General features: G+C 70.6%; 53 protein-coding genes, 2 pseudogenes and 1 riboswitch (1 of these 56 running past the window's edge). Of the genes and pseudogenes, 18 read left to right on the plus strand and 37 right to left on the minus strand.

Features of this window, described 5'->3' with window-relative positions; translation table 11 throughout:
* Positions 1-381: 381 nt before the first annotated feature.
* The gene (locus bpln_RS30335) at positions 382-1623 is read right to left on the minus strand and encodes an NAD(P)/FAD-dependent oxidoreductase (RefSeq protein WP_042628805.1); all 1242 of its coding nucleotides are present in this window, start codon (positions 1621-1623) and stop codon (positions 382-384) included.
* Between the two features lie 299 nt (positions 1624-1922).
* Positions 1923-2723, minus strand: a complete 801-nt coding sequence (locus bpln_RS30340; protein ID WP_082465489.1) for an HAD family hydrolase — start codon at positions 2721-2723, stop codon at positions 1923-1925.
* A 361-nt stretch (positions 2724-3084) separates the two neighbouring features.
* Between bpln_RS30340 and bpln_RS30345 the strand changes: the two genes are divergently transcribed.
* Positions 3085-3936: an alpha/beta fold hydrolase gene (locus bpln_RS30345; RefSeq protein WP_082465490.1), complete on the plus strand. Its 852-nt coding sequence runs from the start codon at positions 3085-3087 to the stop codon at positions 3934-3936.
* Positions 3937-4095: 159 nt separating this feature from the next.
* Here the strand turns inward: bpln_RS30345 and bpln_RS37515 are convergent, their stop codons facing one another.
* The 3 genes and pseudogenes from bpln_RS37515 to bpln_RS30355 form a co-directional block, all read right to left on the minus strand.
* Positions 4096-4305, minus strand: coding sequence for an aspartyl/asparaginyl beta-hydroxylase domain-containing protein (locus bpln_RS37515; protein ID WP_209444942.1), 210 nt, complete (start codon positions 4303-4305; stop codon positions 4096-4098).
* Positions 4306-4387: 82 nt separating this feature from the next.
* Positions 4388-4867, minus strand: a pseudogene (locus bpln_RS38515) (hypothetical protein); the annotation flags it as partial.
* 189 nt (positions 4868-5056) lie between these two features.
* A complete protein-coding gene (locus tag bpln_RS30355) occupies positions 5057-6055 on the minus strand; it encodes a sodium:calcium antiporter (RefSeq protein WP_042629613.1) in 999 nt (332 codons plus the stop codon).
* Positions 6056-6122: 67 nt separating this feature from the next.
* Positions 6123-6303, minus strand: a riboswitch (yybP-ykoY riboswitch).
* A gap of 297 nt (positions 6304-6600) precedes the next feature.
* Here bpln_RS30355 and bpln_RS30360 point away from each other — a divergent pair.
* Positions 6601-7557, plus strand: a complete 957-nt coding sequence (locus tag bpln_RS30360) for a LysR family transcriptional regulator (protein ID WP_042628807.1) — start codon at positions 6601-6603, stop codon at positions 7555-7557.
* A gap of 91 nt (positions 7558-7648) precedes the next feature.
* Here the strand turns inward: bpln_RS30360 and bpln_RS30365 are convergent, their stop codons facing one another.
* Both bpln_RS30365 and bpln_RS30370 read right to left on the minus strand, forming a co-directional pair.
* Complete coding sequence (locus bpln_RS30365; RefSeq protein ID WP_042628808.1) at positions 7649-8419, minus strand: SDR family NAD(P)-dependent oxidoreductase; 771 nt, start codon at positions 8417-8419, stop codon at positions 7649-7651.
* Positions 8420-8581: 162 nt separating this feature from the next.
* Positions 8582-9787: an MFS transporter gene (locus bpln_RS30370; protein WP_055140885.1), complete on the minus strand. Its 1206-nt coding sequence runs from the start codon at positions 9785-9787 to the stop codon at positions 8582-8584.
* A gap of 257 nt (positions 9788-10044) precedes the next feature.
* Between bpln_RS30370 and bpln_RS30375 the strand changes: the two genes are divergently transcribed.
* Together bpln_RS30375 and bpln_RS36385 are read left to right on the plus strand one after the other, a co-directional pair.
* A complete protein-coding gene (locus tag bpln_RS30375; protein WP_055140886.1) occupies positions 10045-10353 on the plus strand; it encodes a DUF4148 domain-containing protein in 309 nt (102 codons plus the stop codon).
* 344 nt (positions 10354-10697) lie between these two features.
* Entirely contained in the window at positions 10698-10970 is a 273-nt protein-coding gene (locus bpln_RS36385) for a hypothetical protein (protein WP_148654232.1), read from the plus strand.
* Positions 10971-11075: 105 nt separating this feature from the next.
* Here bpln_RS36385 and bpln_RS30380 read toward each other — a convergent pair whose 3' ends face one another.
* The 8 genes and pseudogenes from bpln_RS30380 to bpln_RS36910 form a co-directional block, all read right to left on the minus strand.
* Entirely contained in the window at positions 11076-11933 is an 858-nt protein-coding gene (locus bpln_RS30380; RefSeq protein ID WP_055140887.1) for an NmrA family NAD(P)-binding protein, read from the minus strand.
* 264 nt (positions 11934-12197) lie between these two features.
* Complete coding sequence (gene maiA, locus bpln_RS30385; RefSeq protein WP_055141278.1) at positions 12198-12866, minus strand: maleylacetoacetate isomerase; 669 nt, start codon at positions 12864-12866, stop codon at positions 12198-12200.
* On the minus strand, positions 12859-14196 hold the full coding sequence (gene fahA, locus bpln_RS30390; RefSeq protein ID WP_055140888.1) for a fumarylacetoacetase: 1338 nt from the start codon (positions 14194-14196) through the stop codon (positions 12859-12861). Before fahA ends, maiA begins: the two co-directional genes overlap by 8 nt.
* Positions 14193-15545 (minus strand): homogentisate 1,2-dioxygenase, encoded by a 1353-nt coding sequence (gene hmgA / locus bpln_RS30395; RefSeq protein ID WP_055140889.1) that lies wholly within the window; start codon positions 15543-15545, stop codon positions 14193-14195. The genes fahA and hmgA overlap by 4 nt, the downstream gene beginning before the upstream one ends.
* A 454-nt stretch (positions 15546-15999) precedes the next feature.
* Positions 16000-16797: a YkgJ family cysteine cluster protein gene (locus bpln_RS30400; RefSeq protein WP_055141279.1), complete on the minus strand. Its 798-nt coding sequence runs from the start codon at positions 16795-16797 to the stop codon at positions 16000-16002.
* 455 nt (positions 16798-17252) lie between these two features.
* Positions 17253-17591: pseudogene (locus tag bpln_RS30405) on the minus strand (transposase); the annotation flags it as partial.
* A gap of 320 nt (positions 17592-17911) precedes the next feature.
* A complete protein-coding gene (locus tag bpln_RS30410; RefSeq protein ID WP_055140890.1) occupies positions 17912-18892 on the minus strand; it encodes a condensation domain-containing protein in 981 nt (326 codons plus the stop codon).
* A gap of 2 nt (positions 18893-18894) precedes the next feature.
* Positions 18895-19059, minus strand: coding sequence for a hypothetical protein (locus tag bpln_RS36910; protein ID WP_158512091.1), 165 nt, complete (start codon positions 19057-19059; stop codon positions 18895-18897).
* A 331-nt stretch (positions 19060-19390) separates the two neighbouring features.
* Between bpln_RS36910 and bpln_RS30415 the strand changes: the two genes are divergently transcribed.
* Together bpln_RS30415 and bpln_RS30420 are read left to right on the plus strand one after the other, a co-directional pair.
* Positions 19391-21769, plus strand: a complete 2379-nt coding sequence (locus bpln_RS30415; protein WP_055140891.1) for an ATP-binding protein — start codon at positions 19391-19393, stop codon at positions 21767-21769.
* A gap of 101 nt (positions 21770-21870) precedes the next feature.
* Positions 21871-22308, plus strand: coding sequence for a response regulator (locus bpln_RS30420; RefSeq protein ID WP_042628815.1), 438 nt, complete (start codon positions 21871-21873; stop codon positions 22306-22308).
* Positions 22309-22453: 145 nt separating this feature from the next.
* On the opposite strand, the gene bpln_RS30425 is transcribed toward bpln_RS30420, so the two are convergent.
* The 9 genes from bpln_RS30425 to bpln_RS30465 all read right to left on the minus strand — a co-directional run bounded on the left by bpln_RS30425 (position 22454) and on the right by bpln_RS30465 (position 29017).
* Positions 22454-24103, minus strand: a complete 1650-nt coding sequence (locus bpln_RS30425) for a sensor histidine kinase (protein WP_042628816.1) — start codon at positions 24101-24103, stop codon at positions 22454-22456.
* 14 nt (positions 24104-24117) lie between these two features.
* On the minus strand, positions 24118-24870 hold the full coding sequence (locus bpln_RS30430; protein ID WP_082465492.1) for a biliverdin-producing heme oxygenase: 753 nt from the start codon (positions 24868-24870) through the stop codon (positions 24118-24120).
* Positions 24871-25122: 252 nt separating this feature from the next.
* The gene (locus bpln_RS30435) at positions 25123-25485 is read right to left on the minus strand and encodes a response regulator (RefSeq protein WP_042628817.1); all 363 of its coding nucleotides are present in this window, start codon (positions 25483-25485) and stop codon (positions 25123-25125) included.
* Positions 25486-25491: 6 nt separating this feature from the next.
* Positions 25492-26994: an ATPase domain-containing protein gene (locus tag bpln_RS30440; protein ID WP_055140892.1), complete on the minus strand. Its 1503-nt coding sequence runs from the start codon at positions 26992-26994 to the stop codon at positions 25492-25494.
* Between the two features lie 86 nt (positions 26995-27080).
* Complete coding sequence (locus bpln_RS30445) at positions 27081-27278, minus strand: hypothetical protein (protein WP_042628819.1); 198 nt, start codon at positions 27276-27278, stop codon at positions 27081-27083.
* On the minus strand, positions 27275-27616 hold the full coding sequence (locus tag bpln_RS30450) for a hypothetical protein (protein ID WP_244486978.1): 342 nt from the start codon (positions 27614-27616) through the stop codon (positions 27275-27277). Before bpln_RS30450 ends, bpln_RS30445 begins: the two co-directional genes overlap by 4 nt.
* A gap of 100 nt (positions 27617-27716) precedes the next feature.
* Complete coding sequence (locus bpln_RS30455) at positions 27717-28265, minus strand: hypothetical protein (protein ID WP_244131985.1); 549 nt, start codon at positions 28263-28265, stop codon at positions 27717-27719.
* A 16-nt stretch (positions 28266-28281) separates the two neighbouring features.
* Entirely contained in the window at positions 28282-28629 is a 348-nt protein-coding gene (locus bpln_RS30460) for a hypothetical protein (protein ID WP_042628821.1), read from the minus strand.
* Positions 28630-28702: 73 nt separating this feature from the next.
* Positions 28703-29017, minus strand: coding sequence for a hypothetical protein (locus bpln_RS30465; protein WP_042628822.1), 315 nt, complete (start codon positions 29015-29017; stop codon positions 28703-28705).
* A 458-nt stretch (positions 29018-29475) separates the two neighbouring features.
* Between bpln_RS30465 and bpln_RS34725 the strand changes: the two genes are divergently transcribed.
* From bpln_RS34725 to bpln_RS30480, 3 genes are all read left to right on the plus strand, one after another.
* Positions 29476-29835, plus strand: coding sequence for a LysR substrate-binding domain-containing protein (locus tag bpln_RS34725; RefSeq protein WP_244131990.1), 360 nt, complete (start codon positions 29476-29478; stop codon positions 29833-29835).
* Between the two features lie 198 nt (positions 29836-30033).
* On the plus strand, positions 30034-30621 hold the full coding sequence (locus bpln_RS30475; RefSeq protein WP_042628823.1) for a TetR/AcrR family transcriptional regulator: 588 nt from the start codon (positions 30034-30036) through the stop codon (positions 30619-30621).
* A 104-nt stretch (positions 30622-30725) separates the two neighbouring features.
* A complete protein-coding gene (locus tag bpln_RS30480; RefSeq protein WP_055140894.1) occupies positions 30726-31430 on the plus strand; it encodes an SDR family oxidoreductase in 705 nt (234 codons plus the stop codon).
* Between the two features lie 153 nt (positions 31431-31583).
* Here the strand turns inward: bpln_RS30480 and bpln_RS30485 are convergent, their stop codons facing one another.
* A complete protein-coding gene (locus tag bpln_RS30485) occupies positions 31584-32297 on the minus strand; it encodes a response regulator (RefSeq protein WP_080937577.1) in 714 nt (237 codons plus the stop codon).
* Positions 32298-32569: 272 nt separating this feature from the next.
* On the opposite strand from bpln_RS30485, the gene bpln_RS30490 reads away from it, so the two are divergent.
* Positions 32570-33712, plus strand: a complete 1143-nt coding sequence (locus bpln_RS30490) for a porin (RefSeq protein WP_042628826.1) — start codon at positions 32570-32572, stop codon at positions 33710-33712.
* 136 nt (positions 33713-33848) lie between these two features.
* Here bpln_RS30490 and bpln_RS30495 read toward each other — a convergent pair whose 3' ends face one another.
* The 5 genes from bpln_RS30495 to bpln_RS30515 all read right to left on the minus strand — a co-directional run bounded on the left by bpln_RS30495 (position 33849) and on the right by bpln_RS30515 (position 40515).
* Positions 33849-35084, minus strand: coding sequence for an aminotransferase-like domain-containing protein (locus bpln_RS30495; protein ID WP_055141281.1), 1236 nt, complete (start codon positions 35082-35084; stop codon positions 33849-33851).
* 17 nt (positions 35085-35101) lie between these two features.
* Positions 35102-36274, minus strand: a complete 1173-nt coding sequence (locus bpln_RS30500; RefSeq protein ID WP_055140895.1) for an NAD(P)/FAD-dependent oxidoreductase — start codon at positions 36272-36274, stop codon at positions 35102-35104.
* Between the two features lie 74 nt (positions 36275-36348).
* Positions 36349-37848, minus strand: a complete 1500-nt coding sequence (amaB, locus tag bpln_RS30505) for an L-piperidine-6-carboxylate dehydrogenase (protein WP_055140896.1) — start codon at positions 37846-37848, stop codon at positions 36349-36351.
* Between the two features lie 194 nt (positions 37849-38042).
* Positions 38043-39191 (minus strand): branched-chain amino acid ABC transporter substrate-binding protein, encoded by a 1149-nt coding sequence (locus bpln_RS30510; RefSeq protein WP_055140897.1) that lies wholly within the window; start codon positions 39189-39191, stop codon positions 38043-38045.
* A 295-nt stretch (positions 39192-39486) separates the two neighbouring features.
* The gene (locus bpln_RS30515) at positions 39487-40515 is read right to left on the minus strand and encodes a DUF1338 domain-containing protein (protein WP_055140898.1); all 1029 of its coding nucleotides are present in this window, start codon (positions 40513-40515) and stop codon (positions 39487-39489) included.
* A gap of 168 nt (positions 40516-40683) precedes the next feature.
* Between bpln_RS30515 and bpln_RS30520 the strand changes: the two genes are divergently transcribed.
* Positions 40684-41628: a LysR substrate-binding domain-containing protein gene (locus bpln_RS30520; protein ID WP_042628831.1), complete on the plus strand. Its 945-nt coding sequence runs from the start codon at positions 40684-40686 to the stop codon at positions 41626-41628.
* Positions 41629-41702: 74 nt separating this feature from the next.
* Entirely contained in the window at positions 41703-42155 is a 453-nt protein-coding gene (locus bpln_RS30525) for a GNAT family N-acetyltransferase (RefSeq protein ID WP_055140899.1), read from the plus strand.
* A 128-nt stretch (positions 42156-42283) separates the two neighbouring features.
* On the opposite strand, the gene bpln_RS30530 is transcribed toward bpln_RS30525, so the two are convergent.
* Positions 42284-43117: an SDR family oxidoreductase gene (locus tag bpln_RS30530; protein ID WP_055140900.1), complete on the minus strand. Its 834-nt coding sequence runs from the start codon at positions 43115-43117 to the stop codon at positions 42284-42286.
* A 290-nt stretch (positions 43118-43407) separates the two neighbouring features.
* Between bpln_RS30530 and bpln_RS30535 the strand changes: the two genes are divergently transcribed.
* From bpln_RS30535 to bpln_RS30545, 3 genes are read left to right on the plus strand one after another with little or no spacing between them, the layout of a single operon-like run.
* Complete coding sequence (locus bpln_RS30535) at positions 43408-44205, plus strand: (2Fe-2S)-binding protein (protein ID WP_082465494.1); 798 nt, start codon at positions 43408-43410, stop codon at positions 44203-44205.
* The gene (locus bpln_RS30540) at positions 44205-45185 is read left to right on the plus strand and encodes an FAD binding domain-containing protein (protein ID WP_042628834.1); all 981 of its coding nucleotides are present in this window, start codon (positions 44205-44207) and stop codon (positions 45183-45185) included. Before bpln_RS30535 ends, bpln_RS30540 begins: the two co-directional genes overlap by 1 nt.
* Positions 45186-45220: 35 nt before the next feature.
* On the plus strand, positions 45221-47452 hold the full coding sequence (locus bpln_RS30545; RefSeq protein WP_055140901.1) for a xanthine dehydrogenase family protein molybdopterin-binding subunit: 2232 nt from the start codon (positions 45221-45223) through the stop codon (positions 47450-47452).
* 77 nt (positions 47453-47529) lie between these two features.
* Here bpln_RS30545 and bpln_RS30550 read toward each other — a convergent pair whose 3' ends face one another.
* On the minus strand, positions 47530-48444 hold the full coding sequence (locus tag bpln_RS30550; RefSeq protein WP_042628836.1) for a LysR family transcriptional regulator: 915 nt from the start codon (positions 48442-48444) through the stop codon (positions 47530-47532).
* A gap of 572 nt (positions 48445-49016) precedes the next feature.
* Between bpln_RS30550 and bpln_RS30555 the strand changes: the two genes are divergently transcribed.
* Positions 49017-50129 carry an NADH:flavin oxidoreductase/NADH oxidase gene (locus bpln_RS30555; protein WP_042628837.1) on the plus strand — a complete coding sequence of 371 codons (1113 nt, stop codon included), beginning with the start codon at positions 49017-49019 and terminating at the stop codon, positions 50127-50129.
* Positions 50130-50352: 223 nt separating this feature from the next.
* Here the strand turns inward: bpln_RS30555 and bpln_RS30560 are convergent, their stop codons facing one another.
* The 3 genes from bpln_RS30560 to bpln_RS30570 are packed head-to-tail and all read right to left on the minus strand — an operon-like array spanning position 50353 to position 52092.
* Entirely contained in the window at positions 50353-51198 is an 846-nt protein-coding gene (locus bpln_RS30560) for an MBL fold metallo-hydrolase (RefSeq protein ID WP_123863898.1), read from the minus strand.
* Between the two features lie 18 nt (positions 51199-51216).
* Entirely contained in the window at positions 51217-51543 is a 327-nt protein-coding gene (locus tag bpln_RS30565; protein ID WP_055140902.1) for a hypothetical protein, read from the minus strand.
* A 6-nt stretch (positions 51544-51549) separates the two neighbouring features.
* Positions 51550-52092: a hypothetical protein gene (locus bpln_RS30570; protein ID WP_042628840.1), complete on the minus strand. Its 543-nt coding sequence runs from the start codon at positions 52090-52092 to the stop codon at positions 51550-51552.
* A gap of 162 nt (positions 52093-52254) precedes the next feature.
* Between bpln_RS30570 and bpln_RS30575 the strand changes: the two genes are divergently transcribed.
* A complete protein-coding gene (locus bpln_RS30575) occupies positions 52255-53160 on the plus strand; it encodes a LysR substrate-binding domain-containing protein (RefSeq protein ID WP_055140903.1) in 906 nt (301 codons plus the stop codon).
* A 250-nt stretch (positions 53161-53410) separates the two neighbouring features.
* Here bpln_RS30575 and bpln_RS30580 read toward each other — a convergent pair whose 3' ends face one another.
* The gene (locus bpln_RS30580) at positions 53411-54160 is read right to left on the minus strand and encodes an SDR family oxidoreductase (RefSeq protein ID WP_055140904.1); all 750 of its coding nucleotides are present in this window, start codon (positions 54158-54160) and stop codon (positions 53411-53413) included.
* 81 nt (positions 54161-54241) lie between these two features.
* Here bpln_RS30580 and bpln_RS30585 point away from each other — a divergent pair, with 81 nt between their 5' ends.
* Positions 54242-54823 (plus strand): TetR/AcrR family transcriptional regulator, encoded by a 582-nt coding sequence (locus tag bpln_RS30585; protein WP_055140905.1) that lies wholly within the window; start codon positions 54242-54244, stop codon positions 54821-54823.
* Positions 54824-54894: 71 nt separating this feature from the next.
* Here bpln_RS30585 and bpln_RS30590 read toward each other — a convergent pair whose 3' ends face one another.
* Positions 54895-55609, minus strand: the 3' portion of a protein-coding gene (locus tag bpln_RS30590) for an IclR family transcriptional regulator (protein WP_042628844.1). 110 nt of this gene lie beyond the right edge of the window; the window shows 715 of its 825 coding nt (coding positions 111-825); the start codon falls outside the window, past its right edge; the stop codon is at positions 54895-54897.

Raw genomic sequence — 55609 nt, forward strand, 5'->3', positions numbered from 1 at the left:
GCCGCATGACGAAGTTCCGGGACGCTCGCCAGGCCCGCTCGAGACGCCCATGCCCGCAAGCCGGGAGCGGATCGCGCCGATTCGTCGTATCGATAGGCGGTCGGACCGCCGGCCATGGCGGCGTACCGCTCCCGCCGATTTCGCACTCGATCGCGGGGGCGGTTCGAACGCTCCCCGGGCGGACGATGGCCGGCGGCGGCGCCGGGAAGCCGGGGCGCACCGGCGCCGGCCGGATTGGACGAGCTTGATGGACAAGCCTGCCGTACCCGTCCGCCTCGCGGCGTGACGAAAAAAAAGCCGGCCGCGCGATGCGCGACCGGCCCCGGTCACTCGGGAAGCCGCCCGTCGTTCAGGCGTTCAGGCGCCCGGAGGTTCGGACGCTCACACGCTCGCGGCCGGCATGCGCGCCTGCAGCGGTACCGACATGTCCTCGAGCTGCTCGCGCGTCAGCACGACGTCGGTCGCGATCAGCGCGCGCCCCTGCACGTATTCCTTGGTCGCGTTGACGGCGTCGAGCGCGATCACGCGGCCCGCGCGCAGATAGAGCACGACGAACGCGCGCGCGGCCACGTCGCCGCGCACCACCACCTCGTCGTAGCCGTCGGGAATCCCCGCCATCTGGATGCGCAGGTCGTACTGGGTCGACCAGAACCACGGCACGCCCGGCTTCGGCGCCGGCTTGCCGGCGATCGCGGCGGCCACGATGCCGGCCTGCTCGACCGCGTTCGGCACGCTCTCGATACGCAGCGCGCCGCCGGCCACGAGCGGATGCGCGCGCCGCGCACAATCGCCGATCGCGTAGACGTCGGGCAGGCTGGTGCGGCAGGCCTCGTCCACGTCCACGCCGTTGCTGCCCCGCGCGCCCGCGTCGATCAGCAACTGCGCGTTCGGTACGATGCCGATGCCGGCAATCACGAGATCGGCGGCGATCGAGCGGCCGTCGGCCAGTTCGACCGATGCCACGCGCCCGTCACGGCCCTTCAGCGCGGCGACCTGCGCGCCCGTCACGATCTCCACGCCGCGGCCGCGATGCTCGGCCTCGACGAACGACGACAGCGCCTCGCCGGCCACGCGCGCGAGCAGGCGCGCCTGCGCCTCGACCACCGTTACGCGCACGCCGCCCAGCTTGGTCAGCGCCGCGGCCGCCTCGAGCCCCACGTAGCCGCCGCCCACCACCACCACATGCTCGCGCCCGGCGAGGTCCGCCTTCAGCGCATCGATGTCGTGCTTGGCGCGGATCACATGGATGCCGTCGAGCGTCGCGCCCTCGCAGCCGAGCCGGCGCGGCGTGCCGCCCGCGGCCCACACCAGCTTGCCGTAACGCAATGCGCCGCCGTCGGCCAGACGCAGCACGTGCGCCTCGGCATCGACCGCCTCGACGCGATGCGCGAGGCGCACGTCGATCGCGCGTTCGAGCCACGCCTCGGGCGTGCGAAAGCGGATCTGCTCGGCGCCGCGATCGCCCGTGAGATAGTCCTTCGTCAGCGGCGGCCGCTCGTAGGGCTGCTCGGCCTCATCCGACAGCAGCGCGACGGTGCCTTCGAAGCCGGCCTTGCGCAGTTCGGCCGCGCAATTCGCGCCCGCGTGTCCCGCCCCGACGATCACCACATCCAGTACGTCCATGCTTCGTTCCTTTGTTCAGTTGCGCCCGTGGTCCGGCCGGACGCGATCCCGGCGGCAGCGCGCGAGCCGGCACCGGCGTGTCCGGTGCGCCGCGGCGGCGTGCCTAACGAAATGAAACATCCAGCCATCGCGCGACACGGGGCGGCAAGCATGCGGCACGGCACGCGCATCGGCGAACCGCGAGTATCGCCGTTCGGCGCGCGCGCATCAATCGGCACGCGCCGCATGCGGGCGACCGCACGGCCCGCGGGGTGGCAAGCCGGCCGCGCGCCGCTTGCGCCGGCGGCCGGTGCGAAGGATCATTCGCGCGACCTGAAGCGGCCGGGCGAGTCGTGTGAATCGGACGAATCGGACGAATCGGACGAATCGAGCGGGTCGAGCGGGTCGAGCGGGTCGATCACCAATCCCAGCGCATCGGCCAATTCATTCGGGGTGCGTAGTATTTCGGCCTCGGGCGGAAACCCGTTTGCCACATCGTCGACGCCGAGCCAGACCAGCACGCGCATCCCCGCCGCCACGCCGGCCCGCGCGCCGAGGCGGCTGTCCTCGACGACCACCGCCTCGCCGGGCCGCACGCCAAGCCGCTCGGCGGCGAGCCGGTAGCCGTCCGGCGCGGGCTTGCCGGCCGGCACGTCATGCGCGCAGATCGACACGGCCAGCCACGCGTCGAGCCCGAGCGCGCCCACGCCGGCATCGAGCGTGCCGCGCCCCGCGTTCGACACCACCGCCTGACGCAGGCCGGCACGCGCCGCCGCGCGGCACAGCGCGAGCGCGCCGCGCCGGGCGCGCAGCCGGCCGAGGCTCGCGGCGAACGTCCCGGAGCGGACCCGCGACCACGTCGCGAAATCGAACGCCTGCCCGAAACGCTCGACGCAGAAATCGTAGGAGGCGCGCCCCGTCATGCCGCAGGTCGGCGCCTGCAGCGTCGCGTCCGCCGTCACGCCGAAGTGGCGCAGCGCGGCGAGCAGCGACGCGAAGTGCAGCGGCTCGCTGTCGGCGAGCGTGCCGTCCATGTCCCAGAGGATCGCGCGGGCCGCGGGCCGGCGCGGGCGAGGATCGGAAGCGGCGGCCGGGGCCGGCACGGATGGGTTGTCTTGCATGAAGGCTGGGGACGAGCGACGAAACACGAGACGACGGTGTGGCGAGAGGCGTGAATTGTAAAGCCCGGCGCGCCACGCGCCGCGCCCTCCCGACGCCCGTTCCCGACGCCGCGCGACCACCCATGCGCGACGAATCGCCCCTTGTCAATTTTGATTACCGCAAATCCACACAACAATCACGGGTATTCATCGCGCCGTGTCGCCGGCCGGAAGAAACGCCGAAAACCCTTACCAGGAAAGGATTTCGAGCTGATCGAACGAATTAAGGGGAAGCATCACCGCCGCTGTCGTTTTTTTGCACAATCATGGGATATCAGGGAAATCCATTATGATGGCGCCCACAGCCGCTCAAATAACGATCGTGAACCCCGTCGCCTCTCTCGCAGCCCCCGTCTCGCTGGATCTTCCCGGTACCGGCCCCGTCATCAAGATGCCCTACGTCCGGACGGGCGAAGGCGACCTCGTCGTGTTCGTACACGGCTCGCTCTGCGATTTCCGCTTCTGGCAGCCGCAACTGAGCGGCCTCGCGCCGAATTTCGCCTGCATCGCGCCGAGCCTCACGCACTACTGGCCGGCCGAGCCGTCGGACGACCTGCCCACCTTCAGCTGGAGCACGCACGCGGACCAGCTCGGCGCGTTCGTGCGCCAGCTCGACGCCGGCCCGGTCCATCTGGTCGGGCATTCGCGCGGCGGCTCGGTGGCGTTCCACATGGCGCTGCGTTTTCCGGAGCTGGTGCGCTCGCTCACGCTCTGCGATCCGGGCGGCGGCCTGACCGGCGTGCCGAACCCGTCCGCGCCCGCCGCCTCGCTCGAAACCAAGCGCCTGCGCACGCGCGCCGTGACGCTGATCGCGAACGGCGAAGTGGATGCCGGCCTCGAATTGTTCGTGGATTCGGTGAGCCGCGCGGGCACCTGGCAGAAGAGTTCGCCGGGCTTCCGCACCATGGCCACCGACAACGCGCGCACGCTGTCGATGCAGTTGCGCGACCCGCTGCCGGCCTATTCGGCGGAGCTGGCCGGCCGCATCGCCTGCCCGACGCTGCTGATCGAAGGCGAGAAGAGCCCCGCGATGTTCCGTGAGAACGTGGGCGCGCTCGCGGGCTGGATCGCGAACGCCTCGCGCGTCACGATCGAAGGCGCCTCGCACGGCATGAACCTGGCGCGCCCGAGCGCCTTCAACCGCCATCTGACGGCGTTCCTGCAGGCCGTCTGAGCCTGTCGCCGCGGCGGGCTGCATCGTCCGCCCGGCAACCTCCGCCTCACGCGGCACGAATCGCAAGTCGCTTCGCCCGCCCGCAGCCGGTCCGGCACGACGGCCCTCGCATCTCCCCGGCGCCGTCGTCCTCAAGCCCCTTTCGCAAACGCGCCGCGCTCAGCCCGCCGCCGGCACCATCTGCTTGGCGCGTTCGAATTCCAGGTAGAAGATCGTGCGCGGCTGCGGCGACGCGTTCAGCGCGAAGTGATCGAGCGAGCCGTCGAACACGATCGCGTTGCCCACCCGGTTCTGGTTGAAGTGGCCGGCCACGTTCAGGTAGGCAAAGCCGCGCTCGCTCGCCGCGTCCAGCGTGATATGCATCTGCATGCATGCCTTCGTCGTGCAGCTCCGGGTGGCGATGCCTGTTGAGCAGCGTATTGGGCAGCATGCGCGACAGCGCGCACACCTTGATGCCCGCGATCTCCTCGAGCATCTGGCGCGTCCCCGGCATCCGGCTCGCGGCGAACGGGATCGGCTGGTCGCGCACCGCCAGCCCGTATTGCGTCCAGTCGGCGTTGCTCACGCCGCCCTCGCCCCAGCCTTTCAGCCAGCCGTATTCGCCGCCGGCCCGGATGTGCTCCACCGTCTCCGCATACACCTGCAGATGCGATTTGCCGACCCGGTCGATCTCGAGCATCGGCGCGTCCAGCCGCTGGCGCTCGTCGCGGATGATCTCCCATTTCGCGGCCAGCGCCGCGAGACGCGGGAACTGCTCGAGCGCATAGAACGCGGGCCGGCTCGCCGGCTCGGGCGCGTGCCGGCAGAAGGAAGCGGAACGATCTGGCATGGGGAGCCTTTCGGTTGAACGGGACCGGCGCGCCGCGCTCGGCGGGCCACGGTATTGAAGTCCCCCGCGCGGCGCGCGCCTGCATTCTGAAACGAGAATCATTACCCATTTCGGATCACGCGCCGGCTGGCTGACAGCGGCATGATGCTGCCGGAATTCCGGAGCGAGGCGCCGCGCGGCCCGCGGGCTTCGGCCGGACGGCCATGGAAGGAGAAACGCGGGCGGGGCGCCGGCCCGGCGCGGCGGCCCCCCTCGGGCGCCACGCGGGCACGGCCGCCCCGCCGCGGGACGTCAGATCACGAACAGCAGCGCGGCGAACACGGCATAGAAGCCGCCCACGCAGGCCAGCAGATGGCGGCTGACCCTCGGCGCGCGAAACACGAACTGCAGGAACACGATCGCGATCGCCGTCATCACGGCCGCGAGGATCGACGGCGACGCCAGGTGCCACGGCGTGAAGAACAGGCCGAACGCGGTGGGGATGGTCGCCTGGATCATCATCGCGCCGCTGATGTTGGCGAGCGCGAGCCGCTCCTTGCGCTGGCGCACCCAGATCACCGCGTTCATGATCTCGGGCAGCTCGGTCGCGATCGGGCTGAACAGCAGCGCCGTCAGCTGCGGGCTCAGGCCGAGCCATGGCCCCACCGCGCCGATCTGGCCGACGAACAGGTGCGAGGCCGCGAAGATCACCACCAGCGCGCCCAGCGTCTGCAGGATCACCCAGCCGAGCGCCGGATCGGCCGAGCGGGGCCGCAGCATCAGCGGTTCGAGGTCGTCGTGGGCGGCACCGTCGCCGTCGGCCGTCAGCTCGCGCCAGCAGTAGAACGCGTAGGCCGCCAGGAACGCGATGCCGAGCAGCGGCTTGAACTGGAACACCACCAGGCCGAGGCCGATCTTGGCGACGAAGATCGCGAGAAACCAGAGCTGGTCGCGGCGCAGTTGCGCCGTGTTCGCGTCGACGCCGGCCCGGGTGACCTGGCCCGCGCGGCGCGCCACGGCCAGCAGCGCGAAGCCCACCACCGCGTAGGCCACGGTGCTCAACGCGAGCGGGCCGCCGATCGCGGCACCCACGCCGATCTCCTTGTGCGCCGGCGTCGTGCCGAACGCGACCGCCACCAGCGTGACGACGCTCTCGGGCAGCGCGGTGCCGAACGCGGCGAGGATCGTGCCGGTGGCCGTCTGCGTCAGGTTCAGCTTGCGGCCGAGCCATTCCACGCCGTTCACGAAGGTTTCGCAGGAGAAATAGATGATGCCGGCCGCCGCGAGCAGCAGGGCGAAAGTCACGACCATCGTGCGCACCTCGCCACGACGGCGTCTACCGGGAACGGGAATGTGGGGAACATCTGTTGTTATCTCCAGGGCCGGGCGACGCAACCATGACGCTGCCCTCCGCCCGGCCCGGGTGGAAGGGTAACGTCATAGGTCTCGTCAGGCCGTGGAAACGGCTGCCGGCGCCATGGCCCGGATTCGGCCAAATATGTTGACGACGGCGCTTCGCGTGGGAGGTGCGAAGCAGACTACTCCCCTAAGACAGCCGCTATTCTAGCCGAACCTCGTGACAGTATCGAATTTCGACGAGACGGCCACGTCCTTCGCTGCGTCCGTCCCGGGCGGATTCGCGCCGTCCTGGCCATGCGCGTTCGTCATCACGGTCATGACAAACGCGCATGGGTGCGCAGACAACGCCGTCCGGCGCGCCGCCGAGGCCCGCCGCGCCGGGCTCCGGAGCGTATTGCGCACGTATTGCGCACGTGTCACGCGGCACCGCGCCGGGGCCGGCCGGCGCGAGCGCCTGTGCTATCGTCGCCGCATCTTCTGGACGAGGAACACGGGCGATGCCGGGATTCGACGAACGCGTGCTGAACGGCATGAGCATCTTCGTGGCGGTGGTCGAAGCGGGCAGCTTCGCGGCCGCCGCCGAGCATCTCGACATGTCGCAGCCGGGCGTGAGCCGCGCGATCGCACGGCTCGAAACCCGGCTCGACATCCGCCTGTTCGATCGCACCACGCGCGCGGTCTCGCTGACCGACGAGGGACGGCGCTTCCACCGGCAGATCACGCCGCTGCTCGCGGGGCTCGAGGACGCCGCCGCCACGGCCTCGGGCAGCGCCACCGCCGTGCGCGGCCGGCTGCGCGTGAACCTCGACCCGTTCTTTTCGAGGCTGATGCTCGGCCCGCGCCTCGAGGCGTTCCTCGCGCGCTACCCCGAGCTGGCGCTCGAACTCGTCACGCGCGACCAGCTCGGCGACATGGTGGTGGACGGCTTCGACCTGGCGATCCGCTTCGGCGTGCCGCGCGATTCGGCCATGCGCGCGCGCAAGCTGCTCGACACGCGCATCCTGACCGTCGCCGCACCCGCCTATCTCGCGCGTCACGGCCGGCCGCTGCATCCGCGCGAACTCGGCGAGGGCGGCCATACCTGCATCGACTATCGCGATCCCGAAACCGGCCGGCCGTTCAAGTGGGAATTCCATCGCAAGACGCAGCGCGTGAGCGTCGAGACGCGGGGACGGCTGATCGTCAACGAGGTCGGCACGATGCTGAGCGCCTGCGTGGCCGGCTACGGCATCGCGCAGGTGATGGCGCTCGGCACCGAGCAGCTGCTCGCCGACGGCCAGCTCGTCGAGTTGTTCCCGGACTGGCCCGACGAACGCTTTCCGCTCCATGCGCTGTACCTGAGCGCGAACCATCCGCCCGCCAAGACGCGCGCGTTCCTCGACTTCGTCGTGTCGCTGACGGACGGCGCCGGGGCGGCCGTCGCGCCGGCGCGCAGGACGAAGGCGCGCAAGTAGCGCGGGCCGCCGCGATCTCCGCGCGCGGCACGACGCATGAGGCACGACGCACCATGCATGGCGTCGTGCCGGCGCGCGGCACGCCCCGCGCTCAGTCCGGCAGCGCGATGCCCGACAGCCGCTCGCACTCGGCGAGCAGCCGCTCCTGCAGCGCGGTATCCCGCGTGGCCGGATCGGGCTGGCGCGGCTTCATGTGAAAGAAGTACTGCGCGCTCACGCGCGCGCCGGCGTCGTCGCTCACGGCGAGCCAGGCCTGCGTGCGATGCGCCTGGTCGAGATCGTCGGGCGCGCCGGGGCCGCCCATCCGCGTCGGCACCCAGCCCGGCTCGAGCGCGTTCGACAGCACCTCGGGCCAGCGGCGCGCCACCGCGAACGCGAGCAGCACGTCGTGGAGCTTGCTCTCGGCATAGGCCTCGGCGCCGCTCCAGCGCCGGCGCGTCCAGGCCAGATCGTCGAGCGCGGCGCGCGTGCCGCGATGCATGCCGGAGCTGAGATAGACGAGGCGCCCGGGCCGCTGCATCAGCGCCGTCAGCACGTAGGGCGCGAGTACGTTGACCGCGAATACGTGAGGCAGGCCGTCCGCGGTCTCGATGCGCGGCTCGCGATAGCCCACGGCGACGTTGTGGATCACCGCGTCGAACCGACCCAGCGCGTTCGCCTGTCCGGCCACCTCGCGCATCGCCTGCAGCGTGGCGAGGTCGCCCGTCACGATCGCGTCGGCGCCGGGCAGGCGCCGCCGGACGTGCCCGGCCCGCGAGGCGTCGCGCGCGTGCAGCACGACGCGATGGCCGCCTTCGAGCAGCAGTTGCGCCGCCATCAGGCCCAGGCCGTCCGTCGATCCCGTGATGAAAATCCGTGCCATGTCGATCTCCGGTTGAGGATCCGCTCAACGGATCCGGTCGTGCGAAATGATAGTGGCGGCTGGCTCGCGGCGCGCGCCGCGATGCGCTGGCGCCTTCCCGTCGGCCGGCAGCGCTTTCGCGCAACGCTCGCACTTGCCGCCCTCTGCGTGCCGCCAACGGCTTCATCGCCGCGCCGCGCGACGGCCGGCCCCGGGCCCGGCGCACGCGATCGCGGGTTCGCCGGCGATCAGCGCGGCGGCGGCCGCCAGCAGCACGCCGAGTCCGGCCACGGCGGGCCAGCCGGGCGCGAGCGCGGCCGAGGCCAGCGCGGAGCCGAGCGCGCCGCCGAAAAAAAACATCGCGATGTAGAGGCTGTTGACCCGGTTGCGCGCGGCCGCGTCAAGCGACAGCACGGTGCGCTGCGCGATCACATGGCAGACCTGGACGCCGGCGTCGATCATCAGCGCCGCGACGACCCACGCCGCCAGGTTCGGTACCAGCGTCAGCGCGAAGCCGGCCGCCACCAGCGCGATGCCGAGTGCGCGCAGCGCGGCGCCGCGCCCACGGTCGGCCGCGCGCCCGGCCAGCGGCGCCGCGAGCGCGCCGGCGGCGCCCGCCAGCGCGAACAGCGCGAGCCCGTCCGCCGAGAGGCCGAAGCGCCGCGACAGCGCGAGCGGCGCCGCGCCCCAGAACAGGCTGAACGCGCCGAACAGGCACGCCTGCACCGAGCCGAGCCGGCGCAGCGGCGCGTGTCGGCGCAGCAGCCCGCGCAACGAGCCGAGCGCCTGCCGATACGGCGTGGGCGCGGCCGGCGCATGCCGCGGCAGCACGCGCGCCAGCAGCACGCCGAGCGCGGTCAGCACGAGCGCGGCAGCCAGGTACGGCGCGCGCCAGCCGGCCTGCGCGGCGATCACGCCCGCGGCCGGGCGCGCCAGCATGATGCCGGCGAGCAGGCCGCTCGTGACGTTACCCACCACACGGCCTCGCGAGTCGGCGCCGGCCATCCGCGCGGCCAGCGCCACGAGCATCTGCACCAGCGTGCAGCCGAGCCCGATCGCGAACGCCGCGGCCAGCAGCGCCACGCCGCCGGTGGCCCGCGCCATGGCCAGCAACGCCATGCCGAGCCCGCCGAGCGTGAGCAGCACGAGCCGGCGATTCTCGACGCAGTCGCCTAGCGGCGCGAGCACCAGCAGGCCCGTGCAATATCCGAGCTGGCTGGACGTGACGATCCAGCTGGCGGCCCAGGCCGGCAGCCCCACGTCGCGCGCGATCGTGGCGAGCAGCGGCTGCGCGAAATAGCTGCTCGCGGCTACCAGGCCGCAACTGAGCGCCATCAGCAGCACGATTGCCGCGGACGGCGCGGCGGGGATGTCAGGGTCGTGGGGCATGGCTCGGCTCCTGTCGGTCAACAGGCACCGATTGTCCGCGGGTGGGGCGCCGACGACGATGCCGCCGGCGTCATCGCGGCGATGCAGGCATGGCATGGGTACGGGCCGGCCCACGTGCCCGGCATGGGGCACGCGAGATTGATGACATCGCGGCATCGGCCCGATGCGTCCGCGGCCATTCATCTTCGGTGCGTCAATCGCGACAATGCACTCACGACGACATCGTTCGTTTTCCTCAACGTCACCGGAGCCTTGCCATGCATCGCACTTCCCTGTTCCTGCTCGTCTCGATCGCCCTGTCGGCCCCCGCGCTTGCCGAGGCGCAGGCGGCGGCGCCCTCCCCCGTCACGCGCGCCGAGGTGCGCGAGCAACTGGTGCAACTCGAAAGCGTCGGCTACCGCCCGGCCCGCAACGACGTGCATTACCCGGACTCGCTGCAGGCCGCCGAAGCGAAGCTCGACGCCGCCACGTCAGGCATCGGCGGCACGGGCGCGGCGCGCGCCGAAGCCGGTTCGTCGAAGCGCGTCGCGAGTGCCGGCAACGCGTCGCTCTATGCGCATCACTGAGGCGGGACGGCGCCGCGCCCGCTCATCCATTTCGCCGCGAGGCGAAGCAACGAAGAATGCGCGGCGCCGTCTTCCCACGCCTTGGGACACGAAAATACCCGGCCATCGGGACCACGCGCTCGATCAGGCCGATCGCGGTGGGCGAGCGCTATCCCGACGACTGCCGCCCCGCCACCGCCAGATGACGGGGGGGCGACCGGCGCATCCGTGGCCGGATGCGCCATGCGTTGCGGCGCACGCGGGAGACAGCGGGTGTCCAGCTGCGTTCGCACCGGGTGCAGCAGAAGCTGGCTCGGGGCATCTTGTGGGACCACGACGATTCCATCCCGTCAGTCAGGCGGGGCATGAAGCACATGGCTCCCATCCCGGTCGAATGCACGATCGCGATGCTCCCGTGCGATGCGGTATACAAGGACCGCGCCACGACTGCGGTTGATCGGGCGCCGCGCAGTCCAGCCGGACCGGGCGAACCGAGTCGATCAACCGTGATCAACGCATGCAGGGAACCGGTTGCCGAAAACGGCCATCGGACCTGCCGCCTGGTCGATCAGGCCAATGAACCGTCGGAAGCGGCACGACAGGAAGCGCAAACCGGCAAGGTAGAAGTTGTTGCGTAATCCATAAGACATTCAACAGAAAAGGACCCGCGGGTCCTTTTCTGTTGGCGCCGGCACTCGCGACAGCCGTGCCCGACGGTCCTTGGCGATCTCCAGCCGGCCCGCTCACCCCGCCACCAACTCCTTCAGCACTTCCGCCAGCTCCGTCGGCGCGATCCGGTGTTCCGTGCCATTCCGCTCGAAATCGATCCAGCCTTCGTTGAAGCCGTCCACCATCCGCGCGCGCGGCAGCGGATGCTGCATGCCCTGCGAGCGGAACAGCGCCTCCCAGGTTTCGCGCGGCACCGGCTGCGCCGTCACGTCGTGGCCGAGCGCGGCCGCGAACCCGGCGGCGATGTCGTTCGCGCTGTAGCGGCGCGGGCCTTCGAGTTCGACCACGCGCGTGCCGGTCCAGTGCTCACGCAGCAGCGCGGCGGCGGTGCGGCCGATGTCGGCGGTCGCGACCATCGGGATCGGATGATCGAGCGGCTGCAGGAACGATGGCAGCGTGCCGCTGCGCGCCGCGTCCACGTCCCATGCCGCGTTCTCCATGAACCACGCGGCGCGCAGCAGGCACACCGGCAGGTCGAGCGTGCGCAGCATCGCCTCGGTCATCCTCGAATTGTTCAGCAGGTTCGGCTCGGCCACCTGCGCGCCCACCGTCGAGAGGAACAGCAGCCGGCCGGGCCGCGCGGCCTCCACGGCCTGCTTGACCGCCGCGCAATGCGCCACGGTCTCGGGAAAGCCCGGCGCCGGATCGTAGTTCGGCGGCGTCATCAAGAACACGCCCGCGACGCCGCTGAACGCCTTCGTCAGCGCGCCGGCATCGCCGATCTCGGCCAACGCCACCTCGCAGCCGCGCGCCGCCCAGCTCGCGCCCTTCGCCGCGTCGCGCACCACCGCGCGCACCGGCAGCCCCGCCGCCAGCAGCGCGCGCGCCACTTCTCCACCGACCTTGCCGGTTACACCCATCACTGCATACATCGTCGCTCCCTCCGGATCGCTGACTTCGTTCGAGATCGGCCCGAGCCGCCGCCTGCCGTCACCGGCAACGCGGCGCGCTCGACCACTGCGTGCAGGCTACGCCGCAAGGCCGCGCCAACGAATGGCCGCGCCGTCAATACATCGATGACGTCTCGTCATCGGTCGGGGGACGAGCGGCGCTGGAAGACGACGCGCCGCCGGCCGAGGGCGGCGGGCGCTTCGGGAGATCGGGAGCATCGCGATGCAAGGGACCGCGCCGGCAAGCTACGCGCGCGGCGGCTCCGCGTCGGGCTGCACCGACGGCTCGGCGCGCGCGAAGGCCGGCAGCGCCGCCGCATGTTCGTACAGGCGCATGAGCGTCGGGTAGGCATCGAGCGGCACGGCGAAGCGCTTCGCGTTCCACACCTGCGGCACGAGGCAGAGGTCGGCCAGCCCCGGCGTGTCGCCGAACACGCAGCGGCCCACGCGCGGGTCCGCGGCGAGCCGGCGTTCGAGCGAGGCGAAGCCGAGCCCGATCCAGTGCGCGTACCAGGCGCTTTTCTGCGCGTCGCTGACACCGAGCGTCGTCTTCAGGTAGCTCAGCACGCGCAGGTTGTTGGGCGGATGGATCTCGCAGGCGATCTGCAGCGCGACCGCGCGCACGTAGGCGCGATCGGCCGGCGCGGCCGGCAGCAGCGGCGGCAGCGGAAAACACTCGTCGAGGTATTCGACGATCGCGAGCGACTGCGCGAGCGGCGGCCCGTCGCCGTCGACGAACGCGGGCACGACGCCATCGGGCTGGATGCGCCGGTACGCCTCGCCCAGTTGCTCGCCGCCGCCGCGCAGCAGATGCACGGGAACCTGCCGGTAATCGATGCCCTTCAGGTTCAGCGCGATGCGCACGCGGTACGACGCCGAGCTGCGGAAATAGCCGTAGAGCGTGGGCTCAGCCATCGCGCGCCCCGCCTTCGGCGGCATCGGCCAGCGCCGGCAGGATCGTGCCGACGCAGCTGCCGAAGCCGATGCGATAGCCGTCGCCCTGGCAATGGCCGCGCAGCGTCAGCGTATCGCCGTCCTCGATGAAGGCGCGCGTGCCGCCGCCCGCCAGCGCGATCGGCTCCTTGCCGCCCCAGGTCAGCTCCAGCAGGCTGCCGCAGGCGCCCCGGTCCGGCCCGCTGACGGTGCCCGAGCCCATCAGGTCGCCCACCCGCGTGTTGCAGCCCGACGCGGTGTGATGCGCGAGCTGCTGCGCCATGGTCCAGTACATGTGCCGGAAGCTGGTGCGCGTGAGGGTGGTGGCCTCGGCCGCGCCGTGCGGCTGCAGCGTCACGTCGAGCTGGATGTCGAAGCCGTGCTCGCCGGCGTGGCGCAGGTACGGCAGCGGCAGCGGATCCTGCTTCGGCTGCGCCACGCGGAACGGCTCGAGCGCGTCGAGCGTGACGATCCACGGCGAGATGGTGGTGGCGAAGCCCTTCGCGTTGAACGGCCCGAGCGGCACGTACTCCCACTGCTGGATGTCGCGCGCGCTCCAGTCGTTGAGCAGCACCATGCCGAAGATGTGCGCCTCGGCGGCCTCGCACGCGATCGGCTCGCCGAGCGCGTTGCCGCGTCCGATGATGAAGCCGGTCTCGAGTTCGATGTCGAGCCGCCGGCTCGCGCCGAACACCGGCCGCTCCTGGTCGGGCAGCTTGAGCTGGCCGCGCGGCCGGCGCACCGGCGTGCCGCTCACCACCACCGACGAGGCGCGCCCGTTGTAGCCGATCGGCATCTCCGACCAGTTCGGCAGCAGCGCATGCTTCGGATCGCGAAACATCATGCCGACGTTGGTCGCGTGTTCCTTCGACGAATAGAAATCGGTATAGCCGGGAATCTCCACCGGCAGATGCAGCGTGGCGCCGGCCAGCGGCACGAGTACCGCCTCGCGCAGCGCGGCGTCGTCGCGCAGCCGTGCGTTGTCGCGCGCGAACAGCGCGCTCAGCTGCACGCGCACCGCGCGCCATGCCTCGCGCCCGAGCGCGATGAACGCGTTGAGCGTGGGCTGCGCGAACACCTCGCGCGCGTCGGCGCCGGGTACGGCGAGCAGCCCGGCCGCGGCCAGCGCCGCCAGATCGACGATGTGCTCGCCGAGCGCCACGCCGGCGCGCGGCGTCGGGCGTCCGGCGGCGCCGAAGATGCCGAACGGCAGGTTCTGGATCGGGAAATCGCATTCCGCGTGGTTGGCGCTGTCGAGCCAGCTGCGCAGCGCGGGCGAGCGCGTCGCGTCGAGATCGGTGACGGGCGTCATCGTTGCTCCGGGTTGAAGTGTTTGACGAGGCCCTGCCAGCAGTGCGCGTAGTCGGCCTGCCGCTGCGGGCCGGCCAGCGCGAAGCGGGTGGGCCGCAGCAGCGTGCGCGTCTCGAACATGAACGCCATGGTGTCGTCGAGCTTGTGCGGCGCCGAGGTGTCGGCCGCCGACGCCTTCTCGAACGTGCCGGCGTCCGGCCCGTGCCCGGCCATGCAGTTGTGCAGGCTCGCGCCGCCCGGCACGAAGCCGGCCGCCTTCGCGTCGTAGGCGCCGTGAACGAGGCCCATGAACTCGCTCGCCACGTTGCGGTGGAACCACGGCGGGCGGAACGTGGCCTCCGCCGCGAGCCAGCGCGGCGGGAAGATCACGAAGTTGAGCGTGTCCACGCCCGGCGTGTCGCTCGGCGCCTGCAGCACGAGGAAGATCGACGGATCGGGATGGTCGTAGCTGATCGAGCCGATCGTGTTGAAGCGGCGCAGATCGTAGCGGTACGGCGCGTAGTTGCCGTGCCAGGCCACCACGTCGAGCGGCGAATGGCCGATCGGCGCGCGCCAGAGCCGGCCGTTGAGCTTGGCCACCAGTTCGAATTCGCCCTCGCGATCCTCGTAGGCCGCGTGCGGCGTTTCGAAATCGCGCGGGTTCGCGAGGCCGTTCGAACCGATCGGCCCGAGGTCGGGCAGCTGCAGCGGCTGGCCGAAGTTCTCGCAGAGATAGCCGCGCGCCTCGCCGTCGGGCAGCGCCACGCTGAAGCGCACGCCGCGCGGGATCACGGCGATCTGCTGCGGCTCGAGGTCGAGCCGGCCCAGCTCGGTGGCGATCGCGAGGCGCCCCTGCTGCGGCACGATCAGCAGTTCGCCGTCGGCGTTGTAGAAGAAGCGCCCCTGCATCGACCGGTTCGCGGCGTACAGGTGAATCGCGCAGCCGTTCATCGCGGCGGCCGAGCCGTTGCCGGCCATCGTCACCCAGCCGTCGAGGAAATCGGTCGGCTCGGCCGGCACCGGCAGCGGGTCCCAGCGAAGCGGGTCGGGCGGCGTGGGCGGCACCTCGGCCGAATCGGTGAAATCGGCCACCAGCGCCGCCAGCCCGGCCTGGGCGCGCGGCCGGTCGAGCGGCGCAAACGGCCCTTGCATCGCGGCCGGGCGAATCCGGTACAGCCAGCTTCGACGGTTATGGGCGCGCGGCGCCGTGAACGCGGTGCCGGACAGCTGCTCGGCATAGAGCCCGTAGGGCACGCGCTGCGGCGAGTTGCGCCCCTCGGGCAGCGCGCCCGGCAGCGCCTCGGTGGCGAAATGGTTCGCGAAGCCGCACTGGTAGCCCGCGTGGCCGGCCGGCCCGATCGCGGGCTTCATGTCGCGGCTCCGGTCGGGCGCCCCGGGCGCGCGACGCGACGCCGGACTCGGGGCAGCCGGGCGTCGCAACGCCGCCGCCGATCATCAACCATCGTCATACGAGCAACCTCCGTCAGGGATGACGCGCGGGCAGGTCTCGTCCGCGCCAGTTTTTACGAATTGTATAACTCATATCTCATAGGTGAATTTGCGTTTACCCGTAAGACGACGACGGCGCAGGCGCGAACGCACCGGCCGGCGGCAAGGCGGCGGTGTCTGCCGGGAGCACGCAGAAGCATCCGGCGCGGCGGCCGGTGGCGACGAAAAACGGGGGAAGGCGGAGACGCCGCGAGAGGAAGGGGAAACGAGGGGAAACGAGGGGAATCGCGGCAGACGCGGCGGAACGCGCGCCGCACCGCGAACTCCGGGAGCGAAAGCGCCGGCGCCTGCCCGGCCCGGGCTCACCGCGAAAGCATCACGACGCCGCGTGCATCCCGATGTACAGATAGGCGTGCTCGCCCTGCGGCGCGCGGTCGAGTTCGCTGAGCGCGCCTACCTGGCCGAGCACGTCGATCGTCTGCTGGCGGTTCGACACCAGCGTCCATCCGCGCGGCGCGGCGCCCTCGCCCGGCGCCGGTTCCAGCGCCCCCGGTGCCTGCGGCAGCGCGCACAGCGCCGCCAGCAGGTCCGCCGGCTCGGGCGACAGGATCAGGAAGCCCTCGTTCGCCACCGACGCGCGATCGATGCCGAGCGCCGCGCAGATCGCCTGCTTGGCCGGCACGGCCCGCTCCTGCTCGACGCGGCTGCGCTCGGCCGCCTCGCGCGTGGTCGCGTCGACGATCGTGCCGCCCGCCAGCAGCGGCGCCGTGCCCGGCCGCCACGACTCGGGCGGGCAGCCCTTGTTCTCGGGCCGCAACTCGATGAACGGGTTGATCTCGGCCGGATAGACGCGGCAGACCAGCGGACGCGTGTCGTAGGCGCGGCATCGCAGGTCGTCGCCAAGGTTCGGGCACGGGCCGCTGAACGACGCGGCCAGCGTCACGTCGATGCGCACCGGCAGCGTGCCGCTGTCGGCCGCGAACGAGCGGCGCCGCTTGTACTCGGCGAACACGTTGTCCGGCTCCGGTTCGGCCGGCCACGGCAGCGCCTCGCACAGCACGTCGACGCGCCCGCCGCGTTCGAGCCAGGTGCGCGCCTCGGCCGGCGTGACGGGCAAACGGAGATCCTTGCAGCAGTTGCCGCACTCCGTACATTGGAAGGAAATGTCGCTCACGGGAACCTTGATGGGGGTGACGGCGCCGGCCTTGCGCACCGCCTGCCGGACTGGCGCGCCGAAGGGCAAGCGCGAGCCGGCGCGCGCACGCGGCGGGTGTTCTGTTGGTGCGGGGAACTATAGCGAGTTTTCGGGCCTGGCGCGCGGTCTGGCGGAAGGAATCCGGCGGCGCGGCGGGCGGATCGAACTGCGATCGCAATGGACTGGCGGGGTATTGCGGGCGCGACGTGCGCGCATGCGACAGCATGCGAGCCCGGATCGGCCGGGTAAAAAACGTGTCGCGGACCGTCGTGGCGCCGCCGCGAACTGCCGGCGCCGTCAGTCAGCCGGCTTCAGCTGACCTCGGACACGTCGTGCAGTTGCGGCTGCGGCAGCATCGGCGCATGCACCACCACGCGCGGCGGCGGCTCGTGCAGGATGCGCGGCGTGATCGGCAGGCGTTCCGGATCGGCCTTGAGCGTGCGCGGCGACGGCGATTCGATCACCACGCGCGACCAGTCGATCTTGCCGGCCGACGGCAGCGCCACCATCAACACGGCGTGGATCTGTTCCCAGACGCCCGCCTGCTGCCAGTCGCGCAACCGGCGCCAGCAGCTCATGCCGGAGCCATAGCCCATCTCCTGCGGCAGCTGCCCCCAGGGAATGCCCGATTCGAGCACGACCAGGATGCCTGCCATCACCGCCCGGTCGTCAAGCGGCTTGCGACCGGGATAGCGGGTCCGACGCGGCTTGGGCGGCGGGAGCAACGGCTGGATCAGCGACCACAGCGCGTCGTCGAGTATCGGTTCAGTCATCATTACCTCGTCAACGGAATGCCAGATGACACGAATGCCGGCCTGGCCCGCGTCGCATGACGCGGTCGCCGGGCGGACGGCATCCAGCGGAATGGCCCGCGGCCGGGTCCGGCCGACCGGCCGGCACGACGGGCTCGAAATCCTCACAACCGGGCCGTACCGGCCGGCCGCACTGCGCGTGCGGCGGCCCGTCCAGCCCGGGGCTCTGCCCCGCGCGCCGATCCCGACAGCGATCGGCGCGCGGTACCAACCCGGCACGGCGGCCAGGCCGGGTGAATCGCACGCTCGCGCACGACACGCGCGCGGCCCGCACCGGCCAATCAAGCCGCGATCGGCTCGCCCGGTGCATCCTTCGCGGCCGCGCGGCGGCAGGCGCGCGCCGCCGCGTCGGCGGCCGCGTCACTGCCCGGTCCCGCGCAGGCGGGCGTCACGGCCGGCGGCGAGGCACTCGCCACCGGCGCCGCGCGCCGTCCGGCCGCGCCCGGCGAACCGGGCGCCCGCATCCACGAGCGCAGGCGCTCGCGGTCGTCAATGGTCAACAGGGGCATGTCGCCGAACCGGCGCGACGGATCGGAAGCGATCGTGTCGAGCACCTGCCAGAGGCGCGCACGAATCGACTCGATCGTTTCGCGGTCGTACCACTGCTCCGCGTAGACGATCGCGCCGATCAGCGCGCCGTAGGTGTCGCGCAGCGCGAACGCGAGTTCGACGCCGTCGGCGACGGCGCGCGCGGCCCACGCCAGGTCGTCGCCGACCTGTCCGACCGCCAGCATCACCTGGAACAACGGATGGGTCGCGCCCGACGCGGGCGCGAAGAGCGCGGCGAGCCGCGCGAACGGCACCTGCCGGCGCGCCAGCGCGGCGCGATCGGCGGTACGGACCCGCCTCAGCAGTTCGCCGGCCGACGGATTGCCGGACAGGTCGGTGCGCAGCACCACGCTGTTCGCGGCGCCGCCCTGGCGCACCGGCGTGCCGATCGCCAGATCGTGCTGGGCCGCGATGCCGCCGAGCACGATCGCGAGCGCGGCGTGAATGACCTCGAACATCGTTGCGCCATGCGCAACGGCGAGGCGCCGCAGCGCGGCATGGCGGACCGGATCGATCTCGAAGTCGATGCACTCGGCCACGCGCGCGGCGGCCCGCTCGCGGCACCGGTCCACCGGCAGCGCGAGCGCGGCAGGCAGGCCGGCGAGCGTGTCGCGCCAGTAGCCGAGCGCGGCGATCAGCGCGTCCGGTTCGAGCGGCGCCGGGCCGCGACGGTCGATCCGGTCGTCGACCGGAGATACGGCATCGGCACGCATCGTCAGGCCCTCCGCCGCGCCGCCGCGATGCCGGGCGAGCGCCCGGCCGCCGAGCCCGCCGCCAGCCAGGCCGCCGCCCGCCTGCACGACGGCAGCGCCGGGGCGCGGCGCACGAAGGCGCGCGACACCGGACGCACGGCCTCGCCGTGGTCGGACGGATTCGACATCAGGCTCTCCTGGCTGAATAATCGGAAGAATCGGTTACGGCTCTCTCTACGCCTATTAAAACGACCCGCCGCGTCGTTGTCTGTCCTTGAATTCCGGTCCATCTCAAATATCGTCCGCACCGGCGCGAAGCGGCCGGCGGCGACCGCCGGATCGGCCCGCCGCGCCCGCGCCGATGCGACCGCGCCGCGCGCCCGGTCACGACGGCCCGCCGCCGCGCCCCGTCCGGCACCGCGAGCGACGCCGGGCCCGTCGCCGCGAAGCGCGGCGCCCCGGAGCCCGCGCGCTCGATGGTGCTGTGCGAAAATGCCGATACCCCAGCCAGGAGTGCCAATGGCAGCCCCGCTCCCCTCCGTTTCCGATACGAACGGCGCCGATTGCGCGCGCGAACCCATCCATATCCCGGGCGGCATCCAGCCCCACGGTTTCCTGTTGTCGATCGACGATGCCGGCATCGTCGTGCAGGCGAGCGAGAACGCGGTCGAGCTGGTGGGCGGCGCGCCCGAGGCGCTGCCGGGCCTGCCGCTCGCGCGCTTCGTCGGCGCCGACTGGGCCGCCACCGTGATCGAGGCGCTGCGCAGCCACGAATCGAACGGCCTGCCGCTCTACGTCGGCTCGATGGACGACCCGCGCGCCGCCGGCACCGTGCGCCGCTCGCCGTTCGCGATCGTGGTCCACCGCCACGACGGCCTCGCGATCGTCGAACTGGAACCCGCGCGCGGCACCATCGACGTGTTCTCGTCGATGTACCCGCTGGTGCGCACCTTCATCAACCAGCTCGAGAACGTCGAGACCACCGCCGACCTGGCGCGGCTCGCGGCCACCGAGGTGCAGCGCATCACCGGCTTTGGCCGCACGCTGGTCTACAACTTCGACGAGCAGGGCAACGGCCACGTGATCGCCGAATGCATCGAGCCCGGCTACACCTCGTATGCGGACCAGCACTTCCCGGCCTCCGACATCCCGGCCCAGGCACGCGCGCTCTACGTGCGCAACCGCATCCGCCTGATCGCCGACGCGAACTACCGGCCGGTGCGGCTGGTGCCGCCGCTGCATCCGGCCACGCAGCGCCCCACCGACCTGACCTACGCGTCGCTGCGCAGCGTCTCGCCGGTCCACGTGCAGTACATGAAGAACATGGGCACGCTGGCCTCGATGTCGATGTCGATCGTGGTGCGCGGCAAGCTCTGGGGCCTGATCTCGTGCCACCACGACACCGCGCGCGTGCCGCCGTTCGAGGTGCGCACCGCCTGCGAGCACATCGCGCAGGTGCTGTCGCTGCAAATCGAGGCCAAGGAGGACCACGCCGAGGCCGAGCTGCGGCTCGACCTGCGCCACCTGCACGCGCGGCTGCTGGCGTCGATGGCCGATACCGAGAGCTTCGTCGACGCGCTCGCCGAAGACCCGCGCGACCTGCTGCGGCTCACCCACTCGGCGGGCGTGGCGATCGTGTTCGAGGGGCGCGTGGTGCTGGCCGGCGCGACGCCGTCGGAGGCGCAGGTCGGCCAGCTCGTGAAGTGGCTCGACACGCAGATCGAGGAAGTGTTCTGGACCGACAACCTCGCGCGCGACGTGCCGGTGATCGAGGCCAACCCCGACTACGCGGGCGCGCTCGCGGTGTCGATCTCGCGGCTGTTCCGCAACTACATCGTGTGGTTCCGGCCCGAGGTGGTGCAGACCATCAAGTGGGCCGGCGATCCGCGCGAGAAACTCGCGCCGATGGCCGATTCGCTCTCGCCGCGCAAGAGCTTCGACGTCTGGACCGACATCGTGCGCGGCTACTCGCCGCCGTGGCGCCCGGCCGAACGCGAGATCGCGCTCGAATTCCGCGCCGCGCTGCTCGGCATCGTGCTGCGTCGCGCCGAGGAGCTGGCCGAGCTCGCGCTCGAACTCGGGCGCGCCAACAAGGAGCTGGAAGGCTTCTCCTACACGGTCTCGCACGACCTGCGCGCGCCGCTGCGTCACATCGTCGGCTATGCCGACCTGCTGCGCGAGATGGAGGCGTCGAAGCTGTCCGAGCGCGGCCGCCACTTCGTCGATCGGATCGTCAATTCCGCGCGCGTGGGCGGCACGCTGGTCGACGATCTGCTCGCGTTCTCGCGGATGGGCCGCTCGGCGCTGCGCCCGCAGCAGATCGACATGCGCGCGATGGCCGACGCGCTGATCGCCGACGAGACGCGCGACGCGACGCAGGACGGCACCGCCGCGCCGCGCGCGATCGAGTGGCGCGTCGGCGAGCTCGGCCACGTCACCGCCGACCCGGTGCTGATCCATCTGGTGCTGCGTAACCTGATCGAGAACGCGGTAAAATTCTCGGCTGCCCGGGACGTGGCTCACATCGAGATCGGCCGCTACGCGGGCGAACGCGAGCTGGCCGGCCACGACGTGTTCTTCGTCAAGGACGACGGCGTGGGCTTCGACATGCGCTACGTCGACAAGCTGTTCGGCGTATTCCAGCGGCTGCATCACGTCGAGGAGTTCGACGGCACTGGCATAGGACTTGCTTCGGTAAAGCGGATCGTCGAGCGGCACGGGGGCAAGGTCTGGGCCCGTGGCGAGCCCGATCGCGGTGCGACCATCTCGTTCGCGCTGCCGCGCGTGTTTGCCGGCGCGGCGGTGGAACGCGAGGAAACGTCGAACAGCGCGGTGGCACGGCTCGAGGCGCTGGCACCGGCGCGCCGCACGCGCTCGGTACCGAAGCAGCAGAAGTAACGACGCCGGGCACCGACGCCCGGGCGGCCCCTGGAATATCGGGCAGCGCCCTTGTAAAAGCGCCACACCCGAATCGGCAAATCAAGTTCAATGGAGCAAGCGTGTTAAGACCGATCCTTCTCGTGGAAGACAACCCCGACGACATTGAGCTGACGATGATCGCGCTGGAGAAGACGCGACTCGCGAATCCGGTGGTATCGGTACGGGACGGCGAAGAGGCGCTGCAGTTCCTGCGCCGCGACGGCAAGTGGGCCGAGCGTCCCGACGAAAGCCCGGCGGTGATCCTGCTCGACAAGAAGCTGCCGAAGCTCGATGGCCACGAAGTGCTGAAGATCGTGCGCGGCGACGAGCACCTGCGCCACATTCCGGTGGTGATGCTGACGTCCTCGCGCGAGGAAAAGGACCTGCTGCGCAGCTACGACCTCGGCGTGAACGCCTACGTCGTGAAGCCCGTGGCATTCGACGATTTCATGGCCGCGATCAACGATCTCGGCATGTTCTGGGCGGTCCTGAACGAACCGCCGCCGTACCAGCGCTGAGCGGCCGACGCCGCTGCCCCCGCTGGCCGCCGAAGCCTCCGGCCGGCTGCCCCACCCCGCCGAGCGGCGCGCGCCGTGACCGGCGACACCGCTCCTCCCGGCCGTCCCGCCTCGCCGCCGCGGCGCCGTTCCCGGCCCGCGAGACTCAGTGGTACACCGGCAACCACAGCCGGAACGTCGAGCCGTGGCCGACCCCGCCGCTCTCGGCGACGATCTCTCCCCCCTGCCGCTCCATCAGGTTGCGCGCGAGCCAGAGGCCGAGCCCGAGGCCCGCCACGCGCCCCTCGCCGTCGGCCGCCGACTGCTGGAAGCGCTCGAACACGCGTTCCAGCATCGACGGATCGATGCCGCGCCCGGAATCGCGCACGGCCAGCTCGACGCGCTCGCCGAGCGGCGTGATCGACACCTCGATGGTGCCCTGCGGCGAGAACTTCACCGCGTTCGACAGCAGGTTCCAGACGATCTGCTTCATGCGGTTCTCGTCGGCGATCACCATCGCCGGCATCAGCCGGTCGGCGATCAGCGCGAGCCCCTTGGCCTCGGCGATCATCCGCATGTCCTCGACCACGATCCCGGCCAGCGCGCCGAGATCGACCGGCCGCGGGACGACCGACAGCTTGCCGGTCACGATCGCGCCGCTGTCGAGCAGGTCGTCCACCATGTGCGCGAGCTGGCGCCCGTTGCGGTTGATCACCTCGCCCGCGCGCATGACGAGCGACGGCTCGGGCGAGCGCCGCATCAGTTCGCACCAGCTCAGGATCGCGTTGAGCGGCGAACGCAGCTCGTGGCTGACGGTGGTGATGAAGTGATCCATCGCGGTGGCGAGCCGGTCGCTCTGCTCGCGCGCGCGCTTCTCCGCCACCGCGTTGGCCTGCGTCTCGAGTTCGGTCTGCTTGCGCGCGGTGATGTCGAGCGTGAAGCCGTGTACCGAACTCAGCGCGCCGTTGGCCTGATAGCGGCCCACGCCGCGCACCAGGATCCAGCGCACCTGGCCGTGCTCCCAGCCCACCCGGAAATCGACCTCGAACGGCTCGTGCATGTCGAGCGCCTGCGTCATCGCCTCGCGCAGCCGCGGCCGGTCGTCGGGATGGACGATCTCGTCGAACCAGCGCTCGCGCGTGAGCAGGTCGTCGATGCCGAGCCCGAGATTGGTCCGGCACTGGTCGGTGCACTGGATCCCGCCCGTGAGCGGTTCGAGCTCCCAGGCGCCCACCTGCGAGAACGCCATCGCGATCTCGAGCCGCTCCTGGTGCTCGCGCAGTTGCGCGCGCGCTTCCTCGGCCACCACCTGGCGCAGCTGCGCCTGCGAGCGCAGCTTGGCGCGCTCGCGCTGGTCGCGCTCGTACTCGGCGACGTGCTCGGTGACCTCGCTGACGAGGATCGCGACGGCGCCGGCCAGCCCGGAATCGGGCGCGTCGAGCGGCGTCGCCTTGATGCGCCAGTAGCGCGGCACCGCCACCCATTCGCCGCTCTCGTGCTCGACCGGCATCTCGTAGCGAAACACCGGCGACCACACCGATTCGCGCAGCGGCAGCTGGTTCAGCGTGCCCTCCAGCCACTCGCGGCGCGCCTCGCGCTGTGCGTCGGTGCCGAACTGGTTGATGTCCTGCAGGCGGTGCCCGAGGACCGCCGCGGGCGCCACGCCGACCAGCCTCAGGTAGCGGCGGTTCGCGAGCACCACCTCGTGGCGCGCGTTGATGATCAGGTAGGCGTCGGGCAGGCAGTCGAAGGCCGCCGCCGCCGCGCCGAAATCGGGTTGCGGGACCGGCTCGCCCGGGTCGCTGAATTCGTGCATCGTGGCAATCCGCATCAGGCAGGCACGCCGCGCGCGGCGTCGGCCAGGCCGGCCAGCCTGACGAGATGGTCGAACGCGTCGGTCGCGCCACGGCAGGCCGCCGCGATCGCGGCGGGCGCCTCGACCTCGGCCGCGAGGCAGCGCACGAACGCCTTCCAGCGCGCCGACAGCCCGTGGCGGCCGGCCGCGAGGAAGCCGAGCGGATGCGGCGCGAGCCGTTCGTGGAGCTGCTGGTAGAGCACCGCGCCGCCCATCTGGGAGCCTTCGATCACGTAGCGCGCGCCCCACCGATAGGCGGCACCGGCATCGGCCGGCCACCACGGTTCGGCGGGCGCGGGGCCGGCCGGCAGCGCGGCCAGCGCGGCGGCCGGCGCGGCGGCGAGATCGGCGTCGATCAAGGCCACGCGCCGCACCGGCGGCAGCGCGGCGGCGCTCGTCCGCGGCGCGCCGTCGTCGTGCGCCGACGCCTGTCGCGCGGGGCCGTCGAGCCAGGGCTCGAGCGGCGCCAGCCAGGCACGCAGGATTCGCAGATGGGCCAGGTAATCATGCAGGCCGGCCGTTTCGGCCGACAACGGCATCAACTGGTGCAGCCGTTCATGCTGCTCGCCGGTCGCGGCGCGCAGCGCGGCGAGCACGGCCGGGATCGCCGCCGAAGCCGCGGCGCCGGAAACCGCCGTGGCGCCAACGGCGGACGCTGCCGCGTCGGTCTCGGCAGCGGGGGACGGCGCTGCCGCGACGGCATCGCCCTGTCGGATCTCGTCCGGCATCGGATTGACGTTCCTCGGTTGGACTCCGCCGCGCGAAACCGGGGCAGCGAAGCAGGCCAGGACAGCGGATAAGAGACAGTCCGCCGCAGGCAATACCGCGACTATCGCATGACGGCGGAATCGGCGCACGCTTTTTCACGGCCTGCAACGCCGGCCCTGATCGAACCCCAAACAGCCCGGAGCCCATCGTGGGACTGCGCGCCCGGCGCGGCTTCTGGCCTGCCCCTCGATGCAATGGCGACCCGACCCGGATCAGCCGGCCGCCTCGCCGAGCTGGCGCCGCACCATCCCGAGCAGCGCGTCGAACGACAGCGGCTTGCGCGCGTAGAGGATCGACGGATTGGGCTGCGGCGGGATATCCACCGCCGCGCTGCAGAGGATGATCGGGATCGCGCGCCAGTCCGGCTCGCGCGCGAGCACCGCGCAAAGCTCGCCGCCCGACATCACCGGCATCATGAAGTCGGTGACGATCAGGTCCGGCTTGCCCTCCCTGATCCGGTCGAGCGCAAGCGCGCCGTTGGACGCCGTGAACACCGCGTAGCCGCACTGCTCCAGCAGCAGGCGCCACACGGTCAGCATGTCGAACTCGTCGTCCACGATCAGGATGGTTTTCATGTACGGCTAGCCACCCGTCATCGGGCGGTGCATCACGGTCAGCCCCTGTGTCGAAAGCAGGCCCGCCGCGCCGATCGCGTTCGGCGTGACGTCGAGCCCTTCCGGCGTGATGATCAGTTCGCGCAGCGAGGTGTCGTGCGCGCTCTCGCGCTGCTTGACCACCGACAGCATGCGCCGCAGGCGGCCGTCGGTCTCCGCGTAGCGCAGCAGGACCAGGTTCTCGGTCAGCGCCGACAGCCGCAGGCCCTTGCCGTGCGACGGGTCCGCGTAGAGCGGCAGCTCCTCGGTCAGCAGCGTGGTGATGCCGGCGTCGCGCAGCGCATGGTTGAACGCGTTCAGGAACAGGCCGAAACGCGCCGGGCGCAGCGCGGAATCGCGAAACCCCTCCATGCCGTCGATCACGAGCCGGGAGGCGCCGAGCCGCTGGATCAGCGCGAGCGTGTTGGCGGCCAGTTCGTCCACCTCGAGCTCGACGGCCGGCTGCCACTGCATCGACAGGCGCCCGTCGGCGAATGCCTCGCGCAGCCGGATGCCGACCGTCTCGGCCTTGCCGATCAGCCGCTGCGGCGATTCGTAGAAGCCGAGGTAGACCACCTTCTCGTCGCGCGCGACGCCGGCCTTCAGGAACTGCAGCGCGAGCAGCGTCTTGCCGACCCCGGACGGCCCCATCACCGTGGTGACGGATCCACGCACGAAGCCGCCGCCGAGCAGGTGGTCGAGATGCGGCAGGCCGGTATCGAGCCGCTGGTGCAGGTCGCGCTCGTCCTCGAGGTTCGCGAAGCGCGCCTCGAGACGCGGGTACATCGCGTGGCCGCCCGAGGTGATCCGGAAGAAGTGGCGGCCCAGCAGGTGGTTGCGCGCGCGCATCTTGTGGACCTCGATCTCGCGCGCGCGGCGCATGCCGCCGTCGGTATAGCGGTTCAGCTCGATCAGGCCGTCCACCAGCGTGTGCTCGGGATGCGGCTCGTTGCCCGACAGCGGCGCGAGCAGCAGCGTGGTGCAGCCCATCGCGGCCACCAGCGCGTTCAGCTCGTGGATGAACTTCGACAGCGACAGCTCGGTTTCGCTGAATTCGCGCGCGCTGCGAAAGCCGTCCACGATCAGCAGGCCGGGCCGGTAGTTCGCGAGGCTCGCCGCGATCAGCCTCAGGAAGCCGTCGAGGCCGTCCTGCATCAGTTCGTGATAACCCGACACGAACATCATCTTCTGCGCGACGGCGGCCGGATCGAAGAAATCGAGCGCGCGCAGGTGGCCGAGCAGCTTGTCGTGCGACTCGGCGATCAGCGTCATGTAGAGCACGCGGTCGCCCTGGCGCACGCGATGGAAGCCGATCTGGCTCGACAGGATGGTCTTGCCCGCGCTGGCCATCCCCTCGATCAGATAAAGGCCGCCACGCACGAAGCCGCCGCCGAGGATCTCGTCGAAGCCCGGCACGCCCGTCTCCACGTTTTCCAATGGCTCGATGTCGGGGGGCGCCGGGGCATGGGGCGCGGAGTCGTCCTGGGTCATGTTCAGTCGGTCAGATGTCGAGGGCCGATCCCGGCGGACCGGGCGCGGCATGCCCCGAAAGCGGGGGCGGATACGGATTCGCGATTTTAACGTGTGCGTCCGCCGCTGCGGCACTTTCGTCTTTCGATATCAATGAGCAAACGGCGTGCCCAGCGCGCCGCATCGTCGCCGCCGAGGCGCCCGTGGCGACGCGCCGAGGCAGGCAGGCGCATCGAGGCGCGCACCGGCGGCGAGATCTCGCCGCCGCGCGCCTCGGCGCGATAGTCGGTGCCGGCCGCGCTCATGCCGCCACCTGGGCGTGGTCGCGCGAGCGGACCATCTTCGCCCACACGGGCGGCGGCATGGTGGTGATCACGCCGATCGCCGCGGCGCGCGCGGCCTCGACGGTAGGCTCCAGCAAGCGGCGGAAACTGCGCCCGGTCTCGACGTCGGAGACGGTATAGCGCGGATGGCTGTCGGGCGCGACGAGCGGCGAGCGGTGGACCGCCCAGACGCGGCCGCGGCACTCGAACGGCATGCCGATCGTCTCGATCCAGCTGTCGTTGAGCGCGAGGTGGAACACGATCCCGTCGACGCGACGCGGCGCGTCCGGACGCGGACAGGACATGGGCTTTTCGTTCATGCTGAAACTCATGCGGATACCTCGAAGGATGAAGCACGCGCCGGCCGGACACGCGGGCCGGGCCGGGCGTTTTTTGCAATGCGGTTGCAGAAACCGGGGGTCATGGGTGAGCCGCCGCGGCCAGCGGCGCGGTGGATTCGGCCTGCCGTCGCGAGACCGGCGCGGCGGGTTCGGCAGCCGGCCGCGCGGCGACGGGCGGGATCGGCGAGCGGCCCGTGAACACGTAGTGGTGCAACTCGACCTGCGCGTCGGCGTAGCGGTGCGACGGCAGGCCGGCGAGCCGCGCGTCGTAGGCGGTCACGAGCCGTTCGAGGTCGCTGCGCTCGTTGTCGCGCAGCGCGATCGGCGCCCCGCCGCCCAGGCGCGCGTAGCAGCGCTCGAGCGCCTGTTCGGCGCGGCGGTAGAGGTCCAGGCCGTCGCCGCTGGCCGCGCCCTCGCCCGGCCCGTCGTCGTGCAACAGGTCGCGCGCGGCCGGCGCGCGCAGCAGGTAGGCGATCTGCACCGTGCTGAGCAGCAGCGCCATCTGCTCCGGCGTGGCGCGCGCGTCGCGCAGCGCCGCCAGCGCAAGGTGGTGCCGCAGTTGCACGCGCCGCTGGTAGTCGGGCGCGAGCGGCAGCAGCTGGGCCTTGTTCAGTTGACGTCGTTTCATCACACGCTCCGTCGCCTCAGGCGGCACGGCGACCGGGCACGGCCGCCAGCGACGCGATCTGCGCGGCCAGCGCGATGATCGAATTGGCGGCCGAGGCCTCGAACGGCGTCAGGCGCAGCTTCGCGGCCTGGATCTCGCTGATCCGCACCAGGCCGTGGACGTTCACGTAGGCGGCCACCACGGCCCACATCTCGGTATCGGCCCAGGCGTGGACGGGCAGGTTCAGGCCGATGATGCCGGCCGCCACCAGCGCGCGGTAATCGCGATCCTCGCGCACCGGGGCGAGCGAGAGCGGCAGGCTGATCTCGAAGCCGGCGCGCGTGAGCGCCGTGAAAACGTCTTGTGCGGTCTGGGTGGCGATCATCGGCAGGTCCTGCGGGTGGGATGGCGCGCCGGCGTCCCGCGCCGGCGCGAAATCACGGCGTGGCGGCGCGCGGTCATACCGGTGGCCGCACGGTCAGGTACACCCAGCCGATGTAGCAGCCGGTCATCGCGCCCGTCACCAGCAGCGTGGCGAGCGTGTACGAGACGAACTCGGGCGCGAGCCATGCCTCGTAGGCGCACCAGGCGGACAGCACGTAGAGCAGCGCGGCATAGACCACCGAGCGCATCAGCCGGACCACGGTCTGCGCGCGGCGCACCGCGCCCTCGATCGGGCTGCGCGCGGCAATCCGCACCGCGTCTCCCACCGACCAGCAGACCATCAGGAACAACATGGCGGCAATCAGCCTGACGAATTGAACCTCGTTCATTGGATTCATCCTTCTTATAAAAATTACAATTCGACGTGACGTGTTTTGGTAAATCGGCGCGCCGCCGTGTGGTGCAGCGGCCTGTCGACCCCGTCCGGCAAGCTTCCCGGCGAGATCGGCGCTTCCTATGGGCAAGATTCGGGCCAGCGTGGGGGAGACGGGTAAAACGGGCTCGCGAAGGGCGTGTCCGGGGGTGGCGCGACGGCTCCCGCAGCGGGGTTGGCCGGGGACCGCGCGGAGGCCGCGAGGCACGCGCCGGCGGGTCTCGGGAGACGAACGGAAAGGCAGCGGGAGCGCCCGCCGGGTTGGCCAAGAGGGCGAGCCGGCGGCGTGATGGCCGGCGCGGTCGCGAGTCGTGAGGGGCGGGCTGCCCGATTCGCGCCGCGTCGCGCGCGAGGTCGCGAAGCGGTGCCGCCGGGTCCGCGCCGCGCCGGCCCGTCATCCGCGCGCCGCTGGACCTGGCAAAACACCCTTGCGTCTGCTGCACGGGCCGCCACGCCCCCTACCGACGGCAGTTCGCCCGATCCGGCGACGCGCCGCTCGGCGTCACCGTGTCCGGCCCGCTCGCATCCGACGACGCGGAGTTGTTGGTCGAGGCGGCCGTCGACGGGCTGGGCATGCTGTACACCTCGGACTGGTATGCCGGCCGCGATCTGGCCGCGGGCCGGCTGGTCGAGATCCTGTCCGACTGGCCGCGGCTCGATCGCGGCTCGGTCTACGTGGTCATGCCGGCGGCGGGCGGCACGCCGTCCAGGACGCGCGCGTTCTCGGACCGGATCGCCGCGCAGCTCGCCGTGCCGCCGTGGGCCGCGCGCTGAGCACGCCGGGCCGCGGGAAGGCGGCGGGGGACGACGCCATCGCTCACGCGCCCCCGGCGCAATCGGTTCGCATCGGAACCGCCGCGTTTTCAACCGAGGCGTTTCCCGCTGCCGGCCCGCCCCCGGAATTCCCCTTGCCTCGCCCGCCCTCCACGAATATGATTCTCATCATATTTACAACGTCATCGCATTCCTCGCATGAGCCAACCCGCTTCCGGCGACCGCAAGGCCGCCTCCCGCGCCCGCATCCTCGAGGTCGGCGGCCGGGCCGTGCGCCGCGCCGGCTTCCACGGCGTGGGCATCGCCGACGTGATGAAGGAGGCCGGCCTCACGCATGGCGGCTTCTACGCGCACTTCGCCTCGCGCGACGCGCTGCTCTGCGCGGCCGTCGAACGGGCCGCCGCCGACAGCATCGCCGCCATGGAGACGCAGGCGCACCGGCTGGTGGCCGCCGGCGTGAGCCCGTTCCACGCGATGCTGGAAACGTACCTTTACGAAGGCGTGATCGCCGACCGCGAGTGCGGCTGCGCCATGGCGGCGCTGTCCTCGGAAATGCCGATCCAGTCGGAACCGGTGGCGGCGGCCTCGCGGGAAGTCGCGCGGCGCCTGCAGCGCCACGTGCAGCGCGCGCTGCCGCCCGAGTTGCCGGCCGACGCGGCCTGGGCCATCACCGCCGCCCTGCTCGGCGCGCTGCAGCTGGCGCGCACGCTCGGTGACAACGACGAAGGCCGCGCCGTGCTGGCGGCCACCAAACGCGAACTGCTGGCGCGCTACGCGCCGGCCTGATCGCCCCACCGCCCCGGCCGGCTGCCGCTCCGGGGCGTTTTTTCGATCATCGATATGATGATCATCATATTGTTACCCGGCGCTCGGCGCGAAAGGAAACACTCATGAAAGTCGAAGGTTCGGTTGTGTTCATCACCGGCGCGAATCGCGGCCTCGGCCTCGAACTCGCGAGGCAGGCGCTCGCACGCGGCGCGGCGAAGGTCTACGCGGGCGCCCGCGATCCGGCCTCGGTCACGCTGCCCGGCGTGACGGCGGTGCAGCTCGACGTGACGAAGCCCGAGCAGGTCGAGGCGGCCGCGCGGCAATGCGGCGACGTCACGCTGCTCGTCAACAACGCCGGGATCGGGCGGCTCGGCGGCCTGCTCACGGACGGCGCCACCGCCGTGCTGCGCGACCAGCTGGAGACGAACCTGATCGGCGTGCTGAACGTGAGCCAGGCGTTCGCGGGCATCCTCGGGCGCAACGGCGGCGGCGCGATCGTCAACATGCTGTCGATCCTGAGCTGGGCCAACACGCCGCTGATCGCCGGCTACGGCGTCAGCAAGGCGGCCGCCTGGGCGCTGACCAACGGCCTGCGCCACGAGCTGCGCGCGCAGGGCACGCAGGTGCTCGGCTTCCACGCCGGCTACATCGATACCGACATGATCCGCCAGTTCGACGTGCCGAAGGCGCGCCCCGAGGACGTGATCCGCACCACGCTCGACGCGCTCGAGGCCGGCGCCGAGGAAGTGCTGGTGGACGAGCCGACGCGCCAGGTCCGGCAGGGGCTGTCGGGCGGGGTGTATCTGCGCGACGTGCTGGCGGGGTGAGACGGCAGCCGTGAGCGTCGCGTGGAAGCGGTCGCCGCGCCTTCGCGGCGACCGTCGGTGTTCGTTGCCGGGAAATCGCGGCGGATACCGCGCGGCGCCATCATCGATCGGCACCGGCCGGCGCGGTGCCGTCCCGATCGGCCGGCTCCTCGCCTACGCCTCGTAGGCGACCTCGGCCACCAGCATGTACCCCTCGTTGCGCACGGTGCGGATCAGCGTCGCGTTGCGCGCCGAATCGTTCAGCGTCTGGCGCAGCCGGCTCACGCAGACGTCGATCGAGCGGTCGAGCGGCGTGAGCCCCTTGTCGAACACGCGCTCGAGCAGGAATTCGCGCGACAGCGGCCGGTTCGGATGATCGAGCAGCGTGCGCAGCGTGCGGTAGTCGGAGCCGCCCAGCGACACCACCACGCCGTCGGGCGAGAGCAGCTGCTTCATGCGCGTGTCGAGCCGCCAGCCGGCGAAGCCGATCCACGCGCTCGCGTCGGCGGTGCGCCCGCCCGGCATGGCGCGCGTGCGGCGCAGCACGACCTTGATCTTGGCCACCAGCTCGCGCGGATCGAACGGCTTGGGTAGATAGTCGTCGGCGCCCATCTCGAGCCCGAGAATCCGGTCGAGCAGGCCGCCGCGAGCGGACAGGATGATGATCGGCACGCCGTGCTCGCGGCGCAGGTCGCGCGTGAGGTCGAGGCCGTCCTCGCCGTCGAGCATCAGGTCGAGCACGATCAGGTCGACCTGCGCGTGCCGCAAGACCCGCTTCATCTGCATGCCGTCGCAGGCCACCTGCACCTGATAGCCCATCTCGCGCAGGTAGTCCTGCAGCAGTTGCCGGATGTGAGGGTCGTCGTCGACGACCAGGATGTGATCCATCGCCATGTCTGGGGAAAGCGCGTGGTTGGCGCCAACGCATTTCATTACAAAAAGGCCGCGCGCCAACACACCGCCATTACAAACGGCCATTACAGTCTCGCGCTGTAAATAGAAATCGTTCGTGTTTCGGAATATATCACGCCGATTTTGCGGCTCGCACCGTGAGATCAGGCCGCCGACGCCCGCCGCGCGCCACCCGCCGGCGCCGCGCAACGATTCGCCAGGCCTCGCCCCGCGGCCGCTTTCCGTCCACCTCCAACGACAGACCATCGATGAAGCAAACGACCCTCGCAGTCGCCGCGTGCGCAGCCTTGTCCACCGGCGCCGTCCATGCGCAGAGCAGCGTTTCGCTGTACGGCGTGATCGACGCCGCGCTCGTCTATACGAGCAACGCGGCCGGCAACAAGCAGTTCCAGGCGGGCAGCGGCACCGTGACCGGCAGCCATTGGGGGATCACCGGCCGCGAGGACCTGGGCGCCGGCACCGCGGCGATCTTCACGCTCGAGAACGGCTTCAGCGTGATGAACGGCTCGCTGCGCCAGGGCGGCCGGCTGTTCGGCTATCAGTCGTGGGCGGGACTCGCGAACCGCGAGCTCGGCACGCTCACGCTCGGCCGGCAATACGATTCGGTGGTCGACTACCTCGCGCCGCTCAGCTTCACGGGCCACCATCCCGGCGGCAACAATTTGTCCACCCATCCCTACGACAACGACAACCTCAACAACTCGTTCCGCGTGAACAACGCGATCAAGTACGCGAGCCCCGACCTGCACGGCCTGCAGTTCGGCACGCTCTACGCGTTCTCGAACGAGGCCGGCGGCTTCGACGACAACCGCCTCTACAGCGTCGGCGCGTCGTACCGCAACGGCCCGCTGTCGCTGGCGGCCGGCTACCTGCAGGCCAACAACGGCGGCAGCGCGAACACCAGCGGCGCGATCACGCTGACCGAGCGCACCTTCGTGGCCGCGCTGCAGCGCACCTACGGAGCGGGCGTGAACTACCGGCTCGGCCGGGCGCTGTTCGGCTTCGTCTGGACCCGCACCCAGCTGGGCGGCCTCGCCACGCTGAACGGCGCGAACGGCCTGGGCCTCGCCGGCAACGGCCAGGGCGCGAGCTTCAGCAACTACGAGGTGAACGCGAGCTATCTGCTCACGCCGACTTTCGCGCTCAACGGCGAATACACGTTCACGCAGGGCGCGATCTCGAACGCGACGGGCGGCCATCGCCCGCGCTGGCACGAGGTGTCGGTGCAGGCCGACTATTTCCTGTCGAAGACGACCGACCTCTACGCGCAGGTCAGCTACCAGCGCATCGGCGCGGACGGCTCGGGGCTCGGCGCCGACGTGAGCGGGCAGACGCCGTCCTCCACGAACCAGCAGACGGTGGTCGGGCTCGGCCTGCGCCACAAGTTCTGATTCCGACGCGAGGTGGTTGCGCCAGCAACCTATTTGACGAAGCGACGGCGGCGCGCGTAGCGACGCGAGGGCGCGCCGAACGCGGCACGGCGCCTTCCCCGGCGCCCGATCCCCGTCAGCCGCGCCCGTTACCTCGTCAAGCCGTCCGGCCGCCCGCCGCGTCCGCCTGCGCGAGCGTCGCGTCGAACGCGAGCCTGAGCCGCCGCACGCCCTCGCGGATCTCGTCGGGCGCGGGCGCGGCGAACGACAGCCGCAGCGCCGAGGGATCGGCTCGATCCTCGTAGAACGCGCGGCCCGGCACGAACATCACGTTGCGTTCGATCGCCTGCGCGAGCCAGGCCGCCGCCTCCACCGCGGCGGCGCGCGCCCAGACGAACAGCCCGCCCTCGGGACGATGGAACGTGACCGCGCCGTCGAACGCCGCGTCGAGCGCGTCGCAAAGCGCATCGCACTTGTCACGATAGGCCACGGCGATCGACGGCAGATGCCGATCGAGCGCGCCCTCGGCCAGATACTCGGCCGCGATCGCCTGGGTCCACGGCGAGCTGCACAGGTCGACGGTCTGCTTGGCGATCGTGCAGCGCCGCGCGATCTCGGCCGGCGCCACGGTCCAGCCGATCCGCAGCCCCGGCGCGACGATCTTCGACAGGCTCGCGAAATGCACGACGTGCTCGCGCGCGCCGGGCACCTCGTCGGCGAGCGCGAGCATCGACGGCACCGGCTCGCCGGCGAAGCGCAGATCCGCGTAGGGATCGTCCTCGACGATCACGAAGCCGTGGCGCACCGCGAGCGCGAGCAGCGCGAGGCGTCGCTCGCGCGTGAGCGTCGCGCCGGTCGGGTTGGCGAAGGTCGGCACGGTGTAGAGCAGCTTCGGCGGCCCGATGCGATCGGCGCCGCGGGCCTCGAGCAGCACGGCGAGCGCGTCCACGTCGAGCCCGTCGCGATCGGTCGGCACCGTCACGACGCGGGCCTGCTGCAGGCGCAGCGCGGCGAGGGTGGCCGGATAGGCCGGCTGCTCGGTCAGCACCACGTCGCCGGGCGCCACCAGCACGCGCAGCAGCAGGTCGAGCCCCTGCTGCGAGCCGGTGGTCACCACCAGCTCGTCGCTCGCGCAGCGCGCGCCGCGCGCGGCCATCCGCGCGGCCAGCGCGGCCTTCAGCTCGGGCAGGCCGTCGGTCGGCCCGTATTGCAGGCAGCGCACCGGGTTGCGCCAGGCGCGCTCGGCCGCGGCCGCCAGGCCCCCGGTGTCGAACAGGCCGGCGGCCGGATAGCCGCCCGCCAGCGAGATCATTCCCGGCTGGCCGAGATACTTGAACAGCTCGCGAATCGGCGAGCCGGCCGGCTCGCGAAACGGCGCGGTGAAGTCATGCATCATCGCTCATGCTCCCGTCACACCACGTTCTTCTCGACGATCGGACGCCGCTCCAGCACGCGCCGCCAGTCGAGTTCGGACAGATCGAGCGAGGTGTAGCGCCCGTTCAGGATCAGCTCGCTGACGCCGCGCCCGGTGGCCGGCCCCTGCTGCAGGCCGTGGCCGCTGAAGCCGTTGGCGAACACGCAGTTCTCGAGATCGGGGTGGTAGCCGATGATCGCGTTGTGATCGAACACGTTGTATTCGTAGTAGCCGGACCAGCTGCGCTCCACGCGCAGCGCCTCGAAGCCCGGCACGCGATGCGCGAGCGCCGGCCAGATCACCTCGTCGAACAGCGCGTGATCGACCTCGTCGAGCGGCAGGTCGTCGGGGTCGTGCCCGGGCGACGGCGAGGTGCCGCAAATATAGCCGCGCCCCTCGGGGCGAAAGTACACGCCGCCTGGATCGATCAGCAGCGGGCAGGCCTCGAGCCGCGCCGGCGACGATACGTTGAAGATGCTGCGACGCCGCGCATGGACCGGGATCTCGATGCCGGCCAGCGCCGCGATCCGCTTCGCCCAGGCGCCCGCCGCGTTCACCACGGTATCGCAGGGATGGCGCTCGCCGTCGGCCGTGACCACCTGCGTGACGCGGCGCCCCTCGCGCACCAGCTCCACCACCTCGGCCGCCAGATAGCGCGCGCCGAGCGACCGCGCCTTCCGGCGCAGCGCCTGCACCAGCCCGTAGCCGTCGAACCAGCCCTCGCCGCGCTCGCCGTAGGCGCCCGCGGCGAGATCGTCGACGTTGAGCCACGGAAACCTCGCGCGCAGCGCGTCCGGCGCCATGAGCCGGATCTGCGCGCCCTCGGCCACCTGCAGCGCGTGGTTCTCGCGCAGCGTGGCCTCGCCGGCCGGCGTGGCGAGGAACAGGTAGCCGCCCTCGTGCAGGTCGATCGACGGCCGCTCGCCGTCGATCGCGAGCCGTTCGCCGAGTTCGCGCAGGAATTCAATGCCGAACAGCGACATGCGGATCGACAGCGGCGTGGAGAACTGCTGCCGGATCGACGCGGCCGACAGCGCCGACGACGAGCGCGCGTAGGTCGGATCGCGCTCGATCACGGTAACCGCCGCGCTCGGGTCCGACACCCGCAGGAAATACGCGATCGCGCTGCCGATCACGCCGCCGCCGACGATAACGATGCGGGAACTCATGGAAGGCTCCATTGCCGGTATCAGGAATGCGCGGGCACCGGGGCGCCCGCGCGCGAATCGCGGATGGCGCGCGGTCAGTCGATGTTGAAGTCGATGCCCTGCGCGAGCGGCAGCGCCGACGAGTAGTTGATGGTGTTGGTGGCGCGGCGCATGTAGCTCTTCCAGGCATCCGAGCCCGACTCGCGCCCGCCGCCCGTCTCCTTCTCGCCGCCGAACGCGCCGCCGATCTCGGCGCCGCTCGGCCCGATGTTGACGTTGGCGATCCCGCAGTCGCTGCCGGCCGCCGACAGGAAGCGCTCGCTCTCGCGCAGGTCGGTGGTGAACACGCACGACGACAGGCCATGCGAGGCCGCGTTGTTGGCGGCGATCGCCTCGTCGAAGCGCTCGTACTTCAGCACGTAGAGGATCGGCGCGAACGTCTCGGTCAGCACCACGTCGGTCTGCGCCGGCATCTCGACGATCGCCGGCCGCACGTAGAAGCCGCCGTCGTGGCCCGGCACCGCGTGGCGCTCGCCGCCGAACACCGTGCCGCCCTCGCGGCGCGCCTGCGCGAGCGCCGCCTGCATGCGCGCGAACGAGGCGCCGTCGATGAGCGGCCCCATCAGCGTGCCGGCCTCGAGCGGATTGCCGATCGTGACCTTCGCGTAGAGCGCCTTGAGCCGCTCGACGGTGGCCGCGTAGACGTCGGCCTGCACGAACAGGCGCCGCAGCGAGGTGCAGCGCTGGCCGGCGGTGCCGACCGCCGAGAACAGGATGCCGCGCAGCGCGAGCTCCATGTTCGCCGTCGACGAGACGATGCCCGCGTTGTTGCCGCCCAGTTCGAGCAGCGAGCGGCCGAAGCGGCGCGCCACTTCCACGCCCACCGCGCGGCCCATCGCGGTGCTGCCGGTGGCGCTCACCAGGTTCGAGCGCGGATCGGCCACCAGTTGCTCGCCCACCTCGCGCCCGCCGTTGAGCACGGCCGAGAGGCCGGCCGGCGCATCGCCGAATTCGCGCAGCGCGTCGTCGAGGATCTGCTGGGTGGCCAGCGCGGTGAGCGGCGTCTTCTCCGACGGCTTCCAGATCACGGCGTTGCCGCACACCAGCGCGAGCGCCGCGTTCCACGACCAGACGGCGGCCGGGAAGTTGAACGCCGAGATCACCGTGCAGACGCCGAGCGGATGCCAGGTCTCGGCCATCCGGTGGCCGGGGCGCTCGGACGCGATGGTCAGGCCGTACAGCTGGCGCGACAGGCCCACCGCGAAATCGCAGATGTCGATCATCTCCTGCACTTCGCCAAGCCCTTCCTGCAGGATCTTGCCGCATTCGAGCGTGATCAGCGCGCCGAGCGCCTGCTTCTTCTCGCGCAGCTTGTTGCCGAGGATGCGCACCAGCTCGCCGCGACGCGGCGCCGGCACCTCGCGCCAGGCGAGGAAGGCGCGCTGCGCGGCGTCGAGCGCCGCGTCGACCTCGGCCGCCGAGCGGCTCGCCACGCGGCCGATCGGCTGGCCGTCGATCGGCGAATGGACGGCGAGGTCGCCCGAGTCGGCCAGACGCTCGATACCGAGTTCGGAAAGGATGCGGGTTGCGTTCACGTTGCCACCTGTGGAGAGTCGGAAAAAGGAAAAATGCGGGAGCGGCCGGGCCGCTGCCGTTGCTGTCGTCATCGTCGAGGGCGGCCGGCGCGCGGCGCCGGCCGGAGTGGTCCGCGACGCGCCGCGGCGGCCGCGCACGGCGCGCTTCGGGCCAAGGCGCGCCGTGCGTCGTACCGGGTCGTGCGCGTCCGGCGTCATTCGGCGCCCTGACGCGTCGTGACCGGCACCCAGGCGAGCGACTTCACCTGGTAGAGCGTCGAGCTGGGCTGCTTCAGGTCGCCGTCGGGCATGAAGGCGATGGTGCCGGTAATGCCGTCGTAGCGCGTCGCCTTCAGCGTCGCGTTGTAGCCGGCGGGCGCCGCCGTGCCGGCCTGCTGCATCGCGTGGATCACGATCCAGGTGGCGTCGTAGGCGAACGGCGCGTAGGCCAGCATGTCCACGCCGTACTTGGCGCGGAACTGCGCCTCGAACTGCCGGCCCTTCGCGAGCCGCGCGAGCGGCTGGCCGTACTCCCACACCGAGGCGCCCTCGGCCGCCGGACCGGCCAGCCGGATGAAGTTCGCGTTCATCACGCCGCCGCCGGCCAGGAACTGCGCGCGCATGCCGAGCTGGCGCATCCGCTTGACCAGCATCGCGGCCTGCGCGTCGAGCCCGCCGAAGAACAGCAGGTCCGCGTTGGCGCTCTTGATGCGCGTGAGCTGCGCGCTGAAATCGACCGCCTTGTCCGACACGAACTCGTGCGCCACCACCGTGCCGCCGTTGGCCCGCACCGCCTTCTCGAACTGGTCGGCCTCGCCCTGGCCGAACGCGGTGCGGTCGTCGATGATCGCGATGCGCTTCGCGCGCGTGACGGTGGCCGCGTAGACGCCCGCGTTGCCGGCGTTCTGCACGTCGTTGGCGATCACGCGGTAGACGGTGGCGAGCCCCGCGCGCGTGATGTCGGGATTGGTCGCGGCCGGCGTGAGCATCGGGATGCCCGCCTTCGCGTAGATCTTCGAGGCCGGCAGCGTGGTGCCCGAGTTGAAGTGGCCGATCACTGCCGCGACGCGATCGTCGGCCAGTTGCTGCGCGACCTGCACGCCCACGCGCGGGTCGCCCTGGTCGTCCTGCGAGTCGACCTCGAAGCGCACCGGCTTGCCGCCGATCACCGGGTGCGCGGCGTTCGCCTCGTCCACCGCCATGCGCACGCCGTCCTCGATGTCCTTGCCGTAGGCGGCGGCGCTGCCGGTGAGCGGGCTCGCCACGCCGATCTTCACGATTTCCTGCGCGAGCACGCCGCCGGCGGCGCAGGCCAGCACGGCGGTCAGGACGATGCGACGGGCGAATCTCGAACGGATCTTCATCGGACGCTTCCTTCTCGGTGGGGAATTCGCGGCGCGAATTCAGTGACGGCGGTGACGGGCCGGCGGCGCGCGGCGCCGCGAGTCGGGCGATGCGGATTGCGGGTTCGGGGCTCCCGGGTTCGGTCTCGTTGTCTCGACAGGATGCGCCGCAGCCGGCGGCAGGCGGCTCGCTCGGGCGCGGCGATTGATTCTCGGCAACCAATACGCGCGGATCAAACGAGATCTGCGCACCACCTCTTGCGGTTTGCTCATCAAGCCCGGCACGAAGGGGCTGGCGCCGCCGGGTCGCTTCGCGTCAGCCGCCCGCGTTCGCGGTCATGCGGAAGATGCCCTGCGCGTTGCCGGCGTCGAAGCGCAGGTCGAGCGTCCAGCGCTGCGTGGCGCGGTCGAACTCGCGCTTGCGCGTGATGAATTCGTAAAACGAGCCCGGCACGCTGCGCGAGAGCATGCGGCCGTCGGCGGTCCGGAACTCGCGCTCGACGATGTCGGCGCGGTAGGCGGTCTGGAACACGCGTCCCGAGCGCGAACGCTCGACCTCGGGCTTCATCGGCCGGCCCTTGGCCTTCTCGGCCTCGGCCAGCGCGAACACGTCGGCCACGCGGTCGGTGGCGTGGTTGAACGCGTTGCCCTCGGTCGCGATCCAGGCCATCTCGGCCGATTCGGCGAGCAGTACCTCGTAGTCGGCCACGGCCGGCACCGCGTGCTGGCGCGAAAACGCACCGACCAGCACCGGCAGCAGCCGCTGCGCGGCCGCGAGCGGCAGCGTGCCGTCGCGTTCGAGTTCCCAGAGCAGGCCGGCGGCCTCGGGCGTGAGCGGGTCGCGAGAACTGCTCACCACGTTCGAGACGGCCTGCTGGAACCCGGCCGAGAAGCGCTCGGGATGCAGTTCGCTGACGAAGAACTGGGCGATGTCGTCGGGCGCGTCCTCGTGCGCGTAGGCGCGGCCCGTCATGCCGAGCCGGTCGAGCGGATAGCGCCCGTTCGGGCGAAACCCGAGCGGGCGCAGGATGCGCGTGAACGCGGCCTCGCCGGGCGGCAGCGCGCCGTTGTCGTGCCAGCGCACGGTGCGCAGCGCGCCGTGATCGAAGCAGACCGAGCCGCCCGCCTCGACCGTCTCGCGCGTGTAGGCGCGGCCGTTCGGCGAGCGTTCGAGCAGGCCCTCGAACAGCGCCATGTTCAGCGCCTGCGCGAGCTCGGCGCGCGTGACGCAGCCGGGCTCCCAATCGGCCAGGCACGGCGGCAGGTTCAGCGTCGCGAACAGCGCGTCGGCGGTGGCCGGGCCGAGCAGCGCGGCCAGCAGGGTGTCGAGGTTGGGATTGCGCATCGGGTCTCTGGTCGGAATGGGGCGAGGCTCGCCGGCGGGGCAGGCGGCGGGATGGCGCGCGGCCGGATTCGCTGACGCCGCCGGCCTTGAGCTCGCCGCATTATTGAAACGATCCAGGCTGGCGTAAAGCGAGATAAAATCGGGACTTGATGCGTTTTCGGAATCATCATGCGCAAATTCAAGATCCCGAACATGGGCGCCCTGCTGGCGTTCGAGGCGGCGGCCCGCCATGAGAGCTTCACCTACGCGGCGCGCGAGCTGTTCCTGACGGAAAGCGCGATCTCGCGGCAGATCGCGACGCTGGAGGCCAGCCTCGGCGTGCGCCTGTTCGTGCGCGCCAAGCAGCGCGTGGTGCTCACGCGCGCCGGGCGCCTCTACAGCACGCAGGTGCGCCGCGCGCTCGAGCATCTCGACCGCGACACGCTCTCGATCATCGCGCACGGCAGCGGCGGCAGCTACCTGGAGCTGGCGGTGCTGCCCACCTTCGCATCGCAATGGCTGATTCCGCGCCTGAAGGATTTCTACGATCGCACGCCCGACGTGCGCGTGAACATGGGCGCGCGCACCGGGATCTTTTCGTTCGCGGAATCGCACTTCGAGGCGGCGATCCATTACGGCAAGCCGACCTGGCCCGGCGCGTCGGCCGACTACCTGTTCGGCGAGGAGGTCGTGCCGGTCTGCGCGCCGGCGCTGCTGAACAAGCCCGTGCGCAAGCCGCACGAGCTGCTCGCCTGGCCACTGCTGCACTCGACCACGCGGCCCGACGGCTGGGCGCGCTGGTTCGCCTCGCTCGGCGTGGACGAGCACGGCACCATGCAGGGCGACCGCTACGAGCTGCACACCATGCTGATCAGCGCCGCGGCGGCCGGGCTCGGTATCGCGCTGGTGCCGAAGTTCTTCGTGGACGGGCGCGAGAAGCAGCTCGGGATCGTGGTGCCCTATGTGGTGCCGCCCGCGCAGGCCGCGCGGGCGGCGGCCGACGACGACGCCGCCTATTACCTCGTCTATCCGACCGAGCTCAGCCACAGCAAGCCGCTCGAGGCGTTTCGCGCGTGGCTGCTGGCGCAGGCGCGCGCGTATGGGGAGGCGCCGGGAAGAACGGCACGGGTTTAGCGTCGTGCTTGCGTGCCGGCCATCCCGCCCGCTCACGCCTCACCGCCACGTTCTCGCGCCCATCACGATCCGCCATGCACCTGATCGCCTCCACGACGCCCGCCGACGCCGACACGCTGGTGGCGATCCGCATCGCCGCGATGCGCGCCAGCCTCGAAGCGATCGGCCGCTTCGATCCGCAACGCGCGCGCGAGCGCTTCCTCGCGTCGTTCGATCCGGCCACCTGCCGGTTCATCGTGGCGGACGGCGCGCGGGCCGGCTTGCTTGCGGTGCATCACGCGGCCGACCACTGGCGGCTCGACCACCTCTACCTGCTGCCCGGGCAGCAGCGCCGCGGGATCGGCGCGGCCGTGCTCGACACCGTGTTGCGCGAGGCCGATGCGCGGCGCATGCCGGTGCGCGTCGGCGCGCTGCGCGGCAGCGATTCGAACCGCTTCTACCTCCGCCACGGCTTCGTCGTGACGGGCGAGACCGAATGGGATATCGATTACCTGCGCGAGCCGCGGCTTCCGGGCCAACCGGACTAGACGCGCCGGCAAGCACGCGCATGTCCGGGGCGACGGCGCTTCGTTCGCGTCCGCCGCGGCAGGCTCCCTCGCGCCGCCGCGTGACGACCCTCGACTCACGCGCCACGTCTCGCGGCTCGCCCCTTCATTCAACTCACGTCATCATCGGCCCCGAACGCGATCTCGCGCTGCGCCTCCAGCTCGGCGAGCCGCGCGCCCAGCGCCGCGTGAATCAGCTGATACGCCCCGCCGCCAAGCACCAGCCGCCGCGGTGCCGGGCTGACATCGACGCTCGCAATCATCGCGTCCACGGCCTTCTCCGGCGATAGCGGCAGCCGGTAAGTCGACGGCGAGGCCAGCGCGCGGCGCCGCTCGCCGACGATCGTGTCCGCGTAGACGTCGAGCGGCTGCGCGTGATCGAGGCCATGGATGAAACGGGTGTGCGCGCCGGCCGGCTCGACCAGCGTGACCTCGATGCCGAACGACGCCACGTCCTGCGCCACGGCCTCGAAAAAGCCCTCGATCGCCCACTTCGACGCGTGATAGGCGCACAGCCCCGGCAGCGCGATCTGGCCGCCCATCGACGACACCTGCAGGATCCGCCCGCCGCCCTGCGCGCGCAGCCGCGGCAGCGCCGCGCGCGCGACATGGATCGAGCCGAGTACGTTCGTGTCGAGCTGGCGGCGCAGCTGCGCGTCGCTGAGTTCGTCGGCGGCGCCGAACGCCGCGTAGCCGGCGTTGTTGACCAGCACGTCGATGCGGCCGAACGCGTCGAACGCGGCCTCGACCACCGGCGCGACGCGTTCCGTGTCGGTCACGTCGAGCGTCTCGACCCACAGGCGCTGGCCGTAACGTTCGCGCAGCGCGTCGAGCAGCGCGGGCCGCCGCAGCGTGGCGGCCACGCGGTCGCCGCGCGCGAGCAGTTTCTCGGTCAGGATGCGGCCGAAGCCGGTCGAGGTGCCGGTGATGAACCAGGTTTTCATGAGCGGGAATTCCTTGTAGAAGCAGCGGGCGCCGGCATGCCGCCAGCGCCCCGGCCGGGAACGAAGCTTGCCGGCGGGCGCCGTTCCCGGGCGCTGGCGACGAGCGGCGCGTCCGGTATCGCGCCGCCTTCGCGCCGGCCGCCCATCATCGGCGATCTGGCCCCGTTCGATTGGTGAATTTTCCTGCACGAGGCTTTGAGGCGAACGGGGCTGGCGAGGCGCGCCGCGACCGGCTTTAATGGGGATCGCGCGCAGCACCCGACGTGCGCCCCCACCGCACAGGAAAGCCGATGACCCACGATTCCCCGACTCCGTTCGCCCCCGAGTCCGGCGACGGCACCGCCCCGGCCACGGCCCGGACGGCCAGCCCCGCTACCGCCGTCGTCCCCGCCGTCGTCCCCGCCGCCGGGCCGCCCTCCGGTTCCGCGCCGGCGTCGGCGGCCGAGCCGCGCCCCGCGATTTCGCGGCGCCGCTTCCTGCAGGCCGGTGCCTCGGGCGCGGCCGCCGTCGGCACGGGCGGCTGGCTCGACGGCGCGACGGCGGCGGAACCGCCCGCCGCCGCGAGCGACGCGCCCGCCGCCGCGCTCCAGCCGGCCGCGAACGACGGCGGCCGCCCGAACCTGCGCTTCACCGTCAACGGCGTCACGCACGAGCTGACAGTGGCGCCGAACGCGATCCTGCTCGACGTGCTGCGCGACACGCTGCAGCTGACCGGCACGAAAAAAGGTTGTGACCACGGCCAGTGCGGCGCCTGCACGGTCCACGTCAACGGCGTGGCGATCAACTCGTGCCTGTCGCTCGCGCTGATGCACGAGGGCGACGAGATCACCACGGTCGAGGGGCTCGCGCGGAACGGCCGCCTGCACCCGATCCAGCAGGCGTTCTGGGACCACGACGCCTACCAGTGCGGCTACTGCACCGCCGGCCAGATGATGAGCGCGGTGGCGGTGCTGCGCGACGCGCGGATCCCCGCCGACGACCATTCGGTGCGCGAGGCGATGAGCGGCAACATCTGCCGCTGCGGCGCCTATCGCAACATCGTCGCCGCGATCCAGGACGCGCGCGCCAAGGGCGGGAGGAATCCCTGATGCGCAGCTTCGACTACCAGCGCGCCGATTCGGTGGCGCAGGCGCTGGCCGCGCGCGCGGCCGACCAGGCGGTGTTCCTCGCGGGCGGCACCACGCTGCTCGACCTGATGAAGCTCGACGTGATGCGCCCGGCGCGCGTGGTCGACATCCACAAGCTCGCGCTGGACCGGATCGAGCCGCTGCCCGACGGGCGCGTGCGGATCGGCGCGATGGTGTCGAACACCGCGCTCGCGCACGACGACGCGATCCGCCATGCCTATCCGCTGCTCTCGCAGGCGCTGCTGTCGGGCGCCAGCACGCAGCTGCGCAACAAGGCCACCACCGCCGGCAACCTGATGCAGCGCGTGCGCTGCGGCTACTTCCGCGACGGCGTCTCGCCCTGCAACAAGCGCGAGCCGGGTTCGGGGTGCGCCGCGATCGACGGCCAGAACCGCAACGTCCACGCGGTGCTCGGCGGCAGCGAACACTGCATCGCCGCGCATCCGTCCGACATGTGCGTGGCGATGGCCGCGATCGGCGCGCGGGTGCAGGTGCAGGGGCCGGCCGGCACGCGCGAGATCGACTTCGCCGATTTCCACCTGCTGCCCGGCGCCACGCCGTGGCGCGAGCACGCGCTGGCCGACGGCGAACTGATCACGCACGTCACGCTCGACGCGCCGCTCGCCGGCAGCCGCTCGGCCTACCTGAAGCTGCGCGACCGCGCCTCGTACCAGTTCGCGCTGGCCTCGTGCGCGGCCATCGTGGTGATGCGCGGCGGCACCATCGAGACCGCGCGGCTCGCGCTGGGCGGCGTGGCCACCCGGCCGTGGCGCGCGCTCGCGGCCGAACAGGCGCTGGCCGGCCAGCCGGCCACGGTCGACACGTTCGCGAAGGCCGCCGCGCTGGCGCTCGCCGACGCGCGCTCGTATGGCCAGAACGGCTTCAAGATCGCGCTCGGCCAGCAGGCGATCGTGCGCAACCTGCAGACGGTCACCGCATGACGTCCGCCCCTTTCCAGCCCACTCCGGAGCCTCGCATGAGCGAATCGACGATCGGCCGGCCAATGAAGCGCGTGGACGGCCAACTGAAGGTGACGGGCGCCGCGCGCTACACGGCCGACCAGCACCCGCCCGGCATGGTGTACGCCTACGGCGTGTTCAGCACCATCGCGAGCGGACGCGTCACGCGCATCGACACCAGCGACGCGCGCCGCGTGCCGGGCGTGATCGAGGTCCTCCATCACGAGCACGTGCCGCGCATGTACCGGCCGAAGAAGAGCCCGATCTCGATCCCGACCATCCTGCGCGCGACCATCACCGACGAATCGCGCCTGCCGCTCGAGGACGCCAACGTCAACTACGCGGGCCAGTTCGTGGCGCTGGTGATCGCCGACACCTTCGAGCATGCACGCGAGGCCGCCTGCCGGTTGCGCGTGGACTACGCGCGCAACCGCGCCGCCGCCACGCTCGAGCAGGGGCTCGCGGCGGGCGGCTCGCGCGACGGCGGGCGCGGCCATGCGCGCGGCGAGGCCGAGCCGGCGTTCGACGCGGCGCCGCACCGGATCGACGCGACCTATCGCACGCCGGTGGAAACCCACAACCCGATGGAGATGCATGCCACCGTGGCGCGCTGGGAGGACGGCCATCTCTACGTGTTCGAGGCCTCGCAGGGCGTCACCGTGCATCGCAACACGCTTGCCAGCGTGTTCGGCCTCACGCCCGACCAGGTCACCGTGGACGCGCCGTTCATCGGCTCGGGCTTCGGCGGCAAGCTGTTCATGTGGCCGCATTCGGTGGCGGCCAGCGCCGCCGCGCTCGCGGTCGGCCGGCCCGTGCAGCTGGTGGTGCCGCGCGCGCAGATGTTCACCACCACCGGCCATCGCCCCGAGACCAGGCAGCGGCTGCGGCTGGCCGCCGACGCCTCGGGCCGGCTCGTCTCGCTGCGCCACGAATCGATCAACACCACCTCGATGACCGACCAGTTCGTCGAGAACTGCGGCGGCGTCTCGCGCGTGCTCTACTCCTGCCCGAACGTGCTGGTGAGCCACCAGACCACGCGCGTGAACCACGGCTCGGCCACCTCGATGCGCGCGCCGGGCGCCGCGCCCGGGCTGTTCGCGCTCGAATCGGCGATCGACGAACTCGCGCTCGCGGTCGGCCAGGACCCGCTGGCGTTCCGGCTGCGAAACCTTTCCACGCGCGACGAGGTGGCCAACCTGCCGTGGTCCGGCAACCATCTGCCCGAGGCGATCGCCACGGCGGCCGCCCGCTTCGGCTGGGACGCGCGCGATCCGGGCATCGGCGCGATGCGCGACGGCCGCGAGGTGATCGGCTACGGCATGGCCGCCTGCAACTGGGACGCCTACCGCACCCCGGCGGAGGCGCGCGTGCAGCTGTCGGCCGACGGCACCGTGCTCGTCAACTGCGCGGTGCAGGACATCGGCACCGGCACCTACACGATCGCCGCGCAGATCGTGGCGGAGCTGACCGGGCTGCCGGTCGAGCGCATCAAGGTGCGGCTCGGCAATTCCTCGTTCCCGCCCGCGCCGATGTCGGGCGGCTCGTGGGCCACCGCGAGCGTGTCGCCGGCCATCGCCGAGGCCACCCGCAACGCGATCGCGCAGCTGAAGACGATCGCCACCGCCGACGGCGCGCCGTTCGCCGGCGTGAAGCCCGAGGACCTGCGTTTCGAGCGCGGCATGCTCGGCGACGGCGAGCATGAAGCCGGGTTCGACGCGGTGCTCAAGGCACGCCGCTACGCCAATGCCGAAGGCTTCGCAAGCACCGCCGCGGCGCCCTCGGGCAAGGTCTCGTTCCGCTCGTTCGGGGTCCACTTCGTCGAGGTCCGCTGGGACCCGGGCATCTCGCAACTGCGCGTGGCGCGCGTGGTCAGCGCGATCGACGTGGGCCGCGTGATGAACCCGCTGACGGCGCGCAACCAGGTGGAAGGCGCGATCGTGATGGGCGTGGGCATGGCGCTGTTCGAGGCCACCGAGTACGACCCGCGCACCGGCCTGCCCGCCAACAACAACTACGCCGAATACGTGGTGCCGGTCCACGCGGACCAGCCCGAGATCGAGGTGATCTTCCTCGATCACCCCGATTTCGAACTGAACGAGTTCGGCGCGCGCGGGGTGGGCGAGATCGGCATCACCGGGCTCGCGGCGGCGGTGGCGAATGCGGTCCACCACGCCACCGGCAAGCGCGTGCGCGAGCTGCCGATCACGTTGGACAAGCTGCTCGATCCGGCCGCGCCGGTGTTCGCGTAGACGCGCGGCGTCGCCCGGCGTCGCAACGACACCGCGCGATACCGGGCGGCACGCGCGCGGCCGGCGCCGGGCCGCCCTCAGGCTTGGCCGAGCAGCGCGATCACGAAATCGAGGAACGCGCGCGTGCGTGCCGGCAGGTGGTCGCGCGACGGGTAATAGGCGTAGAGCGGGAAGCGTTCGTCGGCCCAGTCGGGGAACAGTTCGACGAGCCGGCCGTCGGCGAGCAGCGGGCCGGCCGAGAAGCGCAGCATCTGCGCGATGCCGAGGCCGCCCGCGCAGGCCTGCATCACGGCCGACGGATCGTTGACGATCAGCCGGCCGCGCGTGGCCACCACGCGGCGCGCGCGCTTGCGATGGAACTCCCACGGAAACGGCTTGCCCGTCTCCGGGTTGCGGAATTCGATGCAGGTATGGCGGCCGTCGGCGAGCGCGTCGGGCGTGGCCGGCCGGCCGCGGCGCGCCAGATACGCGGGCGCGGCGGTGGTGACGACGGCCGTGTCGAGCAGCTTGCGGCCGATCATCGTCGAGGCGCGCGGCTCGCCGAACTGGATCGCCAGATCGAAGCCGTCCATCACGAGGTCGCCCACCGTGTCGCGCGCGATGAATTCGAGTTCGAGTTCGGGATGCGCGGCCATGAAGCGTTCGAGCGGCGCGCCGAGGATCGCCGCGTAGCAGACCGGATCGAGATTGACGCGCAGGCGCCCGCGCGCCACGGCGGCGTCGCCGGCCGCGCCGGCCGCCGCATCCTCCAGCCCCGCCAGATGCGGCATGACGCGCTCGTGGAAACGGCGCCCCTCGTCGGTCAGCACCACCGAGCGCGTGGTGCGGTTGAACAGGCGGATCCGCAGCCGCTTCTCGAGCCGCGCGATCGCGCGGCTCACGCCGGGCGGCGTCATGCCGATCGCGTCGGCCGCCGCCGCGAAGGTGCCGGCCGCCACCACCGCCGCGAACACGCTGATGCCACCGGACAGGTTCTCGTGACGGGTTCGCATGGTCGGGCGGCCGGGCGCGCCGGCATGGGAGAAGGTGGCTCGCAGGCTACCACGCCGGCCGTCGCGATTGATGACTTGGCGTCACTTGTCTGGTGACGGTGATGTCATTGAGTTTTTCGTGTCGCTGCGCGTCATGCGTCGGCACCGAACGCCTCCGTCGGCATGGCTGCCGGTGACGGGCGCCGCCGTCCGGTTGGCACTCGCGCCGGATACCGCCGAGCGCGGCGAATCGTGGGTCGATACCGACCCGGATCGCATGTCGCACGCGCCTTGCTGCCGCTACGCGCGCCGGGATGGCCGTGACGACTGCCGTCGTCCGATCGGCCCGCCCGCCCGCGCCACGCCGCCCGCCGGCGCGCCAGCATCTCCTTCCCCACATCGCCATAAGCCATGTTTATCAATTTGATAAACCACGGATGGTTTTCATTATGGTGACGCCCATCTACACTCCGTACAAACCCTGATCCGGAAATTGGGCCCGATCCGTCCGGATCGGCCGTTCGTTTCCCCGCGGGGCGCGCGCCGCCGGCTCCGGCCGCCGCGCGCCCCGCTTCCGACCGAGAGGCAACCGCATGACCGCTTTGTTTTCCCCGTTCGTCCTGAAGGACGCCAAGCTGCGCAACCGCATCGCGGTGCCGCCGATGTGCCAGTACAGCGCCGTCGACGGCTTCGTCAACGACTGGCATCTCGCGCACTACACGAGCCTCGCGCGCGGCGGTGCCGGCCTGGTGGTGGTCGAGGCGACCGCCGTCGCTCCGGAAGGCCGCATCACGCCGGGCTGCACCGGCCTCTGGGACGACGCGCAGATCGAGGGGATGGCGCGCATCGCCGCCGCCATCAAGGCCGCCGGCGCGGTGCCCGGCATCCAGATCGCGCATGCGGGCCGCAAGGCCAGCGCGAACCGCCCGTGGGAGGGCGACGACCACATCGCCAACGACGCGCCGGGCGGCTGGCAGACCATCTCGCCGTCGGCCGTGCCGTTCGGCGCGAACCTGCCGAAGGTGCCGACCGCGATGACGCACGACGACATCGCGCGCGTGCGCGCCGATTTCGCGGCCACCGCGCGCCGCGCGCTGGCGGCCGGCTTCGAATGGCTCGAACTGCACTTCGCGCACGGCTATCTGGCGCAGAGCTTCTTCTCGCCGCACGCGAACCAGCGCGACGACGAATACGGCGGCAGCTGGGCCAGGCGCGGCCGCTTCCTGAACGAGACGCTCGCGGCGGTGCGCGACGTGTGGCCGGAGCGCCTGCCGCTGACGGCACGTTTCGGCGTGATCGAATACGACGGCAACGACGCGGCCACGCTCGACGCCTCGATCAACCTGGCCGGCGACTTCAAGCGCGGCGGCCTGGACCTGCTCAGCGTCAGCGTCGGCTTCTCGACGCCGACCGCGAACATCCCGTGGGGGCCGGCGTTCCTCGCGCCGATCGCCGCGCGCGTGAAGCAGGAGACGGGGCTGCCGGTGGCCTCGGCATGGGGCATCGACGACCCGGCCATCGCCGACCGCACGGTGGCCGACGGCCAGCTCGACCTGGTGATGGTGGGCCGCGCGCATCTGGCCAATCCGCACTGGCCGTACCACGCGGGCAAGAAGCTCGGCATCGAGCGCCCGTCGTGGGTGCTGCCGGCGCCGTATGCGCACTGGCTGGAGCGCTACGCGCCGGCCACCGGCGACGCGGCGTAACGAGCACGGGGACCAACCGGTCCCCTGCACGGAATCGCGAGTTCGGGCCGGTGGCGGGCGGGCTCGCGGTAACGGCGGCACATCGCGTGCCGCCGTTTTTTTGGGTCTTCGTGGATTGCCGGGGAGACTGCCGGCGGATTGGCCGTAGTCGGCCGGAAGCGACGGCCGGAAGCGACGGCCGGACGTCTACGGCAAGCGCCTCGCAGTCAGCGGCCGCCAGGGCTCACGCTTCGGCCTCGTAAAGCAGACCGTATTTCCCCCTCGTTCGCGTTATCCGCGCGAAACCGGCTTCGCCCAAATGCATGCCGGCGATCAAGAGCCGCTCGGAACTCACCTGGTCCAACAGCCGGGATCGTGTGGCCGCGGCCAGAGATGCGTCCTGATCGAACGCAATCGATACATCCGGCCGCTCGATTTGAATATGAGGAAAGTGAACCACATCTGCCCAAACCAGCAGCCCCGTATCGCCGGATTCGAGAAGATAGCCGGTGTGCCCGGTGGTGTGCCCCGGAAGTGACATCGCCCGGATACCGGGAAGCACGTCCCCGTCGTCGAAAGTACGGAGCGTATCGCTGTAGCGGTCGAACACCCGGCGCGCGACAAGGAAGTTTCCGCGCGCCCGCTCGCTGGCTCGCGCCAGATTCCCGTCGTCCTGCCAGAACGTCAGCTCTCGCTCGTGAACGACAAGCTGCGCGTCCGGAAAGGCCGTCTCTCCGGCGGCATCCAGCAGCCCCCCGACGTGGTCAGGATGGGCATGTGTGAGCAGCACGGTGTCGATCGTCGACGGTTCGATTCCGGCAAGCAATAAATTGGGCTTCAGGCGACCGCCCCATTGCCTGATCCCACCGGCGCCACTGTCGATAAGCACGGTGCGGCCCGCTCCGCGCACCACGTAGCAGTTGATATGTACGGCGGCGGGCTCCTTCTGCCCCGCGTCGCCCTGCATTCTGGCGGCCTCCGCGACGTCGATATTCGAAAGGTAGTCGAGGCTGGCCGTGAGATAGCCATCGCTGATGGCGGTAATCGTGAAGTCGCCGACTTGTCGACTCGGAAACGTAAGGGTAGGCACCATGCTTGTCCAGGCCAATTAATTTCGGGCGTGAATGGTCGACGCGATGTAGCCGAAGCAACGGATGCGCGCCATGAAACCCGTGCGGCAAACGATGGCGCTCTCGAGCGCTTCCATGAACCGGTTCATGACTGCCGGCGTGCGAAACATCTCGAGGCGATATTGGACTTCCACGAAAACGGGATGTCCGTGCCCATGACGAACGTCCACATAGACGACGTGAACGTTTTTGAGTTCTGCTTCGAGTACGTTGGTGCAGAGTCGGACACAGTCGTCGGACAGGTCGGCAAGCCGTGCGTCGGACGGCATTTTCCCCGCGTGAATGTAGAACGTGACGTTTGGCATCGCCGATTATCTTTCCTGCGCGGTCGAAGCCGTTCGCGCGCTGGTCAGTTGTTGCGTCATCGGCGCGTAAAGGTGAACGCCCTCGATGCCCTCGAAACGACGGGCGTCGCTCAGAGGCAGTTTTGCGAGCCAACGACGTTCCGGAAACTTCTCCAGCGCAACGGCCTGCATGGCCAACAGGTCGAGGCCCATTCGGATCAGCGAATCGGCGCCGCTTGCGCACAGCGCGAGCAGCTCGTCGGCGTTGACCGCGGGCGCCACGCCAATATCGCTGTAGAGATTTCGATGCCAATCGGTGATGTGTTGCTGCCACCTTGCGAAATTACCGCCGCCCTTGCGGCGATATTCGTCTCCCGTCAGCACGTCGAGACTGTCGATCGTGTGGACGGCCAGGTAGGCAGGGCAGCCATCGCTTGTCGCCTTGAAGCGCTGCGACGTGTGAAAGCCGCTCACCGAGACAAGAGCCGGCAGCTTTTCGAGACTATAGAAGTGGTTCCATTCGGCCTCGCAGGTGGGATCGGCGAAGCTGCATTCCACGGTGTAGATCATCGGATTGTCCTTGGTGGCGGATGCGCATCTCGCTGCAGGCGCCACTTTCATTGCGGTAAAGTAATGCTAGTCCGATGCTTTCCCCATGAAAAACGAAACAAAATCAGCCTTCAGTGACTTTTACTCAAGCTGACGTCCATCCAACACCTCCGCCAGATTCCAATGCGACGCAAGATCCCAAGCAACTCGGCGCTCCTGGCCTTCGAGGCCGCGGCGCGACACGGAAGCTTCGCCCGCGCCGCCGAGGAATTGGCGCTCACCGAGGGCGCGATCAGTCGTCAGATTGCCCGGCTGGAGTCGTTTCTGGGTGTCGCGCTATTCGAGCGAGCCGGAAATCGCGTGCGGCTTGCACCGAACGGCACGCGATACGCGGTGCAGGTTCGCGAGAGTCTCGATCGGCTGGAACGCGACAGCCTGTATCTGATGGGCCAGCCCATCGAGGGCGCGAGCATCGATATCGCGGCCATTCCGACCTTCGCAACGCGTTGGCTCATCCCCCGGCTGAAGCGCTTTCAGGACACGCACCCGACCATCACCGTGCATATCGCGGAACGGATGGACCCGTTCCTTCTTGCAGGTAGCGGTTTCGACGCCGCCATTCACTTCGAGCATCCCGCATGGGCGGGTATGCATTTGCATCACCTGCTCGAGGAGGTGCTGGTGCCCGTCTGCAGTCCGGCACTGCTCGAGGAAGCCGGCGCGAACACGCCGCTGGATGAACTGCCACGCCTTCACAGGCGGCAAAATCCGGACGCCTGGCAGCTTTATGCCCAAGCGTCCGGCATCGTGCTGACCAACTCCGCGATCGGTGCTCGTTACGATCTCCACTCCATGCTGATCGAGGCGGCGCTCGCCGGCTTGGGCGTGGCATTGGTGCCGCGCCTTTACATCGGGACAGAGCTTGAACAAGGCCGTCTGGTTGCGCCCTGGCCGGTGGGTAAGGGGGTCGCCAAAAACTTCAGTCTCGTTCTTCCCGAGCCGATCGAATTGAGTGCGGGGCCACTGCAGGCATTTGCGACATGGCTTCTCGACGAAGCCCGAGGCCTGGCGCTTCAGGGCAGCACCTGAAGCGCATCGCAAACCGCGAGCTCGCCAGGGTCCGTTCGCCAAACGGTCGCCTTTCCTCGAACTGGCCTCCGTTCATCGCGACTCGACGAACGGCCGTTGTATCTTGCGATCGGCCAGACGGGTCGGGTCGAAGGGCGGCTTCAGGGTCGGAAGTTGCCGGCCGGACGTCGGAGGGCCGCGGCCGGCCGGGGGCCGGCAGCCCTCTTCGCGATACGCGTGTCCGCAACGCGAAAACAGTGAGATTGACGGCTTAAACGGCGAGCGAGCCACCGTCAACGTAGAGTTCGACGCCTGCGATATAGCTGCTCTCGCTCGACGCGAGGAAGAGCACGGCGCGCGCGATCTCGTCCGGCTGTCCCAAGCGCCCCAGCGGGACGAGTTGCTTCAGCATGTCTTCGACTCCCGGTCGCGCGTCGAGGTAGTTCCGCATCGGGCGTGTCTCGGTCCCGCTTGGTGAAACCACGTTCACGCGGATGCCGCGCTCTCGCAGGTCGGTCGTCCAGCTTCGCGCGAATGACCGCACCGCCGCCTTGCTGGCGTTGTAAAGCGACTGGCCAGGAAAGCCCTTGCTGCCGGCCACCGATCCATTCAGGACCACGACGCTGCCCGACGAGAGCAGCGGCAAGGCCTTTTGCACCGTGAAAAGCAAACCGCGCACATTGAGGCCGAAAAGTTGGTCGAAGCCTGCCTCGTCGATGGTGCCCAGAGGACGTGGCTCGATGTCGGCAACGCCCGCATTGGCAAAAACCACGTCAAGCTTGCCGTGGTCGTGCTCGATACGACCGTAGAGTCGATCGAGATCGGCGAGATTGCTCGCGTCCCCCTGAACGCCGACGGCACCGTTTCCGATTGCTTCCACCGCCTCGTCCAGGCGATTTTGCCTGCGGCCCGTGATGTAGACCGTGGCACCTTCTTCCGCGAAAAGCCTGGCGCTGGCAAGGCCAATGCCCTCGCTGCCACCGGTGATTGCAACGACCTTGTTCTCGAACCGTTTCGTCATACATGCCCCTGTTTAAGTGGAGGATTGCTCCACTTAGTATATGGAGGCATCATCCACTTATCAAGGGAAATCAGAGCGACGATGAAGGCCAGGCATTCCACCATTGACGAAGCGCCGCTGCGAGCCGACGCACTCCGCAACCGGGAACGCATTCTCGAAGCGGCGGAGGCGCTGTTCATCGAACGCGGCATCGAGGCGTCGCTCGACGACATTGCGAAGCGCGCCAACGTCGGTATCGGCACGCTCTATCGCCGTTTCCCGACGCGCGACGCGCTCCTCGCCGCGACGAGCGACGAGCGCCTCCTGGCGCTCGCCAAGGCAAGCCGCGCACGCGACGGCAAGCTGGGGCCGGGCGCATCCATACGCGCCTTCGTCAAGGAACTCGTGAACCACGCAAGCCACTATCGCGGACTGGCGGCGTTGCTCGGAACGGTGCTTCAGGAAGGGACCCCTGGCTGCCACGCCGGGCGTGAAGAAGGATGCCGACTGCTCCAGCGTGCCCAGACGGCCGGGGTGGTTCGCACCGACGTCTCCATCGACGATCTGGTGTGCGTGGTCACGGCGATCGCCCTCGCCGTCGAGCAAGGTGGCGCAACGGAATCGCGTGTCGCCCACCTGGTCGACCTCTTCTTCGACGGCATCGGCAATACCGGGTCGGCCTGAAGACACCGGCCTCGTCTCACCCTGCAGAAGCCACGTGGGCGGCAATCGGATCGGGAAAAAATTGCCTGCCCTCAGGCAAGGGTTCGGATTGAGCTACTGATACCCCGTGCGCAATCGATCACGGAGGGCGCAAGGCGCGCCTCCGCTTCCGCCGGCGTCCAACGGCTCGTCGGCGCGACGACATGAACCGCACCGACCGGTCGACGCTCCCCGTCGAGCACAGGCGCCGCGATCGTCATATCGCCGATAAAAAGTTCCTCGCGATTCGACGCATAGCCATTGCGCCGCCCAAGCGCAAGACGCGTCCCGATCTCCGCGAGATCCGTGACCGTGTACTGCGTATGCGTCACGCGATCGCTGGCCACCAGCAGCGCGCGTGCCTCGTCGTCCGGCAGCGCCGCGAGATACGCCCGCCCCGACGCCGTGCAGTACATCGGAATGCGGCTGCCTATCGGCATATGGATCGGCACGAACTTCGTACAGACGAAGCGTGCAACGTAGACCATGTCGACGCCGTCCGGCTCGGTCAGATTGGTGGTCTCCCCGGTGACATTGGTGAGTTCGGACAGAAACGGGTTGGCGACGTCGATCAGCGTGTCGGCGGCAAGATAGTTGAAACCGATTTGCATGACGCGCGGCGCGAGCTGATACCGCTTCGTGCGCGGATGCTTTTTCACGTAGCCGAGCTTCTCCAGCGTGTAGATCATGCGCTGCGCGGAGCTTTTGGTAATCGACGTCGCCTCCGCGACTTCGGGCAGCGTCATCGACCGGCGCTGCGCGCTGAAC

It is taken from the genome of Burkholderia plantarii, assembly GCF_001411805.1.
Classification (GTDB): domain Bacteria; phylum Pseudomonadota; class Gammaproteobacteria; order Burkholderiales; family Burkholderiaceae; genus Burkholderia; species Burkholderia plantarii.

Coding starts and splice junctions, on each gene's coding strand:
- bpln_RS30335 (WP_042628805.1), bottom strand. CDS start 1,623: ATGGACGTACTGGATGTGGTGATCGTCGGGGCGGGACACGCGGGCGCG.
- bpln_RS30340 (WP_082465489.1), bottom strand. CDS start 2,723: ATGCAAGACAACCCATCCGTGCCGGCCCCGGCCGCCGCTTCCGATCCT.
- bpln_RS37515 (WP_209444942.1), bottom strand. CDS start 4,305: ATGCAGATGCATATCACGCTGGACGCGGCGAGCGAGCGCGGCTTTGCC.
- bpln_RS30355 (WP_042629613.1), bottom strand. CDS start 6,055: ATGGTCGTGACTTTCGCCCTGCTGCTCGCGGCGGCCGGCATCATCTAT.
- bpln_RS30360 (WP_042628807.1), top strand. CDS start 6,601: ATGCCGGGATTCGACGAACGCGTGCTGAACGGCATGAGCATCTTCGTG.
- bpln_RS30365 (WP_042628808.1), bottom strand. CDS start 8,419: ATGGCACGGATTTTCATCACGGGATCGACGGACGGCCTGGGCCTGATG.
- bpln_RS30370 (WP_055140885.1), bottom strand. CDS start 9,787: ATGCCCCACGACCCTGACATCCCCGCCGCGCCGTCCGCGGCAATCGTG.
- bpln_RS30375 (WP_055140886.1), top strand. CDS start 10,045: ATGCATCGCACTTCCCTGTTCCTGCTCGTCTCGATCGCCCTGTCGGCC.
- bpln_RS36385 (WP_148654232.1), top strand. CDS start 10,698: ATGAAGCACATGGCTCCCATCCCGGTCGAATGCACGATCGCGATGCTC.
- bpln_RS30380 (WP_055140887.1), bottom strand. CDS start 11,933: ATGTATGCAGTGATGGGTGTAACCGGCAAGGTCGGTGGAGAAGTGGCG.
- maiA (WP_055141278.1), bottom strand. CDS start 12,866: ATGGCTGAGCCCACGCTCTACGGCTATTTCCGCAGCTCGGCGTCGTAC.
- fahA (WP_055140888.1), bottom strand. CDS start 14,196: ATGACGCCCGTCACCGATCTCGACGCGACGCGCTCGCCCGCGCTGCGC.
- hmgA (WP_055140889.1), bottom strand. CDS start 15,545: ATGAAGCCCGCGATCGGGCCGGCCGGCCACGCGGGCTACCAGTGCGGC.
- bpln_RS30410 (WP_055140890.1), bottom strand. CDS start 18,892: ATGCGTGCCGATGCCGTATCTCCGGTCGACGACCGGATCGACCGTCGC.
- bpln_RS36910 (WP_158512091.1), bottom strand. CDS start 19,059: ATGTCGAATCCGTCCGACCACGGCGAGGCCGTGCGTCCGGTGTCGCGC.
- bpln_RS30415 (WP_055140891.1), top strand. CDS start 19,391: ATGGCAGCCCCGCTCCCCTCCGTTTCCGATACGAACGGCGCCGATTGC.
- bpln_RS30425 (WP_042628816.1), bottom strand. CDS start 24,103: ATGCACGAATTCAGCGACCCGGGCGAGCCGGTCCCGCAACCCGATTTC.
- bpln_RS30430 (WP_082465492.1), bottom strand. CDS start 24,870: ATGCCGGACGAGATCCGACAGGGCGATGCCGTCGCGGCAGCGCCGTCC.
- bpln_RS30435 (WP_042628817.1), bottom strand. CDS start 25,485: ATGAAAACCATCCTGATCGTGGACGACGAGTTCGACATGCTGACCGTG.
- bpln_RS30440 (WP_055140892.1), bottom strand. CDS start 26,994: ATGACCCAGGACGACTCCGCGCCCCATGCCCCGGCGCCCCCCGACATC.
- bpln_RS30445 (WP_042628819.1), bottom strand. CDS start 27,278: ATGAGCGCGGCCGGCACCGACTATCGCGCCGAGGCGCGCGGCGGCGAG.
- bpln_RS30450 (WP_244486978.1), bottom strand. CDS start 27,616: ATGAACGAAAAGCCCATGTCCTGTCCGCGTCCGGACGCGCCGCGTCGC.
- bpln_RS30455 (WP_244131985.1), bottom strand. CDS start 28,265: ATGAAACGACGTCAACTGAACAAGGCCCAGCTGCTGCCGCTCGCGCCC.
- bpln_RS30460 (WP_042628821.1), bottom strand. CDS start 28,629: ATGATCGCCACCCAGACCGCACAAGACGTTTTCACGGCGCTCACGCGC.
- bpln_RS30465 (WP_042628822.1), bottom strand. CDS start 29,017: ATGAACGAGGTTCAATTCGTCAGGCTGATTGCCGCCATGTTGTTCCTG.
- bpln_RS30475 (WP_042628823.1), top strand. CDS start 30,034: ATGAGCCAACCCGCTTCCGGCGACCGCAAGGCCGCCTCCCGCGCCCGC.
- bpln_RS30480 (WP_055140894.1), top strand. CDS start 30,726: ATGAAAGTCGAAGGTTCGGTTGTGTTCATCACCGGCGCGAATCGCGGC.
- bpln_RS30485 (WP_080937577.1), bottom strand. CDS start 32,297: ATGGATCACATCCTGGTCGTCGACGACGACCCTCACATCCGGCAACTG.
- bpln_RS30490 (WP_042628826.1), top strand. CDS start 32,570: ATGAAGCAAACGACCCTCGCAGTCGCCGCGTGCGCAGCCTTGTCCACC.
- bpln_RS30495 (WP_055141281.1), bottom strand. CDS start 35,084: ATGCATGACTTCACCGCGCCGTTTCGCGAGCCGGCCGGCTCGCCGATT.
- bpln_RS30500 (WP_055140895.1), bottom strand. CDS start 36,274: ATGAGTTCCCGCATCGTTATCGTCGGCGGCGGCGTGATCGGCAGCGCG.
- bpln_RS30510 (WP_055140897.1), bottom strand. CDS start 39,191: ATGAAGATCCGTTCGAGATTCGCCCGTCGCATCGTCCTGACCGCCGTG.
- bpln_RS30515 (WP_055140898.1), bottom strand. CDS start 40,515: ATGCGCAATCCCAACCTCGACACCCTGCTGGCCGCGCTGCTCGGCCCG.
- bpln_RS30520 (WP_042628831.1), top strand. CDS start 40,684: ATGCGCAAATTCAAGATCCCGAACATGGGCGCCCTGCTGGCGTTCGAG.
- bpln_RS30525 (WP_055140899.1), top strand. CDS start 41,703: ATGCACCTGATCGCCTCCACGACGCCCGCCGACGCCGACACGCTGGTG.
- bpln_RS30530 (WP_055140900.1), bottom strand. CDS start 43,117: ATGAAAACCTGGTTCATCACCGGCACCTCGACCGGCTTCGGCCGCATC.
- bpln_RS30535 (WP_082465494.1), top strand. CDS start 43,408: ATGACCCACGATTCCCCGACTCCGTTCGCCCCCGAGTCCGGCGACGGC.
- bpln_RS30540 (WP_042628834.1), top strand. CDS start 44,205: ATGCGCAGCTTCGACTACCAGCGCGCCGATTCGGTGGCGCAGGCGCTG.
- bpln_RS30545 (WP_055140901.1), top strand. CDS start 45,221: ATGAGCGAATCGACGATCGGCCGGCCAATGAAGCGCGTGGACGGCCAA.
- bpln_RS30550 (WP_042628836.1), bottom strand. CDS start 48,444: ATGCGAACCCGTCACGAGAACCTGTCCGGTGGCATCAGCGTGTTCGCG.
- bpln_RS30555 (WP_042628837.1), top strand. CDS start 49,017: ATGACCGCTTTGTTTTCCCCGTTCGTCCTGAAGGACGCCAAGCTGCGC.
- bpln_RS30565 (WP_055140902.1), bottom strand. CDS start 51,543: ATGCCAAACGTCACGTTCTACATTCACGCGGGGAAAATGCCGTCCGAC.
- bpln_RS30570 (WP_042628840.1), bottom strand. CDS start 52,092: ATGATCTACACCGTGGAATGCAGCTTCGCCGATCCCACCTGCGAGGCC.
- bpln_RS30575 (WP_055140903.1), top strand. CDS start 52,255: ATGCGACGCAAGATCCCAAGCAACTCGGCGCTCCTGGCCTTCGAGGCC.
- bpln_RS30580 (WP_055140904.1), bottom strand. CDS start 54,160: ATGACGAAACGGTTCGAGAACAAGGTCGTTGCAATCACCGGTGGCAGC.
- bpln_RS30585 (WP_055140905.1), top strand. CDS start 54,242: ATGAAGGCCAGGCATTCCACCATTGACGAAGCGCCGCTGCGAGCCGAC.